This is a genomic window from Amycolatopsis orientalis, assembly GCF_000943515.2.
Classification (GTDB): domain Bacteria; phylum Actinomycetota; class Actinomycetes; order Mycobacteriales; family Pseudonocardiaceae; genus Amycolatopsis; species Amycolatopsis orientalis.
This window is the reverse complement of record NZ_CP016174.1, coordinates 684,732-740,478: the sequence shown is the minus strand read 5'-3', so window position 1 is coordinate 740,478 and position 55,747 is coordinate 684,732. Positions and strand designations below refer to the sequence as shown.

58 protein-coding genes and 2 pseudogenes (2 of these 60 only partly in view) are annotated in these 55,747 nt (G+C 68.4%); 26 read left to right on the top strand and 34 right to left on the bottom strand.

Going from position 1 to position 55,747, the window contains the following annotated elements; translation table 11 throughout:
* The 6 genes from SD37_RS03605 to SD37_RS03580 all read left to right on the top strand — a co-directional run.
* Positions 1-414, top strand: partial view of an SGNH/GDSL hydrolase family protein gene (locus SD37_RS03605; protein WP_044853823.1) — the 3' end only. It extends 435 nt beyond the left edge of the window; the window shows 414 of its 849 coding nt (coding positions 436-849); its start codon lies beyond the left edge, outside the window; it ends in the stop codon at positions 412-414.
* A 153-nt stretch (positions 415-567) separates the two neighbouring features.
* Positions 568-1,290: an OmpA family protein gene (locus SD37_RS03600; RefSeq protein WP_236725265.1), complete on the top strand. Its 723-nt coding sequence runs from the start codon at positions 568-570 to the stop codon at positions 1,288-1,290.
* Positions 1,291-1,297: 7 nt separating this feature from the next.
* On the top strand, positions 1,298-1,741 hold the full coding sequence (locus SD37_RS03595) for a hypothetical protein (RefSeq protein ID WP_044853822.1): 444 nt from the start codon (positions 1,298-1,300) through the stop codon (positions 1,739-1,741).
* 92 nt (positions 1,742-1,833) lie between these two features.
* Positions 1,834-2,310, top strand: coding sequence for a DUF6932 family protein (locus tag SD37_RS03590; RefSeq protein ID WP_044853821.1), 477 nt, complete (start codon positions 1,834-1,836; stop codon positions 2,308-2,310).
* Positions 2,307-3,191: a hypothetical protein gene (locus SD37_RS03585; protein ID WP_037318132.1), complete on the top strand. Its 885-nt coding sequence runs from the start codon at positions 2,307-2,309 to the stop codon at positions 3,189-3,191. Before SD37_RS03590 ends, SD37_RS03585 begins: the two co-directional genes overlap by 4 nt.
* 161 nt (positions 3,192-3,352) lie before the next feature.
* Complete coding sequence (locus SD37_RS03580) at positions 3,353-4,003, top strand: hypothetical protein (RefSeq protein WP_044853819.1); 651 nt, start codon at positions 3,353-3,355, stop codon at positions 4,001-4,003.
* A 304-nt stretch (positions 4,004-4,307) separates the two neighbouring features.
* On the opposite strand, the gene SD37_RS03575 is transcribed toward SD37_RS03580, so the two are convergent.
* From SD37_RS03575 to SD37_RS03545, 7 genes are all read right to left on the bottom strand, one after another.
* Complete coding sequence (locus SD37_RS03575) at positions 4,308-7,103, bottom strand: AfsR/SARP family transcriptional regulator (RefSeq protein ID WP_044853818.1); 2,796 nt, start codon at positions 7,101-7,103, stop codon at positions 4,308-4,310.
* A 379-nt stretch (positions 7,104-7,482) separates the two neighbouring features.
* The gene (gene thpD, locus SD37_RS03570; protein ID WP_044853817.1) at positions 7,483-8,382 is read right to left on the bottom strand and encodes an ectoine hydroxylase; all 900 of its coding nucleotides are present in this window, start codon (positions 8,380-8,382) and stop codon (positions 7,483-7,485) included.
* Positions 8,383-8,405: 23 nt separating this feature from the next.
* Positions 8,406-8,795: an ectoine synthase gene (locus SD37_RS03565; protein WP_007033454.1), complete on the bottom strand. Its 390-nt coding sequence runs from the start codon at positions 8,793-8,795 to the stop codon at positions 8,406-8,408.
* A 34-nt stretch (positions 8,796-8,829) separates the two neighbouring features.
* Positions 8,830-10,080 (bottom strand): diaminobutyrate--2-oxoglutarate transaminase, encoded by a 1,251-nt coding sequence (ectB, locus tag SD37_RS03560; RefSeq protein WP_037318139.1) that lies wholly within the window; start codon positions 10,078-10,080, stop codon positions 8,830-8,832.
* 38 nt (positions 10,081-10,118) lie between these two features.
* A complete protein-coding gene (gene ectA, locus SD37_RS03555) occupies positions 10,119-10,610 on the bottom strand; it encodes a diaminobutyrate acetyltransferase (protein ID WP_037318141.1) in 492 nt (163 codons plus the stop codon).
* A 223-nt stretch (positions 10,611-10,833) separates the two neighbouring features.
* On the bottom strand, positions 10,834-13,806 hold the full coding sequence (locus SD37_RS03550; RefSeq protein WP_044853816.1) for a patatin-like protein: 2,973 nt from the start codon (positions 13,804-13,806) through the stop codon (positions 10,834-10,836).
* Positions 13,807-13,910: 104 nt separating this feature from the next.
* Complete coding sequence (locus tag SD37_RS03545; protein ID WP_044853815.1) at positions 13,911-14,894, bottom strand: zinc-dependent alcohol dehydrogenase family protein; 984 nt, start codon at positions 14,892-14,894, stop codon at positions 13,911-13,913.
* A 125-nt stretch (positions 14,895-15,019) separates the two neighbouring features.
* Here SD37_RS03545 and SD37_RS03540 point away from each other — a divergent pair, with 125 nt between their 5' ends.
* The gene (locus SD37_RS03540; RefSeq protein WP_044853814.1) at positions 15,020-15,391 is read left to right on the top strand and encodes a winged helix-turn-helix transcriptional regulator; all 372 of its coding nucleotides are present in this window, start codon (positions 15,020-15,022) and stop codon (positions 15,389-15,391) included.
* Positions 15,392-15,646: 255 nt separating this feature from the next.
* On the opposite strand, the gene SD37_RS03535 is transcribed toward SD37_RS03540, so the two are convergent.
* A complete protein-coding gene (locus SD37_RS03535) occupies positions 15,647-16,891 on the bottom strand; it encodes a hypothetical protein (protein ID WP_044853813.1) in 1,245 nt (414 codons plus the stop codon).
* 7 nt (positions 16,892-16,898) lie between these two features.
* Positions 16,899-17,681 (bottom strand): Abi-alpha family protein, encoded by a 783-nt coding sequence (locus SD37_RS03530; RefSeq protein ID WP_044853812.1) that lies wholly within the window; start codon positions 17,679-17,681, stop codon positions 16,899-16,901.
* An 80-nt stretch (positions 17,682-17,761) separates the two neighbouring features.
* On the opposite strand from SD37_RS03530, the gene SD37_RS03525 reads away from it, so the two are divergent.
* The gene (locus SD37_RS03525; protein WP_145926518.1) at positions 17,762-18,631 is read left to right on the top strand and encodes a maleylpyruvate isomerase family mycothiol-dependent enzyme; all 870 of its coding nucleotides are present in this window, start codon (positions 17,762-17,764) and stop codon (positions 18,629-18,631) included.
* Here SD37_RS03525 and SD37_RS03520 read toward each other — a convergent pair.
* Positions 18,594-18,992: a pyridoxamine 5'-phosphate oxidase family protein gene (locus SD37_RS03520; protein ID WP_044853811.1), complete on the bottom strand. Its 399-nt coding sequence runs from the start codon at positions 18,990-18,992 to the stop codon at positions 18,594-18,596. The genes SD37_RS03525 and SD37_RS03520 overlap by 38 nt on opposite strands.
* A gap of 82 nt (positions 18,993-19,074) precedes the next feature.
* Between SD37_RS03520 and SD37_RS03515 the strand changes: the two genes are divergently transcribed.
* On the top strand, positions 19,075-19,995 hold the full coding sequence (locus SD37_RS03515) for an AraC family transcriptional regulator (RefSeq protein WP_044853810.1): 921 nt from the start codon (positions 19,075-19,077) through the stop codon (positions 19,993-19,995).
* A 6-nt stretch (positions 19,996-20,001) separates the two neighbouring features.
* Here SD37_RS03515 and SD37_RS03510 read toward each other — a convergent pair whose 3' ends face one another.
* The 4 genes from SD37_RS03510 to SD37_RS03495 are packed head-to-tail and all read right to left on the bottom strand — an operon-like array spanning position 20,002 to position 23,158.
* Positions 20,002-20,367 (bottom strand): LapA family protein, encoded by a 366-nt coding sequence (locus SD37_RS03510; RefSeq protein WP_044853809.1) that lies wholly within the window; start codon positions 20,365-20,367, stop codon positions 20,002-20,004.
* A 38-nt stretch (positions 20,368-20,405) separates the two neighbouring features.
* Positions 20,406-21,554, bottom strand: coding sequence for a dipeptidase (locus tag SD37_RS03505; protein ID WP_044853808.1), 1,149 nt, complete (start codon positions 21,552-21,554; stop codon positions 20,406-20,408).
* Positions 21,555-21,590: 36 nt separating this feature from the next.
* Positions 21,591-22,196 (bottom strand): alpha/beta hydrolase, encoded by a 606-nt coding sequence (locus tag SD37_RS03500; RefSeq protein WP_044853807.1) that lies wholly within the window; start codon positions 22,194-22,196, stop codon positions 21,591-21,593.
* Positions 22,193-23,158 (bottom strand): ring-cleaving dioxygenase, encoded by a 966-nt coding sequence (locus SD37_RS03495; protein WP_044853806.1) that lies wholly within the window; start codon positions 23,156-23,158, stop codon positions 22,193-22,195. Before SD37_RS03495 ends, SD37_RS03500 begins: the two co-directional genes overlap by 4 nt.
* Positions 23,159-23,257: 99 nt before the next feature.
* Between SD37_RS03495 and SD37_RS03490 the strand changes: the two genes are divergently transcribed.
* On the top strand, positions 23,258-23,707 hold the full coding sequence (locus tag SD37_RS03490) for a MarR family winged helix-turn-helix transcriptional regulator (RefSeq protein ID WP_044853805.1): 450 nt from the start codon (positions 23,258-23,260) through the stop codon (positions 23,705-23,707).
* A 35-nt stretch (positions 23,708-23,742) separates the two neighbouring features.
* On the opposite strand, the gene SD37_RS03485 is transcribed toward SD37_RS03490, so the two are convergent.
* From SD37_RS03485 to SD37_RS03470, 4 genes are read right to left on the bottom strand one after another with little or no spacing between them, the layout of a single operon-like run.
* A complete protein-coding gene (locus tag SD37_RS03485; protein ID WP_044853804.1) occupies positions 23,743-25,341 on the bottom strand; it encodes a benzoate-CoA ligase family protein in 1,599 nt (532 codons plus the stop codon).
* A gap of 19 nt (positions 25,342-25,360) precedes the next feature.
* Positions 25,361-26,782, bottom strand: a complete 1,422-nt coding sequence (boxB, locus tag SD37_RS03480) for a benzoyl-CoA 2,3-epoxidase subunit BoxB (RefSeq protein WP_044853803.1) — start codon at positions 26,780-26,782, stop codon at positions 25,361-25,363.
* On the bottom strand, positions 26,783-28,375 hold the full coding sequence (boxC, locus tag SD37_RS03475) for a 2,3-epoxybenzoyl-CoA dihydrolase (protein WP_044853802.1): 1,593 nt from the start codon (positions 28,373-28,375) through the stop codon (positions 26,783-26,785). It lies immediately after the preceding gene.
* A 32-nt stretch (positions 28,376-28,407) separates the two neighbouring features.
* Positions 28,408-28,845: a hypothetical protein gene (locus SD37_RS03470; protein ID WP_145926517.1), complete on the bottom strand. Its 438-nt coding sequence runs from the start codon at positions 28,843-28,845 to the stop codon at positions 28,408-28,410.
* 240 nt (positions 28,846-29,085) lie between these two features.
* Between SD37_RS03470 and SD37_RS03465 the strand changes: the two genes are divergently transcribed.
* Positions 29,086-29,277 carry a hypothetical protein gene (locus SD37_RS03465; protein WP_044853801.1) on the top strand — a complete coding sequence of 64 codons (192 nt, stop codon included), beginning with the start codon at positions 29,086-29,088 and terminating at the stop codon, positions 29,275-29,277.
* Between the two features lie 56 nt (positions 29,278-29,333).
* Positions 29,334-30,218, top strand: coding sequence for an alpha/beta fold hydrolase (locus SD37_RS03460; RefSeq protein WP_044853800.1), 885 nt, complete (start codon positions 29,334-29,336; stop codon positions 30,216-30,218).
* Here SD37_RS03460 and SD37_RS03455 read toward each other — a convergent pair.
* Positions 30,199-30,960, bottom strand: a complete 762-nt coding sequence (locus tag SD37_RS03455; RefSeq protein WP_044853799.1) for a 2-keto-4-pentenoate hydratase — start codon at positions 30,958-30,960, stop codon at positions 30,199-30,201. The two genes, SD37_RS03460 and SD37_RS03455, sit on opposite strands and share 20 nt — an antisense overlap.
* Entirely contained in the window at positions 30,957-31,754 is a 798-nt protein-coding gene (locus SD37_RS03450) for a 2-keto-4-pentenoate hydratase (RefSeq protein WP_044853798.1), read from the bottom strand. Before SD37_RS03450 ends, SD37_RS03455 begins: the two co-directional genes overlap by 4 nt.
* A gap of 130 nt (positions 31,755-31,884) precedes the next feature.
* On the opposite strand from SD37_RS03450, the gene SD37_RS03445 reads away from it, so the two are divergent.
* The 6 genes from SD37_RS03445 (at position 31,885) to SD37_RS03420 (ending at position 37,476) form a co-directional block, all read left to right on the top strand.
* A complete protein-coding gene (locus tag SD37_RS03445; protein ID WP_044853797.1) occupies positions 31,885-32,457 on the top strand; it encodes a hypothetical protein in 573 nt (190 codons plus the stop codon).
* 34 nt (positions 32,458-32,491) lie between these two features.
* Entirely contained in the window at positions 32,492-32,899 is a 408-nt protein-coding gene (locus tag SD37_RS03440) for a CoA-binding protein (RefSeq protein WP_044853796.1), read from the top strand.
* 568 nt (positions 32,900-33,467) lie between these two features.
* Entirely contained in the window at positions 33,468-34,250 is a 783-nt protein-coding gene (locus SD37_RS03435) for an IclR family transcriptional regulator (protein ID WP_044853795.1), read from the top strand.
* 1 nt (position 34,251) lies between these two features.
* Positions 34,252-35,940 carry an L-lactate permease gene (locus tag SD37_RS03430; protein WP_044853794.1) on the top strand — a complete coding sequence of 563 codons (1,689 nt, stop codon included), beginning with the start codon at positions 34,252-34,254 and terminating at the stop codon, positions 35,938-35,940.
* A 133-nt stretch (positions 35,941-36,073) separates the two neighbouring features.
* Complete coding sequence (locus SD37_RS03425; protein ID WP_044853793.1) at positions 36,074-36,946, top strand: nuclease; 873 nt, start codon at positions 36,074-36,076, stop codon at positions 36,944-36,946.
* Positions 36,947-37,080: 134 nt separating this feature from the next.
* A complete protein-coding gene (locus SD37_RS03420; protein ID WP_044853792.1) occupies positions 37,081-37,476 on the top strand; it encodes a sigma factor-like helix-turn-helix DNA-binding protein in 396 nt (131 codons plus the stop codon).
* 165 nt (positions 37,477-37,641) lie between these two features.
* Here the strand turns inward: SD37_RS03420 and SD37_RS03415 are convergent, their stop codons facing one another.
* Together SD37_RS03415 and SD37_RS03410 are read right to left on the bottom strand one after the other, a co-directional pair.
* Positions 37,642-38,925: an RNA polymerase sigma factor gene (locus tag SD37_RS03415; RefSeq protein ID WP_044853791.1), complete on the bottom strand. Its 1,284-nt coding sequence runs from the start codon at positions 38,923-38,925 to the stop codon at positions 37,642-37,644.
* A gap of 30 nt (positions 38,926-38,955) precedes the next feature.
* Positions 38,956-39,372: a YciI family protein gene (locus SD37_RS03410; RefSeq protein WP_044853790.1), complete on the bottom strand. Its 417-nt coding sequence runs from the start codon at positions 39,370-39,372 to the stop codon at positions 38,956-38,958.
* Between the two features lie 134 nt (positions 39,373-39,506).
* Between SD37_RS03410 and SD37_RS03405 the strand changes: the two genes are divergently transcribed.
* Positions 39,507-40,514 (top strand): small ribosomal subunit Rsm22 family protein, encoded by a 1,008-nt coding sequence (locus SD37_RS03405; protein ID WP_044853789.1) that lies wholly within the window; start codon positions 39,507-39,509, stop codon positions 40,512-40,514.
* Here SD37_RS03405 and SD37_RS03400 read toward each other — a convergent pair.
* Both SD37_RS03400 and SD37_RS03395 read right to left on the bottom strand, forming a co-directional pair.
* Positions 40,496-41,410, bottom strand: a complete 915-nt coding sequence (locus SD37_RS03400) for a LysR family transcriptional regulator (RefSeq protein WP_044853788.1) — start codon at positions 41,408-41,410, stop codon at positions 40,496-40,498. The two genes, SD37_RS03405 and SD37_RS03400, sit on opposite strands and share 19 nt — an antisense overlap.
* A gap of 270 nt (positions 41,411-41,680) precedes the next feature.
* A complete protein-coding gene (locus SD37_RS03395) occupies positions 41,681-42,304 on the bottom strand; it encodes a sigma-70 family RNA polymerase sigma factor (RefSeq protein ID WP_052675060.1) in 624 nt (207 codons plus the stop codon).
* A 302-nt stretch (positions 42,305-42,606) separates the two neighbouring features.
* Here SD37_RS03395 and SD37_RS03390 point away from each other — a divergent pair, with 302 nt between their 5' ends.
* Positions 42,607-43,794, top strand: a complete 1,188-nt coding sequence (locus SD37_RS03390; RefSeq protein WP_044853787.1) for a beta-1,3-glucanase family protein — start codon at positions 42,607-42,609, stop codon at positions 43,792-43,794.
* Here SD37_RS03390 and SD37_RS03385 read toward each other — a convergent pair.
* The 3 genes from SD37_RS03385 to SD37_RS03375 all read right to left on the bottom strand — a co-directional run bounded on the left by SD37_RS03385 (position 43,775) and on the right by SD37_RS03375 (position 47,690).
* Positions 43,775-45,982: a terpene synthase family protein gene (locus tag SD37_RS03385; protein WP_044853786.1), complete on the bottom strand. Its 2,208-nt coding sequence runs from the start codon at positions 45,980-45,982 to the stop codon at positions 43,775-43,777. The two genes, SD37_RS03390 and SD37_RS03385, sit on opposite strands and share 20 nt — an antisense overlap.
* Positions 45,983-46,086: 104 nt before the next feature.
* Positions 46,087-46,857, bottom strand: a complete 771-nt coding sequence (locus tag SD37_RS03380) for a DUF3800 domain-containing protein (protein ID WP_044853785.1) — start codon at positions 46,855-46,857, stop codon at positions 46,087-46,089.
* Between the two features lie 41 nt (positions 46,858-46,898).
* Positions 46,899-47,690, bottom strand: a complete 792-nt coding sequence (locus SD37_RS03375) for an ArsR/SmtB family transcription factor (protein WP_037318199.1) — start codon at positions 47,688-47,690, stop codon at positions 46,899-46,901.
* Positions 47,691-47,834: 144 nt separating this feature from the next.
* Between SD37_RS03375 and SD37_RS03370 the strand changes: the two genes are divergently transcribed.
* Positions 47,835-48,203 carry a hypothetical protein gene (locus SD37_RS03370; protein WP_044853784.1) on the top strand — a complete coding sequence of 123 codons (369 nt, stop codon included), beginning with the start codon at positions 47,835-47,837 and terminating at the stop codon, positions 48,201-48,203.
* A gap of 4 nt (positions 48,204-48,207) precedes the next feature.
* Here SD37_RS03370 and SD37_RS03365 read toward each other — a convergent pair whose 3' ends face one another.
* Positions 48,208-49,017, bottom strand: coding sequence for an MFS transporter (locus tag SD37_RS03365; protein ID WP_065912743.1), 810 nt, complete (start codon positions 49,015-49,017; stop codon positions 48,208-48,210).
* A gap of 123 nt (positions 49,018-49,140) precedes the next feature.
* Between SD37_RS03365 and SD37_RS43570 the strand changes: the two are divergent.
* Positions 49,141-49,311 (top strand): annotated as a pseudogene (locus SD37_RS43570) (S26 family signal peptidase); the annotation flags it as partial.
* Positions 49,312-49,364: 53 nt separating this feature from the next.
* Here the strand turns inward: SD37_RS43570 and SD37_RS03360 are convergent.
* Entirely contained in the window at positions 49,365-50,837 is a 1,473-nt protein-coding gene (locus tag SD37_RS03360; protein ID WP_044853783.1) for a hypothetical protein, read from the bottom strand.
* Positions 50,838-50,940: 103 nt separating this feature from the next.
* Between SD37_RS03360 and SD37_RS03355 the strand changes: the two genes are divergently transcribed.
* Positions 50,941-51,492, top strand: coding sequence for an RNA polymerase sigma factor (locus tag SD37_RS03355; protein ID WP_145926515.1), 552 nt, complete (start codon positions 50,941-50,943; stop codon positions 51,490-51,492).
* Entirely contained in the window at positions 51,489-52,739 is a 1,251-nt protein-coding gene (locus SD37_RS03350; protein WP_044853781.1) for a hypothetical protein, read from the top strand. The genes SD37_RS03355 and SD37_RS03350 overlap by 4 nt, the downstream gene beginning before the upstream one ends.
* A 51-nt stretch (positions 52,740-52,790) precedes the next feature.
* Here SD37_RS03350 and SD37_RS41800 read toward each other — a convergent pair.
* The 3 genes and pseudogenes from SD37_RS41800 to SD37_RS43010 form a co-directional block, all read right to left on the bottom strand.
* Positions 52,791-53,024: pseudogene (locus SD37_RS41800) on the bottom strand (DUF3152 domain-containing protein); the annotation flags it as partial.
* Positions 53,025-53,090: 66 nt separating this feature from the next.
* On the bottom strand, positions 53,091-53,336 hold the full coding sequence (locus SD37_RS03345; RefSeq protein WP_044853780.1) for a hypothetical protein: 246 nt from the start codon (positions 53,334-53,336) through the stop codon (positions 53,091-53,093).
* Complete coding sequence (locus SD37_RS43010; RefSeq protein WP_167369606.1) at positions 53,323-53,487, bottom strand: hypothetical protein; 165 nt, start codon at positions 53,485-53,487, stop codon at positions 53,323-53,325. The genes SD37_RS03345 and SD37_RS43010 overlap by 14 nt, the downstream gene beginning before the upstream one ends.
* A 355-nt stretch (positions 53,488-53,842) precedes the next feature.
* On the opposite strand from SD37_RS43010, the gene SD37_RS03340 reads away from it, so the two are divergent.
* The gene (locus SD37_RS03340; protein ID WP_145926514.1) at positions 53,843-55,069 is read left to right on the top strand and encodes a helix-turn-helix domain-containing protein; all 1,227 of its coding nucleotides are present in this window, start codon (positions 53,843-53,845) and stop codon (positions 55,067-55,069) included.
* Here the strand turns inward: SD37_RS03340 and cutA are convergent.
* A complete protein-coding gene (cutA, locus tag SD37_RS03335; RefSeq protein WP_044853778.1) occupies positions 55,066-55,389 on the bottom strand; it encodes a divalent-cation tolerance protein CutA in 324 nt (107 codons plus the stop codon). The two genes, SD37_RS03340 and cutA, sit on opposite strands and share 4 nt — an antisense overlap.
* Before the next feature lie 23 nt (positions 55,390-55,412).
* Positions 55,413-55,634 carry a hypothetical protein gene (locus tag SD37_RS43005; protein ID WP_167369605.1) on the bottom strand — a complete coding sequence of 74 codons (222 nt, stop codon included), beginning with the start codon at positions 55,632-55,634 and terminating at the stop codon, positions 55,413-55,415.
* A 78-nt stretch (positions 55,635-55,712) separates the two neighbouring features.
* Between SD37_RS43005 and SD37_RS41795 the strand changes: the two genes are divergently transcribed.
* Positions 55,713-55,747: the beginning of a site-specific integrase gene (locus SD37_RS41795; RefSeq protein WP_167369604.1), read on the top strand. The gene runs 610 nt beyond the window's last position; 35 of the gene's 645 nt are visible here — the first part of the coding sequence; the start codon lies at positions 55,713-55,715; its stop codon lies off the right edge, out of view.

The following is a 55,747-nucleotide window of genomic DNA, read 5'->3' as shown; positions in this document are numbered from 1 at the left end:
GCCCGCCACGGCGCGAAGATGGTCGACATGTGGGCGATGGACCCGCTGCACGACCGTCGCGCCTGGAGCGACGACAGGCTGCACTTCACCCCCGAGGCCCACCGGCGGATCGCGCTGCGCGCGGCCGAGGTCCTCGGCGTCCCGGTCGCCGACGACTGGCGCGAGCCGTGGCCGGCGTCCGAGGAGCCGAGTACCTGGATCACCTCGCGCCGCTCCGACCTCGAATGGACGAAGGCGCATCTGCTGCCGTGGATCCGGCGTCAGCTCAAGGGCGAGTCGATGGGCGACGGCCTGTCCCCGAAGCGTCCCGCCCTCGCTCCGCTGCTCCCGCTGGAGCAGATCGACCCGGCGGCCGTCGCCCTCCCGGCCGATCCGCTGCTCGCGGCGCGGGAGATCCACCACCACGCGAGCTGAAGGGGCCTTTCCCCGCATCTCACGCAGTGAAGGGCGCTTTCCCCGCATCGCATGCGGGGAAAGCGCCCTTCAGCTCTCCTGGCGCTGAGCCCGATAGGGGCGATCGGCGTCACTCGGTTCGCTAACCGGCCGGACGCGGCTTACAGTCCCTTCATGCCCGGTACACGCTGGAGCCGCTTGCTGCCTACAGCGCTGCTGGTCACGCTCGCCTTGACGGCGATTTCCGTCTGGTCGGTCTCGGACGACATCGAGGCCGAGCTGACGGCGCGCGCGAAGGACGCCCTCGCCGACGTCGGTGTCTCCGGCGGCCAGGTGAGCTTCTCCGGTCGCGACGCGAACCTCAGCGGTTTCCCGCCGGACAAGGCCGCGCAGGCGATCGACGCCATCCAGCGGGTCGACGGCGTCCGCACGGTCGAGATCTCCGGCGACACCGCCCCGCCCGCCGGTCCGGTGACGACCAGCGGCGAGCCGTCGAGCCCGCCGCCCGCTCCGCCGAGCACGCCGCCCAGCCCGAGCCCGACGTCGGCCAAGCCGACCGACAAGGCCGGTTTCCAGGCCGAGATCGACCGTCTGCTGACGGCCACGCCGATCACCTTCGAACCCGACACCACCGAACTGACCGCGGACGGCGAACGCGGCGCGCTGGAGATCGCGAAGCTGCTCACGGACGCGCCCGCCGATCTGAGGTTCCGGATCACCGGGCAGGTGGCGACCGGTTCGGACAAGAAGCTGTCGCTGAACCGCGCGAAAACGGTGGAACGGCTGCTGGAGCGCAACGGGGTCAAACGCGACCAGGCGTACTCCACCCAACGCAAGACCTCCGACGGCGCGAGTGGCGAGGGCCGCCGCGTCGACATCACGGCCGAACAGAGGTGATGGCTGAATGTTCTGGCTCTTCGGGCAGATCTGGCTCTGGCTGCTCATCTCCTTCGCCCTCGGCTGCGGTGTCACCTGGCTGATGACGCGCGGCGACAGGCGTGAGCAAGTGGCCCAGGAGCCGGAGGTCCGCGAGCCGGAACGCGCCATCCCCGTCCACGCCGAACCCGAGCCCGAGCCCTTGCCGCTGGCGGCCGAGCAGACGCAGTTCCTCCCGCCCGCGCGGGTCCACGACGACGACGAGCCGTACGACCAGGAGCCGGAAGGTCACCGCGAGGGTCAGCTGACCCCGGAGCCGGTCAGGCCGGCGCGGGTCTACCACGCGGACGAGCCGGAACCGGCCGTCCGGAACGGCGACCACGGCCGCGAACCCGAGCCGGTCTGGCCGAGTGACGAGGACTGGCCACCCGGCGGCCGCGCGGCCGAGCACCGGCCGGGGCAGGGCGGCTGACACCCGCCTGGTAAATTCGGCTACGCACTGTGAGCGTGAAGCCGGGTAAGTTTCGTCGATCGGGAGCCCCGGCACACGAAGGAGGCTCCGATTTGGCGCTCCCCTATTGGACGCCGCACAACCTGCTGCCTCCGGGCCGCCATCCCGCCGATCTCGCCGACGTCTACGAGCGGCTGGTCTTCGACGCACCGCATCAGAACGACCGCGAAATCCTGTTCAGCGCGCTGAACAGCTACCTGGGTGTCGCCCGGCGGATCATGCCGACCGGCCGCGCGTGGATCGGCGGCGATCTGACCGCCAGGACCGCCCACGCGCCGCAGAGTCTCGACGTGGTGCTGATCCCGGACGAATGGGGCGCGCTCAAACGGCTCGACGGCGCGGGCCGCTCGGCGCTGTACGGCCTGCTGACGCTGCAGGGGGTCATCGTCGGCCAGCCCGCCATGTACCTCGACCAGGTCCAGCCCGTCGGCGGCATGCTCGACGGCTTCCTCTGCCGCCCCGGCGACGAGGAGATCTGGGAGGAAGTATGGGCAGCGGATGGCAGGGGAATTCCGGAAGTGATCTGGTGAGGAACGAATTCCGGCGTATCGCCGACGAGATCCCCGGCGGCACCTGGCTCGACGACCTCGCCCGCGCGTCGGCGATGGCCGCGTACGCGAAGTTCGAGCGGACGTCCCGTTCCCCGCTGCTCCGCGTGTCCGTGATCGGCGAGTCGCATCTCGACGCGTACACCTTCTCCGACATCAGCCGCGCGCTGCAGGACGCGACGGCGAAGATCGGGCACATCATCCGCAACCCGTCGGGCGAGGTGACCATCGTCCAGCCCGCGGACCGCGAGAAGGCGCCGCTGATCCAGCGCGGCCAGGCCGGCAACGCGATCTTCTTCGGCTTCCCCGAACCGGCGCTCGACGACGCGCTCATCCACGACGGGATCGAGTCGCTGTCCGAACGCGCGGTCAAGGAACTGTGCGACTTCCTGCCGGCCAACGGTTCCGACGACGGCGCGCTGGACGCGGTGCTGCTGCAGCGCGACACCGTCCGCAACGCGGTCAGCGACATCGTCAACGCGGTCAGCAAGCACGCCGGGATCGGCATGGCGCTGACCCCGACCGCGGGCGACGAACTGACCCGCAGCATGACCACCGAACAGGCCAGGATCCTCTCCGGGAGTCTGCGCGAGTCGCGGGAGGCCGTCGGCTACGAGACGGTCAGCGGCAGGCTGGACGGCGTCCGTACCCGGCGCCGGATCTTCTATCTCGAACGCGAATCGGGCGGCACGATCCAGGGCGCGGTCGCGCCGGATCTGCTCGACGAGATCAAGGAGAACCTGGACCGGCCGGTGACCGCGCGGCTGCGCGTCGTGCGCACCACGACCATCGACGGCCGCCGTGGCCGCCCGGTGCACGAACTGCTCGAGATCACCCCGGAAGTCAGTCTGTTCGATCAGTGATCGGGTTTCCGATATTCGGCGATGCCACAATTCTCGTCAGAAAATATCGATAACCGCATGATCATCGTTGAATGATGACTTTTTCCGGCAGGTAACAATTTCGGCCATTGCCCCGAACGATGGGTTAACGTCTTCGGACGGAAGCCTCCGAAAGGGCATGTATGCCGACCGATCCACCACTCCCGCACCCACCGGCCACCCGCTACGGCCCGGGCTTCGCCACCCAGGGGACCCGACACCGGAAGCCGAAGAACGGCCTGGTCATCGCCGGTTTCCTGGTCGGACTGGCGGCACTCGGTGTCGCCTTCGTCCCCCTCGCCGGGATCGCCGCCTGGCCGCTCGCCGTAATCGGGGTGACCCTTTCCGTGATCGGTTTGGTCAAAATCAAGAAGGGTGAAGCGGACAAGAAGGGAATGGGGGTGGCGGGGCTCGCGCTTTCCATCGCGGCTCTGCTGGCCGCGGGCGGGTTACTGGTCTACACCAACTTCTTCGCCACCGGCGAGTCGGGACTGCACATCCCGGCGGTCGCGAGCGACAAGAACCGCGTCGAGTTCGTCGTGAGCGCGTCCGGCGGCGCGACCGTCCGGTACGGCTCGCTCAACGACCAGCGGACCGAGACGACGCCCGCCAGCACCGACGAATGGCACGGCACGGCGTCCTTCAATTCGGGCGACTATCTGCTCACCGTCACCGCGGACACCCGGAACTCGTCGGTCAGCAACCAGATCGCCTGCTCGATCCTGGTCAACGGCCGGAAGGTCGCGGAGAACAAGGGCCAGACCATCGCGCTCTGCACCGCGAACACCGGCTGACACCCGCCCGGCTTACACCCGCACAGCCCTCGCGTTTCGTCCTCTGGACGCGGTAGTCGCACGCGCAAGTACCGCATCCAGAGGACGAAACGCGAGGAAGCCGCCTGGCGGCCGGCCGGTATCGCCCCCACCTCCACCGGCCGGACCGCCACGAGCCGCTCCTGGCGGCTCTTCGGGCGGACCCCGCCGGGGGTCCGCCCGGGCACCGATCCCTACCGCAGCCCCTCCCCTAGGGCTCGATCGGCGCCGAACCGGACCCTACGCGCGAGAGGGCCGAGGCCACTAAGAATCCGCTAAGGATCACTCACGGACCTTCGCCGAGGTCCGTGAGTTCTCCCCGGACCAGCCCGGCGAGCTTGGGATTGGCGTCGGAGAGGATCTTCAGCGCGAGCGCGAACTGCTCGCGGGCACCGTCCACATCCGACCCGGCCCGCAGCACCCTGCCCAGCGTCAGCCGCAGTACGCCCTCCTGGAGGACGAACCGCCTGCTGATCGTCAGATCGATGGCCTCCCACACATACCGCTCGGCGGCGGCGAGTTCGCCGATCCGCATGCTCAGTTCGGCCAGGTTGTTCAGCGAGACGACGACGTAACTTTCATCGCCGAGGGTCCGGTCGATCTCCAGCGAGGCGACCTGGTGCCCGATCGCCTCGATGAACCGCCCGGCCCGCTTTTCGGCCTCCGCGCAGTTGTTGAGCGCCTGCCCGCGCAGTTCGAGGTCGCCGGTCCGGTCGGTCTCCTCGACCGCCTGCCGCAACGTCGCGATGGCTTCGTCGTACCGTCCCAGCAGGGTCAGCGCGGAACCGAGGTGGATGTTCGCCGAGACCATCAGCCGGTCGTCGCCGATCGCTCCGGCGAGTTCCAGCGCGCGTTCGGCGTCGGCGAGGCAGCCCTGCGGCAGTTCGAAGGTGAGCGCGATGGCGCACCGCGAGATCAGCATCCAGCAGCGGCCGAGGACGTCGCCGGACCGCTCGGCGGCCTCCAGGCCGATCTCGACCAGCCGCGTCCACTCGTCCAGCAGCGGATAGACCGCGCGATAGGTGTGCGCGACCCTGGCCAGCCGCCACACATCGCCATGGCGTCCGGCGGCGCGGGCCGCTTCGAGGACCTCCAGCAGGTTCCCCCATTCCGCGGCGAACCAGTCCTGTGCTTCGTCGAAGGAGTTCAGCGGCGGCAGCCGCGCGTCGGCGAGCAGGCCGGTGAAATCGAGCGGGTCGACGATCCGGAGCATCTTCCGCCGGGCCCGGTCGGCGGCGGCCTGGTAGTACCGCACGGATCGCGTCAGCACGTCGTCACGATCGGCCTCGTCGAGTTCGTTCTCCGCCAGCTCCCGCAGGAACAGCCGGACGAGGTCGTGCGAGACGAAGGCGTCGCGGCCGGTTTCGGCGAGCAGGTTGTGCGCGGCGAGCACCCGCAGATGCCGTCGCGCCTCGGCCACGGTGATCCCGCCGATGGCGGCCGTGAGATGCGAACCGGCCGAGACGCACTGGACCACGCCGAGCCGCAGGAAGGTGTCGGCGACTTCGGCGGGCAGCCCGCGGAACGACACGTCGAACGCCGCGCGGATCCCGTCCTCCGGGCCCTCGACGTCGAGCGCGGCGAGCCTGGTCCGTTCGTTGCCGAGTTCGTCGACCAGATCCTGCGCGGACCACTGCGCGCTGGCGGCGAGCCGGGCGCCCGCGATCCGCAGCGCGAGCGGGAGATAACCGCAGAGCCGGGCGAGCGCGTGGTTGAGGTCGAATCCGGCAGGCCCGGCCAGCTCCTCGATCAGCCGGACGGCGTCACCGGGCGCGAGCGTGCCGAGGACGCGCAGTCTGGCGGCGTTGGACACGGCGAGCCCGTCGAGCCGGGAACGGCTGGTCACCAGGGTCATCGACCGCGAACCCGGCGGCAGCAGCGGCCGCACCTGTTCGGCGGTACGGGCGTTGTCGAGGATCACCAGCATCCGGCGCCCGGCGATCATCGAACGGTAGAGCGCGACGCGTTCGTGGACCTGATCGGGGATGCCCTCGGCCGGGACGCCGAGGCCGAGCAGGAACTGGATGAGCAGTTCGGCGGGTTCCAGCGGCGGGTGGTGCGGGTCGAAACCGCGCAGCGAGGCGAAGAGGATGCCGTCGGGGAAGCGGCGGGCGGCTCGATGCGCCCACCACACCACCAGGCTGCTCTTGCCGATCCCGGCGGTCCCGCTGACCACGCCGACGGCCGTCTCACCGGCTTCGGCGCGGTCGGCCAGTTCGTCGAGCCAGTCGAGATCGGCTTCGCGTCCGGCGAGGTTCGGCACGGCGGGCGGCAGCTGCTGCACCGGCGTCACGGGCTGCTCGGGCTTCGGCTCCGTGACGACCTTGTCCGGCAGGTCGTCGTTGAGCACCCGCTCGTGCAGCCAGCGCAGCTCCGCGCCGGGTTCGACGCCCAGCGTGCGCAGGGTCGCCCGCGAGACCGTGCGGTACAGCTCGAGCGCGTCACCGCGACGACCGGCGTGGTACAGCGCGCGCATCAGCTGCCCGGCCGTGCGTTCGGCCAGCGGGTTGGCCCGGACCAGCGGGCTGAGTTCGACGATCAGTTCCGCGTGCCTGCCGAGTTCGAGATCCGCGTCGACCCGGGCGCCGTGGACGGCGAGGCGCAGATCCTCCAGTTCGGGCGCGCGGACCGAACCCGGCACGCCGGCGAGCGCGGGGCCCTGCCAGAGCGCGAGGGCCTCGGCGAGCAGTTCGGACGCCTTCTCCGGATCCTCGGCGGAGGCCCGCTCCAGCAGCGACCGGGCGCGGTGGACGTCGATCCGGCCGGGGTCGACGGTGAGCTGGTAGCCGGGCGGCGCGGTGAGGATCTGGGCGCCGAGCGGATGGTCGCCCTGGATGTCGCGGAGTACGCGCCGCAGATGCGAGACGTTGCCGTGGACGATCGTGCGGGCGGTGGCGGGCGGGTCGTGGCCCCACAGCGCGTCGATGATCTCGTCGAGCGCGACGACCTTGTTGACCTTCAAGGCCAGCAGCGCGAGCAGACCGCGGACACCGGGACCGCCGACGGGGACCGGCCGCTCGCCGTCGAGGAGACGCACGGGACCGAGGAGCTGGAAACGAGCGGGGGAGCCGCTTTCGCCCATGACAAGCCCCCCTCCCCCGATCTCTCCCCTTACCGGAGTAGCCAACCTACCTCGCGAAGAGAAATCTCGTGAGTGGTAAAGACGGTTGGAACCGTCTTTACCACTCACGAGACCAAAAAGGCTCCGTGCCCATCAGTCCCGATCTGATGGGGCACGGAGCCGGGGGATGTCCGATTTGGGCCGCCTGGGGGCGCGACCCACACCGGACATCGGCGTCCACGTCCGTCCGGGTGGGCTCACCCCGAGCGAAGAACCCGTACGGTCGTCGACAACACCTACGTGAGCGAGCCCACTGGCCCTCTCACGTGGCGACAACGTAACAGGGCGCACACCAACAGCTACAAGCGCCCCGTCATGGCCTTCGCTACCTGCGGTTTCGTCAGCGCGTCAGCGGGGTCGAGTCGCGGCCCGCGATGAACGCCGGACGCGGTTCGATCGCGGCGAACGGTTCCCGCAGGGCGTTCTCGACGCTGTTGAACACGACGAAGATGTTCGAGCGCGGGTACGGCGTGATGTTGTTCGACGAACCGTGCATCACATTCGAATCGAACCAGAGCGCCGAACCGGCCTGCCCGGTGAATTGGTCGATTCCGTATTCCGCGGCGAGTTTGGTGATGTCATCCTCGCTGGGAACACCGACACGCTGCTCTTTCAGTGAACTCTTGTAGTTGTCTTCGGGGGTTTCCCCGGCACATTGGACGAAGGTCCGCTGCGATCCGGGCATCACCATCAGCCCGCCGTTGAACGGGTAGTTGTCGGTGAGCGCGATCGAGCAGCTGACCGCGCGGGGCGCGGGCATGCCGTCCTCGGCGTGCCAGGTCTCGAAGTCCGAGTGCCAGTAGAACCCGGTGCCCTTGAAGCCGGGCATGTAGTTCACGCGGCTCTGGTGGACGTAGACCTCGGAGCCGAGGATCTGCCGGGCCCGGTCGAGCACGCGGGGGTCGCGCACGAGTTCCGCGATCAGCTCGCTGGTCTCGTGGACGTCGAAGATGGAGCGGACCTCACCGGTCTTGGCCTCGGTGATGACGCGCTCGTCGTCGCGGTGGTCCCCCGACGACAGGCGGACGAGTTCCTGCCAGTACGTCTGGACCTCGCCAGGCGACAACAGCTGGTCGACGACGGTGTAGCCGCGGGCGTCGTGGTTGGCGAGGGTCGCCGCGTCGATCGGGCCGTCGGCTTCGGTACCCCAGACGGTGGGGTGTGTGCGGGGCAGATGTTCGGGCTTACCCGTGATGCGGGTCGGGTAACTGTCGTCGACTCGGGTGTCGGTCAGCGTCAATGCAGTCGCCTCCTCGAGCGATCTCAGGGTTCGGTGACGAGCGGGTACACGCCGTTCTCGTCGTGGACCTCACGGCCGGTGATGGGCGGGTTGAACACGCAGACGCACTTGATCTCGGTCTTCGGCCGGACCTGGTGCTTGTCGTGGTCGTTCAGCAGGTACAAGGTGCCCGGCTTCAGCTGGAACACCTCGCCTGTCGCGGTGTTCTCGAGTTCGCCTTCACCAGAGGTGATGAAGACCGCCTCGATGTGGTTCGCGTACCAGAAGTCGTTCACCGTCCCGGCGTAGAGCGTGGTCTCGTGCACCGAGAAACCGACGCCCTCCTTGGCCAGCACGATGCGCTTGCTGCGCCAGTTCGGGGTCTTGATGTCGGCGTCGGTGTCGGTGACCTCGTCGAGTGTTCTGACAAGCAACGGAAAACTCCTTCTCGTTCCTGGTTGGGGACGGTCAGTTCAGGACGGTGGCGATGGCCTCGTCGATGATCGACAGGCCCTTCGTGAGTTCGTCGTCGGTCAAGGTCAGCGGCGGCAGCAGCTTCATGACCTCGCCGTCGGGGCCGGAGGTCTCCATCAGCAGCCCGCGCTCGAACGCGGCGGCGCAGACCTTGCCCGCGAGGTCGCCGTTGGCGAACTCGAGGCCACGGGCGAGGCCGCGGCCCTTCGCGAGCAGGTTCGCGTCCGGGTACGCCTCGACGATGCCCTGGAACGCGGCGGCGATGCGCTCGCCCTTGGCCTTGGTCGACTTCTCCAGCTCGTCGTCGTTCCAGTAGACGCGCAGCGCCTCGGTCGCGGTGACGAACGCCGGGCTGATGCCGCGGAAGGTGCCGTTGTGCTCACCCGGCTCCCAGACGTCGAGGTCCGGGCGGATCAGCGTCAGCGCCATCGGGATGCCGTAGCCGCCGATGGACTTCGACAGGCAGACGATGTCGGGTTTGATGCCCGCGTCCTCGAAGCTGAAGAACGGCCCCGTGCGGCCGCAGCCCATCTGGACGTCGTCGAGGATCAGCAGGATGCCGTGCTTCTTGCACAGGTCGTCGAGGGCCTTGAGCCACTCGATGCGCGCGGCGTTGATGCCGCCCTCGCCCTGCACGCCTTCGACGATCACGGCGGCGGGCTCGTTCAGGCCGCTGCCGGAGTCGCCGAGCAGCTTCTCGAAGTAGAGGAAGTCCGGGATGGAGCCGTCGAAGTAGTTGTCGTACGGCATCGGGGTGGCGTGCACCAGCGGGACGCCCGCGCCGCCGCGCTTCATCGAGTTACCGGTCACCGACAGGGCGCCCAGCGTCATCCCGTGGAAGGCGTTGGTGAAGTTGATGACGGCTTCCTTGCCCGTCACCTTGCGCGCGAGCTTCAGCGCGGCCTCGACCGCGTTCGCGCCACCGGGGCCGGGGAAGACGACCTTGTAGTCCAGATCGCGCGGCGCGAGGATCTTCTCCTTGAACGTCTGGAGGAAGTCCCGCTTGGCCACGGTGAACATGTCGAGCGCGTGCGTGACGCCGTCGCGGGCGATGTAGTCGATCAGGGCCCGCTTGAGCGCCGGATTGTTGTGCCCGTAGTTCAGCGCGCCGGCGCCGGCGAAGAAGTCGAGGTATGCCTTGCCGTCTTCGTCGTACAGGTAGCTCCCCTGCGCCCTGTCGAACACCACGGGCCAGCCACGGCTGTAACTGCGTACTTCGGATTCGAGTTCCTCGAAAATGCTCATCACGTTTTCTTTCTCCCTGGGATCCCCGGTTTTACGTTCTATCGACTGCTGAGCGGACCGATTCGGTACAGATCCTCTTGCTCATGCGTTCCGTCCTCGGCCGGGAAATCCGTCGCGGAGAACAGATCCCGGCGTTCCAAGTCGGTGTCCCACCGCTTGGCGAACGAGGCGAACAACCGGATCGAAGCCTCGTTGTCCGGAGTGATCGTGGTCTCGAGGTACCGCACGCCCTGGGCGACCAGCCGGTCGAACAGCTCGTCGAGCAGCGCCCCGGCCAGCCCTTTTCCGCGCTGGGACGCGTCGACGGCGACCTGCCAGACGAACCCGGTGTCCTGCTTCCGATAGCCGAGCACGAAGCCGACGGGGGTACCGTCGACTTTGGCCACCACGGAGGTGTCTGCGAAATCCCGGCACCACAGCAAATAGGCGTACGACGAGTTGAGATCGAGCTTCTTCGAATCGCGGGCGATTCTCCAGAGCGCGGCACCATCCGCCTTGGTCGGAGATTCGATCAAGTGCTTTCCGGACATGTCCAAGAAACGTACCGGAGGATTCGGGAGAGGTCAGATCAGCGAGCTGACGACAGCGCGGCTACCTGCAACAACCTCGAAACACACGTGACAAAGGTAACGGTAACGTTTGACGCGCAGCACTTGTGGGTAAGGCCGCTTCGATGCGGTCTCACCGCACGTGACGATACCAACCGTCACCATCCCGTCGCAGGGTCAGCGCGCGATTCGGCACCCGATTCGGCTATTCACGACGCCGTCTCCGCCTGGCGATCGAACCGAGTGGCGTCCAAACGGCGGGCAGCAGGACCAGCAGGCAGACGACCAGCCACCAGACCGGTGCCTCGCCGCGCCGCCAGCCCGCGACGACGTCGCCGAGCCAGCCGAACAGCGGGTCGCGGACCGGGGGCAGGAACGCGGCGAACAGCAACGCGGCTCCCGCCAGCACCCCCAGCACCGTCAGCACCATGCGCCACGTCCTGCGCAGGGTCATCAGGCTGACCACCAGGAACACGATGGCACCCGCGGCCACCGGGACGCCGACCCATTGCAGGACCGGGCCACCCTGTCCACCGAGGACGAACCCGGCCAGCACGGTGATGAGCGCGGCCAGCACGTTCCACGGGGACGGCAGGGTGGCCGCGCCGCGCGTGATCCACCACGCGCTGCGGCCCGCGGCCCGCGCGAAGGTCGCGGCAGGCTGTACCGATTTCGGCACCCTGGTCGCCCCCGCGGCCGCGTTGATCCCGGCGGCGCCCGCCTTGACCAGCGTCTTCGTCAGCAGCATGGTCCCGCGTTCGTGTTCGAACCGCTCACCGGAGACCTGGCACGCCTGAAACGCGTGCTGCGTCTGCTCGTCGGTTTCCGGCGCGTTCTCGACGAGTTTCCTGAACCGTTCCGAGGATTTCCCGTTCCCCTTGGCCGTTTTCACGTCGTGTCCACAGTGGAGTCCGACGCACGGCAGTTCCTCGCGCGCGATTTCCAGCTGCCGGGCCCTGGCGAGCACCATCGCGGTCACCGGCATGCTGATCGGCAGGGTGGCCTTCCCTTCCACGTCCCCGAGTTCGCCGTCGAGGCCGAGGAAGGCCAGCTCGGCGGCCAGTTGCCCGCGCAAGGCTTCCGCTTCCTCCTGGGACAGCCCGTCTTCGGTATCCGGCTGCCGCCAGCCGATCTTCCGGAACGCGTCCCGGACCTGCCCGCGGAAGGCCTCCGGACCGACGACGTCACGCAGCAGTCGCAGGCGTTTCGGATCGAGCAGGCACTGGATCAGCCAGCCCGCGCCGTCGACCCGGCCCCACATCCAGTCGTTGGCGCGCCACGACGCCTTGTAGAACGCGCCGAAGTAGTCGGCCTGCATCCCGGTGAGCTTGTCCCAGGAGCGGCGTCGTCTCATGTCCAGCAACGTCCGCGAATCCGCGCTCACCTGGACGAGATCGACCCGCTGGTCGACCGACGGCGGCTGCGCGAGCAGTCCCCTGGTCGCGATGTGCAGCCGCACCAGGCGCGAGGTGACGATCGGATCCGTGGCGCTTTCGCCGTCGGCGGTGAGCCCGGTCCAGGCGACCAGCGTGCTGACCGTGTCGGCGGCCTCGGTGTCCGGTTTCGCCTTGGCCAGCGGCAACAGGATCGGCGTCGCCTGCCGGAGGGCGGCGACCACCAGCGGCCACGCCTCCTTCAGCGTGTCCGGACGGCCGAGTGCCGCCCATTCCTTGGCGAGGCCCTCGATCCAGTCGGCCAGCGTGACGTCGGCGGGCGGCGGCTCCTGTTCGGCGACCCAGCTCGCGAGCCGCTTGCCCCGCGCGGCCTTGTGACGTGCCTCGTGCAGCAGCACCCGGCAGCGGTTGAGCTGCAGTGCCTGATCCGGCGTCGGATCGAGCCGGAAACCCGCGTTCACCAGCTGGATCCCGGTGGCCACCGAATCGTCCAGCGCGGTGGTACGGAAGGCGACCAGGTTCTCAAGCTCGCAGGTGTCCTTCGGCGGCTCGGTGGGCAGGCCGTCACGCAGCCCCGACGCCGCGGCCGCGCGCAGCTGCGCCGCCGTCCCGGACGCCCACTGCCGATCCGGATCCTCCACATCGGACAGTGAGAGCCTGCGGGTCGCCTCACGGACCAGTGCGGCGGCGTCCTCCTGTACCCGGCGATCGCGGTAGTCGTTCATCAGCCGCTGGTCGACGAGGGCGTCGGGGCCGCCGCGAACCCCCATCGCGGCAAGGGAAACCCGGGTTCCCCTGGTCCGGACGACGGCGTCGTTGTGCCGGGTCAGGTCTTCGAGTTCCGCGCTGATCGTCTGACTCAGCACGGTGCCGACGACCTTGCTCATCGCGCTGCCCAGCAGCGGCGGCCGCTCCGGGTCGACCTCGAGCCGCTCGGCTTCGCGTTCCGCCGTCGGTACCACGTAGAGCAGCAGCCGCCGGACGTCCGAATGCGACTGCCGTTCGAAGATCTCGCGCAGCGCCGGGCGCAGCGGCTTGTTCAGCAGCACCCCGCCGTCGGTCAGCCAATGCGACCGCGTGACGTCGGTGTAGGCACGCATGTCCGGATGCAATGGCCCGGTCTTTTCGCCGATCGGCATCCGGGAAAGTTCGAACGCGCCGGGGAACGACGCGGTGGACCGGGCCGCGAGCGCGAGCGGGCCCACCACGTCTTTCGTCCACAAAGGACCGTCGAAGCGAAACAGCAGGCGATGTTCGTTGTCCCGCACGAGATTTCCCAGCGCGTCGTCGAACCTGGTCGTCTCGCCGTCGATCATCGTGCCGGTGAGCAGCACGGTGATGTCGGGGCACTCGGGTTTCACCGTCGCCTTGTCGGTGATCTGGTGCAGCGCTTCCTTGAGGTCCCCCAGGAGCACGCGGTCGCCGTTGAGCAGCGACCTCGGTTCCTTCTCGGCGGGGTCACGGATCAGGTTGTCGAGCGAACCCGTGCTGATCCAGGTGTCGCGCAGGACCTGCGGACTCGACCGGAACGCCTCGGCCAGCCCGAGGCACGCCGCGTTGATGCCGCCCGCGCTCGTGCCGGTGAGCACGTCGAGCGAGACGGTGGCGTTGAGCAGATCGAGCAGCGTCCGGTACGGGCTCGTCGATTCCGGTGTTCTCGACGCCTGCAGCAGATGCGAGGTCTCGGTGGCGACCCCGCCCATCCAGACCGCGAGGCTCGCCCCGCCCACCATGGTCATCGCCAGCCGGATCTCCTGCGGCCACGGACTCCCCGCGTCGGCCATATGCGCCCTCCCCAAGGCTTTGTGCAGGGGGCACTCTAGACCGGACGGACGAACCGGTGTACCGCCGTTGGTGCCGAACTCCGTTCGCCCATAAGGGCAGCGCGTCAATCGACGGTGAGGACGATCTTGCCGAACTGCCGGTTCGACTCCAGGTACCGGTGCGCCTCCACGACGTCGTCGAGCCGGAAGGTGCGATCGACCCGGGACTGGAACGAACCCGCCCGGACACCGGCGCGCACGAAGGCGTCGGCGCGGCGAAGTCGTTCAGGGTTCAAGGTGATGCCGAAGGCGTTGAACATCCGCATGGTCGGCGCGAACCACAGCGGGAACGGCGTTTCCTTGGTGTCGAGTGCGCCGTAGACGACGATCGCCCCACCTTCCGCGGTGGCTTCGGAAAGCTTGCGCACCCCTTCGCCCGCGATCGCGTCGAAGACCAGGTCGGCACCGCGGCCGCCGGTGTAGGCCTTCGTACGTTCGACGATGTCCTCTTCGGTCGTGACGATCACGTGCGCCGCACCGGCTTTCAGCAGCCTTTCCTTCTTGGCGGGCGTGCGGGTGGTCGCAATCGTGGTGGCGCCGATGTGGTTCGCGACCTCGATCGCCGCCAGGGCCGTCCCGCTGGAGGCCGCCGTGATCAGCACGGCGTCACCGGCGCGGACCTTGCCTTCGTCGATGATCGCGCCGTAGCCGGTGAGCAGTGACCCCCACATCGCGACGGCGTCCACCGCGCCGAGCCCCTCCGGCCGGTGCACGGTGGCACTGGCCGGGACGATCGCCTGCTCGCCGTAGACGCCGTACTCCTTCTGGGAGAAGCCGGCGATCGTGGTGACCCGGTCGCCCGGTTCGAAGCCGGTCACGTCCGGGCCGACCGCGTCCACGACCCCTGAGGACGAGTAGCCGAGGCCTGCCGGGAACTTCTCGGCGCGCTCGAAGTAGTAGCCGCCGCGGAACATCGCTTCGGCGCGGTTCAGGCCGATCGCCTCGATGGTGATCCGTACTTCGCCAGGTCCCGGCTCGCCGATCTCGACGTCCACGACCTCCAGCACCTCGGGCCCGCCCTCGGCGCGGAAACGTACTGCCTTGCTCATGTCATCCCCTTGGAGAGTTCGTTACGACTTGTAACGGGGGACATCGTCTGTCACGATCGAACCCGCTGGAAGACGGCACTTTTGTGTGACGACGGAACAAGCCTGTTACGAACGAGGTCAGCGCGATGAGCGAAGTCGAAGATTTTTCCGGCGAGGAGCCCTGCTCGCTGCGCGAGGTGCTCGGACTCGTCGGCGACAAGTGGACGATGCAGATCCTCGTCCGGCTCACCGACGGCCCGCGGCGATTCAGCGAACTCGAACACGGCATCGAGGGGATCAGCCGCCGGATGCTCGCGCTGACGTTGCGGAACCTCGAACGCAACGGACTGGTGACGCGCACCGTCTACGCGGAGGTCCCCCCGCGCGTCGAGTACGACATCACGCCGCACGCCGCCGAACTCGACGCGCCACTGCACGCGCTCTCGGCCTGGGCCGCGAAGCACCGGACGATCGTGGGCGAGGCGCGCCGGGCCTACGACGCCACCAAGGCCTCCTGACCTCCCGCGTCTCGACTATTTGACCGAATCCTCAATTCCGTGAAGGTGGGGCACCTCTTCGTCACGGCGCAGGCCGTTGATGAAGGAATTGGGACGTTGAGTGTCCCAATTCCTTCATCAACGCGGGGGTTCGCACCCGGTCGCACAGCTTGATCGACACAGGATCAGGGACATGCCCCGTAACCTGGCGCAGACCAGCGACTCTGCAACTTTGCCGGGGCCTGACCTCCCGCGTGGGGAGGTGAGGTCGAGGGGTCAGGCGGCGAAGTGTTCCAGGAGGAGCACCTGGGCCTCACCGACGGCGAAGCCCAGGCCGGCGCCGGTCGCGATCAGGATCCATTCGTCCTGCTGGAACGCCGGCCGCAGCAAGCCCTCGAACTCGCGCGGTGACAGCTCCTTCATCTTGGTCACCAGCACGTTCCGGATGTCCATCGCGTCGTTCGCGTAGTCCTCGATGTACCGCATGGTCTCCGGCAACTTGTCCATGATCTTCTCGGCGATGTTCAGCTTCATGTCCTGATACCGCCTGCTGCCGACGGCGAAGACCACCAGCGGTTTCCCGACGCCGACGCGGCGGCCGAGCTGCGCGTCGAGCTGACGCTGGATCAGGCCGAGGACCCGGTCCGACAGCGGCCCGTGCAGCACCGCCTCGATCACGTTGTGCGGGGTGATGATCTCCTTCGCGATCAGCGCGCCGTACGCCTCCGCGACCTCACCGCGCCGCTTCAGGAACAGGCCCTGCCAGCGCACGCCGAAGTACCGGCGCTCTTCGAGCGGGTAGAAGATCATCCGCAGCGCGAGCCAGTCGGTGAACCAGCCGGTGAAGAGACCGAACAGCGGCATGATGAGCGGGAACTTGAACAGCACCCACGCGATCATCTGGATCACGCCGATCAGCCCGCCGAAGACGATGCCGGAGCGGGCGATGAACTTGAACTCCTTGTCGCCCGCCTCCTGGAAGATCCGGTTCAGCAGCCGTTTGTCCTTGACCAGTGCGGTGACCACCATGCCCTTGAGGTCGAACACACTGTCCACATCGGACTTGATCAGCTCCAGCACGGCGGCGACCATCTTCGGCGACTCGGCCTGGACGCGCTGGATCACCAGCCGCTGCACCCGCACGGGCAGCGATTCCCACAGCCCCGGCTGGTAGTGGGCGGCGACGTCGCGCACGATGTCCTCGACGGCGGCATGCAGCGGTTTCTCGATCTCCTTGGCGATGCGCTGGGGGTCGAGCCTGGCGACGACCTCCGCCGGTTTGATCAGCTGCTCGGTCATCGTGTCGCAGGCGATACTCGCCATCCGCGCCGCGCGTTTGGGCACGATGCCCTGCCAGCCGAGGAACGGTTTGATCCCGATGAACTCGACCGGCTGGAACATCATCCGGATCGCGACGAGTTTGGTGGTGTAGCCGATCAGCGCGGCGACGACCGGGATGGAGACATAGACCGGCCAGTGCTGGGCGAAATCGGCGAGGATCCGATCGAGGAACGCGCCCATGCCGGGTTCAACCGGCGCTCGGGTCGCATGCCTGCCAGAACTGGGCGCCGAGCCGGGAAATGTGGACCGTGCGCTTGACGAACTTCGCCCGCTTGACCGACTTCTCCGCCTCGCGGACGGTCTCGTCGGTCAGCAGGATCTCGTACTGCGTCTCCAGCGAGGGCACCTCTTCGTCCAGCTCGACCAGGCCCAGCCCGATCAGCCGGGTGAGGTAACCGGGTACCTGGTCGGGCAGCGACACCCCGGCGGCCTTGCCGACGGTGGAGGCGTTGCGCAGCACGAACCGCCCGGCTCCGCCGAGGTTGGTCCGCTCGGCGACGTCGACGGCGGGGAACGGTGAGCCGTCGGAAAGCGCGGAGAGGATGCGGGCCTCGTCCGGCGTCAACTGCCGCAGGATGATCGCGTAGAGGTACTCGCGGGCCCGTTCGCGGCCGAAGCCGATCGAGTGGTTGAGCAGTTCGGCCATGGCCGCGCGGAGCGGTTCGAGCTGGGTGCGCGTGTGCACGAGGGTGATGGCCGCTTCGACCGGGCGCGAGCCGTCGACGTCGGGCCGGTTCATCGCGGACGCGGCGGTGAGCGCGGCGTGATACGGGTCGTCGACCTCGTCGAGACGGCGGCGCAGCTCGGAAAGCAGCTGCCGCTCGCCCTGTTTGATGACCTGCTCGGCGATGTCGACGCCGGGGAGCTTTCGGGTGTATTCGATACCCGTGCGGGCGGCCCAGCCCGCCAGCTTGCCCGCGCGTTTGGCGAAAGCGGCCAGGTCGTCACCGGCGGGTCGATCGTTGCTCACGGGCACTCCCCTCGCGTTCGCGCTGATGCTACCTGCGAGTAGGCCGAATGGCCGAAATTGTGATCGACCCGGATGTTTGGATGGACACCATGAGCTTCACGCGCTGGGGTCCGCCGCTCGACGTCCTCCCGCTGTTCGCGCGGGAGGAGCAGGCCCTGCTCGACGTGCTGACCGGACTCGACGCGGAGCAGTGGGCCGCGCCGACGGTGTGCGCGGGCTGGACGGTGCACGACCTCGCCGCCCACATCCTGGGCGACAAGCTCGGCAGACTGTCGCGCGACCGCGACGGCTATCGGATGACGGCGCCCCGCGCGGGCGAGCGGCTCGGGGACTTCATCGACCGGATCAACGACGAATGGGTCGTCGCGTGCCGTCGGCTCTCCCCCGAAGTGCTCTTCGCGATGCTCGTCGACAGCACCTCGCAGATCGCCGAGATGTGGGGCCGCGCCGACCTCGACGCCGTCGGCGAGCCGGTGAGCTGGGCCGGGGACGAACCGGCGCCGGTCTGGCTCGACGTCGCCCGCGAGTACACCGAGTTCTGGGTGCACCAGCAGCAGATCCGCGAGGCCGTGGGCGCGCGGACGCTCGACGAGCGGGAGTTCCGCGGGCCGGTGGTCGACACCTTCATGCGGGCACTGCCGCACACCTTGCGCGACGTCGACGCGCGACCGGGCAGGCAGGTCGTCTACACCGTCACCGGCCAGGGCGGCGGGAAGTGGACGGCTCAGCGGACCGCCGAAGGCTGGGAACTCGATCGCGTCGCGCCGACGTCGCGCTCGCCGCTGGCCTCGGTGACGACGGACGCGGACACCTTCTGGCGGCTGTGCACCCGGAACCCCGCGGACCTGGACCGGGTCACCGCCAAGGGCGACGAAAACGTTTGCGACCTGGTGCTGGGGATGACGTCGATCATCACATCGAATACCGGCTCACCTTCTCCGGCCGGATGACGAGCCGGACGAGATCGAGGGACTGGATCCCGGCAAGCTCGCCCGCGAGAGCCGGGTCTTCGAGGTTCCAATAACGCTCGGCGAGGCGGGCGGCCAGTTCGTGCGCGCCGTCGGGCTCCACCGTGGCACTCCCGGCGACCGAAACCCAGCGTTCGCGCTCGCCCACCGGGGCGGCGACGACGATCGAGGCGCGCGGGTCACCGCTCAGCTTCCGTACCTTGGGCGAATCCTTGGGCGTGAACAGCTGGACCGTGCCGTCGCCGGCCGCCTCGAACCACACCGGCCGGACCGGACCGTCGGCCACGGTCAGGAACCCGTGCAGGGGGCGGCGGAGGAATTCGAGGTCTTCAGCGGTCAGCATGAGCTCGATTCAACAGGGCGGACTTGGACGTGCCCATAGGTGAAGAGCCGGATCACCTGTGTATTCGTCTAATGTCGAGGAGGTGGACGTCTTCAGTGACCTCATCCGCGGGGTGCGGGCCCACGGCTCGTTGTTCGGCAGCTCGACCCTGTCCTCGCCCTGGTCGCTGCACTTCGTCGACGGTGCGCCGCTGACCCTGTGCGCCGTCCTCACGGGGGCGGGATGGATCGTGCCGGAGCACCATCCGCCTGAACCGCTTCGGGCGGGCGAGACGATCATCGTGCGCGGTCCCGCGACGTTCACCTTCGTCGACGACCCCGGCACAACGGCCGAACCGATCGCCTGTGGCGAGGACTGCGCGACGCCCGAACAGGGCGGGACCGTGCACCGGCGCGGCTGGGCGGACGACCTCGGCGGCGGCGAGACGACCTTGATCGTCGGGGCGTACCCGGTGCGCGGCGAGATCGGCAGACCGCTGCTGGACGCGCTGCCCGTCGTGGTGCGCGTGGACGCCGGGGGCACGGGCGACCCCGTGCTCGATCACCTCGCGGCCGAGGTCGCCATCGACGCGCCGGGTCAGCAGGTCGTCCTCGACCGGCTGCTGGACTGGATGCTGGTCTGCTCGCTGCGTGAATGGTTCGACCGGGCCGACGGTGAACCCCCGGCCTGGTGGGCGGCACAGCGGGATCCGGTGGTCGGCGCCGCGCTGCGCCTGCTGCACGCCGAACCGGCGGCGCCGTGGACGGTCGCCGCGCTGGCCGGGCGGACCGGCGTCTCGCGTTCGACACTGGCCAAGCGGTTCGCCGACCTGGTCGGCGAACCACCGCTCACGTATCTGACCCGCTGGCGGATGACGCTCGCGGCGGATCTCCTGACCGGGCGGGAGTCCACGACCATCTCGGACATCGCCCGCACCGTCGGGTACGCCGACCCGTTCGGTTTCAGCGCGGCCTTCAAACGGGTCCGGGGCGTGAACCCGAGCGAGTTCCGCCGCGCTCTCTGACCGGCCTCAACGTTGCAGGTGGCGGGACTTCTTGGCCTGCTTGCGCAACTGCAGGATCCGGGCGCCGCCCACGAGCGCGACCACCGCGCCGCCCGCGATCACGGAGAACAGCATCGCGACGGCCAGCGGCATGCTGCCGGACATGCCGAGGAAGTGCACGGTCGCGGTGTCCTGGTTCTGCAGGATGAACACGAGCAGGAACACCAGCACGACCAGCGCCACGATGACGGCGATCCAGGTGCCGCTCACGCGCGTGCGTTTGAGCTTCGGGACGGCGTCGAACTTACCGCTGTGGCGTGCGCCGCCGGCGGTTTCGGGCGGCTTGACGGGCTCGACCGGAACCTCGGCGGCACCTTCGTGCGGCTGCGTCATGCAGGACAGTGTCCGCCGAAGTGGCCTTGATCGCGCCCTCAAGCGTCCGAACGGGTGACCTCGTCCGCCGCGCGCAGCACGCGCAAGGTGTTCTTCCCGGCCAGTTTCGCGCAGTCCTCTTCGCTCCAGCCGCGTTCCAGCAGCGCTGCGAACAGCACCGGGTACTTCGAAACGTCTTCGAGGCCTTCCGGCAGAGTCGCGACTCCGTCGTAGTCACCGCCGAGCCCGATGTGGTCGACACCGGCCACTTCACGCGCGTGCTCGACATGCGCGACGACGTCGTCGATGCTCGCCTTCGGCTTCTCCGGCCCGCCGCGTTCCGCGGTGAACTTCGTTCGCTGGTCGAGGTTCCGGTAGTCCTGTCCGGCGGCTTCCATGTCCTGGCGCAGCCTGTCGTCCCAGTCGGCGACCTTCGGCGAGATGAAGCCCGGCACGAACGTCACCATCGCGACGCCGTCCTTGGCGGCCAGGGTTTCCAGGACGTCGTCGGGGATGTTGCGGGGATGGTCGTTGACCGCGCGGCACGAGGAGTGGCTGAAGATCACCGGCGCGGAACTGACCTCCAGCGCGTCGCGCATCGTGCTCGGCGCGACGTGGGAGAGGTCGACCAGCATGCCGATCTTGTTCATCTCACGGATGACGGCGCGACCGAAGTCGGTGAGGCCGTTGTGCTCGGCCTCGTCCGTACCGGAATCGGCCCACGTGGTGTTGTAGTTGTGCGTCAGCGTCATGTAGCGGACGCCGAGGCGGCGCAGGATCCTCAGCACGCCAAGGGATTCGGCGATGCTGTGGCCACCCTCGGCGCCCAGCAGCGAGGCGATCTTGCCGTCGCGGAAAGCGGCTTCGGCCTCGTCCGCCGTGTCGACGAGCGCCAGGCGATCGGGGTAACGCTCGACCATTTGGTGCACGACCTCGATCTGTTCGAGGACTGCCGTGACCGCGCTGTGTCCTTCGTACTGACAAGGCACGTAGACGGACCAGAACTGCATCCCGAGCCTGCCTTCGGCGAGTTTCGGGAAGTCGGTGTGCAGATGTGGTTGCCGGATCGTGAGATCCGTGCCCGCCACGGCCTCGACCGGATCCGGTCCGGTCGTGACCCGCAGCTCCCATGGCAGATCGTTGTGCCCGTCCGCGAGGAGCACCCTTTCGAGCAAGGCCTGGGCGCGGACCAGGTCGCCGTTAGTCATCGGGCGATGGTACGTCCGTCTACTTTGCTCTTCACGCTAACCGTTGAGCCATCCCGCGGCCGCGACCAAACCGTTGTCCGTCACCTGATGTCCACCGGGATGGCGGTGTGCGACGACGTCCGCGGAGCGCTCGCGCAGGTCCCGTACGAGCAGGTCCGCCGACGCGAGCGGCGCCATCGGATCGCGTTCGCCGTTCGACAGGAACACCCGCGTGCCGGACAAATCCTGTTGGGGCGGCGAAGGAACGGGCGACATCGCCGCGAACAACGCGGCCTCACGGACGGCGTCCGGGCGCAGCAAGGTCACCGCGGCGGCGATGTTGGCACCGTTGGAAAACCCGATGGCGACCAGCCGTCTGCCCACGAGTTCGTAGTCCGCGCTCGCACCGACCACGAAATCGGCGAGCTGGTTCGCGCGGAAGACGACGTCCTCGTGGTCGAAGACGCCTTCCGCCAACCGGCGGAACCACCGTGCCGCACCGTTTTCCGACACCGGCCCGGCCGGCGCGAGCAGCGCCGACGCGGGGCTCAGCCGTCGTGCGATCGGCACCAGATCGGCCGGACCGCCGCCGGTGCCGTGCAGGAGCAGCAGCACAGGCGCGTCCGGTGATCCTTCGACATACTTGTGGTCCAAGCCGGTCATCGGATTTCCGGGTTGTTCTCGCTCGGGAGGTCCAGCTTCGGCAGCATGGCCTCGATGTCCTCACGCTTGGGCTCCAGCCACGGCGGCAGTTTCAGCGCGCGGCCGAGTTCCAGCAGCGGTTCGTCGATCGCGAATCCGGGTTCGTCGGTCGCGACTTCGAGCAGGGTGCCACCCGGTTCGCGGAAGTAGATCGAGCGGAAGTACTGACGGTCCAAAATGGACGTCACGTTCACGCCGTCGTCGATCAGTTCGTCACGCCAGGCGGCCTGGGTCTTTTCGTCCGGGGCGCGCCACGCGACGTGGTGCACGGTGCCCGCCGCCACCAGCCCGCGCGGGGCGTCCGGCGTCACGAGGACGTCGACGAGCGCGCCGGGGCCGCCTTCACCGGCCGAGAACCGCAGCCGGTTGCTCTCCTGGTGTTCGAAGGCCAGTCCGAGACCGTCGGTGAGCATGCCCGCCGTGGCGTCCTCTTTGGACACTGAAAGCGTGACGGAGTGCAGGCCGCGGATGGCGTGTTCGGCGGGGACGAGCTTCGTGTCCCACGGATCGCGCGGGTCACCCTGCGGATGCGCGACGAGCGCGAGCTTCAGGCCGTCCGGATCGAGGAAGGTGAGCGTCTCTTCGCCGTCGGAGTTGCGGATCTGACTCGTCTCGACGCGGCTCTCGGCGAGATGCCGCTTCCACCAGCCGAGCGAGGCTTCCGGTACGGAGAACGACGTCGTGGTCGCCTGGCCGGTGCCGTGACGGCCCTTCGGCGCGTCCTTCCACGGGAAGAACGTCATCAGCGAGCCGGGTTTGCCGGACTGGTCGCCGTAGTAGAGGTGGTAGGTACCGGGGTCGTCGAAGTTCACGGTGGTCTTCACCAGCCGCAGGCCGAGGGCCCGGGTGTAGAAGTCCGCGTTGCGCTGAGGGTCGCCACCGATGGCGGTGACGTGGTGCAGGCCGGAAGTCTTGATCGACATGGTGCCCCTCCTCTGGGAGCCGGTGAAAGCAAGCTAACCCGATAACCTCTCGCGCGCAAGATATATTCCCGGAAGAGTTACCGGTGTAGGCTCGCGACCGTGACAGCGGATCCGGACGACGACGAAGTGGTCACGTGGTGGGGCCTGGTGATCGAGGGCTACCTGGCCACGCAGAACCGGCTGATGGGCGAGATCGCCGAGCGGTTCGGCCTGGCGCCGGCGTCGTTCGACATCCTCCTGCGGCTCGTGCGCTCGCCGGAGCACCGGATGCCGATGACGCGGCTGGCCGTCGAGGCGGCGCTGTCCAGCGGCGGGTTCACCAAGGTCGCCGACCGGCTGGTCGCCGCCGACCTGATCCGCCGGGTACCCAGCCCGGACGACCGGAGGGTCACCTTCGCCGCGCTCACCGAGCACGGCCTCGACGTCGCTCAGCAGGCACGGGAGGCCTGCGCGGACATCCTGCGGCGCATCGTCCTCGCCCCGCTCGGGGACGACGCGCACGCGCTGGCCGAGGCCATGCGCACCCTCCGCACCGTCAACGGCCCCTGACGGATCGCGTTTAGCCCGCTAAAGGCGACGCGCGTTCAGAGGACTAAATGCGGTGGGGCGGGGGTCCGGACCTGGTACATGTCCCGCACCAGCTCCCGGATGACGTTGCGCCGGATCTTCCCGGTCGCCGTCTTCGGCAGTTCGCCCAGCTCGACGATGCCCCTCGGGCGTTTGAACGACGCCAGCCCGCCGCGGCAGAACTCGATCAGCTCGTCCGCGTCCAGCCGGTGGCCGGGCACGCCGACCACGCACGCGACCGGCTTCTCGATGCCGTCGGCGTCGAACGCGGCCACGACCGCCACCTCGGCGACCGCCGGATGCTGCAGCAGCCTGTCCTCGACCTCGGCGGGCGACACCCAGATCCCGCCGGGTTTCAGCATGTCGTTGAAGCGCCCGAGACAGGTGTACGTCCCGTCGGCGTTACGCACGAAACTGTCGCCCGTCCGCAGCCATTCGCCCTGGAAGACCCGCTTCGTCGTCTCGTACCGCGCCCAGTATCCGGTCGCGATCGACGGTCCGGCGACGAACAGTTCACCGGGCTGCCCGTCCGGCACCGGCGCGCCGTGCTCGTCGCGCAGGGCGATCTCGTAGCCCGGCACCGGCACCCCCGTACTGCCCGGCCGGACCTGATGCGGCCGGTTGGACAGGAAGACGTGCAACGCCTCCGTCGAGCCGATCCCGTCGAGGATTTCGACGCCGAACCGGTCGCGGAACCGTTCGTACAGCACGGCGGGCAGTGGCTCCCCGGCCGAAACGGCCAGGCGTACCGAGGTGAACGTGTCGCCCGGGATGTCGCTGGCGAGCAGTGCCGCGTAGAACGTCGGGACGGCGAAGAACAGCGTGGGCCGCTCCGCGCGCGCCCTCGCCGCGATCAGTCCCGGCGTCGGGCGGGCCGGTTCGAGCAGCGCCGTCCCACCGGCCGCGAGCGGGAAGAACGCCGAATTCCCCAAGCCGTAGGCGAAGAACAGCTTCGGGACGGAAAGGAACCGGTCGTTCGGCCCGACGTCGAGCACACCGCGCGCGTACGTCTCGCAAACCGCGCGGATCCCGGCGTGCCGGTGCATCGCGCCCTTCGGCTTACCTGTCGTCCCCGACGTGTACAGCCAGAGCGCGGGCGAGTCCTCCCAGGTCGGCGCGGGTTCGAAGCCGCGGTCATCCACTGTGGACAGATCGCTCCAGTCGTGCACGCGGATCCCGGGCGGCAGTTCGGCCGCCTTCGCCCTGTCCAGCACGACGTCGGTGACCTCGGGCGCCAGGCCCAGCGCGATCGTCGCCTGCGTGGCGAACTCGCCGGAGACGCACAGGACCCTGGCCCGCGAGTCGGCCAGCATCTTGCCGAGGTCCAGCCCGGTGACCATGGTGGACACCGGCACCGCGACCGCCCCGGCCAGCATCGCGCCCAGGATCCCGGTGAGCAGTTCGACGTCGTCGACCATGCAGAACAGGACCCGTTCCTCCGGGCGGACGCCGATCGCGCGCAATCCGGCCGCGACCCGGCGGACTTCGGTCGAAAGTCCGGCGTAGGTGAGGCTCCGCCTCGGGGAAACGACCGCGTCCTTCGCCCCGCGCCCTTCCGCCAGATGCCGGTCGAGCAGGTAGCTCGCCGCGTTGAACCCGGTAGCTGCAGCGGTCACGGGCGCACCTTCTATCGGCTCAGCTCAGGTAAACGTATTCGTAGTCGAACGGTTTCCCATTGATGCCCTGGCGTGGCGGCGCCACCCAGCTCGCGATCTTTCCTCGCTCGTACACCGGGTGCATCAGCGATCGGACGAAGGTCAGGTCTTCGGGAGTGGGCAGCCACTTGCGTTTGCCGGCCAACCACGTCGGCTCGTCGACTACGGTGCCGTCGGGCGTCACATGGTGGCCGGAGTTTATGCCGACTTCGCGATTGAATCCAGGGTGCGGGAGGACGAATCGGAAGTCGATACCGGCCTCGTCGAGGATCTTGTTCCAGCGGTTGACCCCGGTCTGGCAGTCGGCGCGGTACTCGTCCCGCAGGTCGAGGTTCAGCAGCAGGATGGCCGGGTGTTCTTCGGTCTCCCAGGTACCGTCGGCGCGCGGCCGGGACAGCGATCCGGCGTCGTCGGTGAGCCGGTGGTCGTCCTTGCGGCGGGCCTCCTGCCAGCGCCCTTTGAGCCCGGCGGTGTAGTAGTTCGCCGCGTTGGTCGACATCTCGCCGCCGAACAGGTCGAGCGAGACCGTGTAGTGGAAGTTCAGGTAGCGCTGGATGAGATCGAGCGGGATCCCGCCGTGCCCGGCGATGTCGAAGGTGTCGTGCTCGCGGATGAGTTCGGCACTGCGGGTGACCACGCGGTCGACCCCGGTGGTGCCGACGAACATGTGGTGCGCCTCTTCCTTGAGCATGAATTCACAAGTGCGGGAAAGCGGGTCGAAGCCGCTTTCCTTGAGCGTGCCGAGCTGATATTTGCCATCGCGATCGGTGAAATAGGTGAACATGTAGAAGGCCAGCCAATCCGCGGTCTCTTCGTTGAAGGCACCGAGGATGCGCGGGGCATCCGGACTTCCGGAATTCCGGAGCAGCAATGCTTCCGCTTCTTCGCGGCCTTCCCGGCCGAAGTAGGCGTGCAGCAGATACACCATCGCCCACAGATGACGGCCTTCTTCGACGTTGACCTGGAAGAGGTTCCGCAGGTCGTAAAGGCTCGGCGCGGTCAGCCCCAGCAGTTTCTGCTGCTCGACCGACGCGGGTTCGGTGTCGCCCTGGATGACGATGAGCCGCTGCAGATCGGCGCGGTACTCACCGGGCACCTGCTGCCAGGCCGGTTCGCCCTGGTGCTCGCCGAAGGTGATGACGCGGTCCGGGTCCCGCTCCGCGAGGAAGATCCCCCACCGGTAGTCCGGCACGTTGACGTGGTCGAAATGCGCCCAGCCGTCCCGGCCGACGCTGACCGCGGTGCGCAGGTAGACACCCTGGGTCCGCAGCGTGGGGCCCATTTCGCCCCACCAGTCCAGGAACTTCGGCTGCCAGCCCTCCAGCGCCCGCTGCAGCCGCCTGTCCCCGGAGAGATCGACGTTGTTGGGGATCTTGGCGTCGTAATCGATCTTGGTGGGCATTCAGACCCGCTTCCTGTCGAAGACGGCCTTCTGACCAGTACCGTAGCGACGCAGCGCGCCTTCGGGACCGGATGCGTTCGGACGGGTGAAGATCCAGTTCTGCCAGGCCGCGAGGCGGCCGAAGATCTTGCTTTCCAGCGTCTCGGGTCCAACGAACCGGTGGTTCGCCTCCATTCCGGTGAGCGCGTCGGGACTCAACGAGGCCCGTCCTTCCAGCGCGATCCGGATCTCGTCCTCCCAGTCGAGGTCGTCCGGGGCGTCGGTGACCAGGCCGAGGTCATTCGCCTCCGCCGGGCTCAGCGGTTTGCCGCGCACTTCCGCGAGCCTCAGGACGTGCCCGGGGTCGCCGAAGAACCGGGATTCGAGGCGGGACAGGCCGTTCCCCATCGGCAGCCTGCCGAAGTTGGCTTCGGACAACACGATCGACGCACGTTCTTCACTGTCTTCGTCGTCGATCGGCGGACCGTCCAAGATGTACTGCCGGTCCGCGGCGAGCGCGAGTTCCAGCAGGAGCCCCGCGAAGCAGCTACCAGGTTCGATGAGCGCGATCAGGCTGCGACTGGTGACGTCGAGCCGTTTGAGCGTCCGCTTCCAGTAGTGGACGATTTCGTTGCTCAACACATCTTTCGCGTCGAATACGGCACGTTCGTGCTCCAGGACCTTCGCCGGATCGCCTTCGGTGCGGAGCACCCAGGTGCCGAGTGCGGGTTCGTTGGTGCGCAGGCGAAGGATCGCGTCGTCCAGTTCGCGGGTGACGTCCAGCAGCCAGCCGTCGTCGCCTTCGGGCCCCTTGACGGTGATCGTCGCTTCGGTCGCGCTCAGCGAAATGCCGACATAGCGATGCGCGAGCGGCGTCAGCTCGACGCCCTCGCCGTCGAGCCGCTCACTCGTCCGCGCGAGTTCCTTCGCCTTGGCCCGCACGGCCTCACGGAAGCCCTTTCGCGGCACGAGTTCGTCGACGAGCCGCCAGTCGACGGCGGCGCGGCCCTTCATGCCGTCCGGGCGGGTGGCGAAGACGTCGGCGAGGTCGCGCCGCACTCCGCGTTTGTCGACCAGCCTGGTGAGGCCGCCGGTACCGGGCAGGACGCCGAGCAGCGGGACCTCCGGCAGTGCGACGGTCGAAGAGTTGTCGTCGACCAGGAGGATCTTTTCGCAGGCGAGCGCGATCTCGTAGCCGCCACCGGCGCAGGTTCCGTTGACCGCGGCGATATAGACCTGGCCGGAGTTCGCCGACGCGTCCTCCATGGCGTTGCGGGTCTCATTGGTGAACTTGCAGAAGTTGACCTTCCACTCGTGCGACGACGAAGCCAGCATGCGGATGTTGGCGCCGGCGCAGAAGACGTTGTCCTTCGCGCTGGTCACGACGACCACGCGGACTTCGGGATGTTCGAACCGCAGACGTTGCGTCGCGTCGTACAACTCGATGTCGACGCCGAGGTCGTACGAGTTGAGTTTGAGCTCGTAACCCGGTACGAGACCCCCGTCGGCGTCGACATCGAGTTCGAGCCACGCGACGTCGTCGTCGATGGCCAGTTTCCAGTGCCGGTAGCCGCTGGGATGACGTTCGAACGTCACCGGTGTGGTCCGCGTCACCCCATCGATTGTCTACACATTGATGTTGAACGTCAATGTTGTGTAGAAAGTTGGTCAGCCGCGGTCACCCGGTTGAGCTTCGTCGCGGCCCAGGTCACGAAGCCCCACAACAGAAGCGCGGACGCCGTGTCGGTGAAGATCGTGGCGAACCAGAACGCCGGGATCTGCGGCACCCCGACCAGGAAGTGCCCGAGACTCGCCAGGCCCGACAGCGAGAAGACCATCAGGAACGCGAGCGCCCGCCAGTGACGTCCGCGCAGGTAGTCGCGGTAGCCGGCGAGGCCGAACGCGGTGAAGAGGAAATACGCGAACGCGACCAGGGCGGCCGTGACGCCGACCGGGATTCCTTCGACCTGCGGGTAGTCCGCCGCCCTGATCACGTTGTGCGCGTAGTGCAGCGTGGTGGACAGCACCGTGAAGCCCAGGATCAGCCGTAGTGCGGTGAGCCCTCGGCCCTGAAGAACGCCCATGTTCGCCCCCTTGCGACTTGATAGATCGCTCTAGCGAGAGCGTAGCGGACGGCGATGGGGAGCTGAAGGGGACTTTCGTCCCGAGGTTGTTCATGAAGGAATCGGGACACTCAACGTCCCGATTCCTTCATGAACACGGGCGACTAACCGAGCGTGCCCCGGCCTTCCCCTATCGCGGTGAGTAACCAGATGCCCAGTGGGTAACCGGTCGGCGAAGACCCCGATCGACCAGGAGGAACCGTGTCCGACCAAGACGCCCGCGAAGCAGCAGACGGCCCCGGCCCCGCGGACGTGCCCGAAGAAGCCGTCCAGCTCACGACGCCCGACGGCGGTGAACCGCGCGACACCGAACCGGACGAAGTCGCCGACTACGCGGGCACGCAGCGTTCCGCTGGGCCGGAGAGTCAGGCCGTCCACATCGAGGACGCGTAGCCGTTCTCGCCGTCGCCGGTCACACTGGGCGCCGGGACACCACGACGGGAGGGCCGATGCCGGAGAAGATCGCCGAGGTGAACGGCATCGAGCTGTGTTACGAGACGTTCGGTCCGCAGGACGGCAGGCCGCTGCTGATGATCATGGGCCTGGCCTCGCAGATGATCTGGTGGGACGACGAACTCTGCGAGAACCTCGCGGCCGAGGGGTTCTTCGTCATCCGCTACGACAACCGGGATTCCGGGCGGTCCAGCCGACTCTCCGGCCGCGTCAACCTCCCGCTGGCCTACACCCTGCGCGTGGCGCCGTACTCGCTGAAGGACATGGCGGACGACGCCGCCGCGCTGCTGGACGAACTCGGCGTCGCGAGCGCGCACGTCGTGGGCGCGTCGATGGGCGGCATGGTCGCGCAGACCCTGGCCGTCGAGCATCCGTCGCGAGTGCGCTCGCTGACGTCGATCATGTCGACCACAGGGAACCGGTTCGTCGGCAGGCCGAGCGCCAAGGCGATGGCGATGCTGCTTTCGGCTCCTCCGCGTGGTCGCGAGCAGTACGTCGACTACCTGGTGCGCACGTTCCGGGTGATCGGCTCGCCGGGGTACCCCTTCGACGAGTCCCGGATGCGGGAGCGCGCGGAGCGTTCCTTCGACCGCGGCGTCAACCCCGGCGGTACCGCGCGCCAGCTGGCGGCGATCTTGTCGAGCCGGGATCGCTTCCGTGCCTTGCGGAAACTCCGGGTGCCCGCTCTCGTCGTGCACGGTTCGAAGGATCCGCTCGTGCACGTTTCCGGTGGCCGGGCGACGGCCAGGGCGCTGCGGGAGTCCGAAGTGGACATCGTCCCCGGGATGGGACACGACCTCCCGCGCGCGATCTGGCCGCGGCTGGTGCGCGGCCTGCTCAGGACGGCGGACCGCGCCGAGGTCACGACCCGGCGAGCGTGATCGAGCCCAGATGCGAGAAATGCGCCGCCACCCGTGAACCCGGGCGCAGCTCGACCGCGTCCGTCATCCCGCCGGTGAGCACGATCCACCCCGGCTCCAGCGCGAGCCCGCGGGCGCCGAGGACGTTGGCCGCCAGTGCCAAAGCCTCCGCCGGATGGCCCTGCACGGCGGCGCCGGTGGCGGTGTCGACGATGGCGCCGTCGACCTCCAAGAGCGCCGCTTCCAGCGAGAGGTCGAGGGAGGACGGCGCGACGCCGACCGGTCCCAGTGTGAAGTACGCCGAAGAACCGTTGTCCGCCACGGCATCCGGCAGGGTGAACCGATAGTCGCGGTAGCGGCTGTCGATGATTTCGACGCCGCCGTGGACCCGGTGGACCGCGGCCATCGCGGTCGCCGCGGTCACGCCGGGACCCGCGAGTCGTTTCCCCAGCACGAAAACGAGTTCCGGCTCCGCGCGCGGATGGATCAGCGACGGCACCGGAACCCCGGCGGGCAGCACCATCGCGTCGGTCAGCCACGCGAGCAACGGCGAGTCGATACCCATGCGCCGCTGCTTCGCCCGCGAGGTCAGGCCCAGTTTGACGCCGATCACCGTCTCGCCGCGCTGCCGCCGGAGCCGCAGCGCCTCGTCCTGGATCGCGTAGGCGGTATCGACGTCCAAAGCGGGCCACGAGTCCGTCAACGGCTCGCGTTCTTCCCCGGACAGCAGCGCTTCCGCCGCCTCCCGCACCCCAAGGCTCACGGCCGCTCCTCCCCGGAGAACTTCGCGGTGACACTGCCGAGCCCCGCCATCGTCGCGACGACGGTGTCGCCCGGGCTCACCGGGATCGCGCGCGTCATCGAACCAGGCAGCACGACGTGCCCGGGTTCGAGCGCGACGCCGAGCGGCCCGACCGTGTTCGCGAGCCACACCAGCGCGTTCACCGGCGAACCGAGCACCGCGCCACCCGCCCCGGTCGCCGCGATCTCGCCGTTCCGGTGCAGGACACAGCCCGCCAGCCGGAGATCGACGTCGCCGATCGCGGTCGGCCTGCTGCCGAGGACGACGCCACCCGAAGACGCGTTGTCCGCGATGGTGTCGACGATGGTGATCTTCCAGTCCTGGATGCGCGAATCGACGATTTCCAGCGCGGGCACGACGAAATCGATCGCCCGCAGCGCGTCCGCCACCGTGACGCCGGGGCCGCACAGCCGCGAGCCGAGCACGAACGCGATCTCCGGTTCGATCTTCGGCTGCAGGAAACCGCCGACCGGGATCGGCTGGTGTTCGAGGTGGAACATCGAAGCGGTCAGATGGCCGTAGTCGGGCTGGTCGACGCCCATCTGCCGCTGCATGGCGGCGGACGCGAGCCCGACCTTGTGCCCGCGCACGCCATCGCCGCGTTCGGCCCAGTGACGGACGAGCCGCTGCTGGATGCGGTACGCGTCCTCCAAGGTCGCGGCGGGGTACGTCTCGATCAGGGGCGCTATCGGCTTGCCGGTCTCGTACGCGCTGAGCAGCGCGGCCGCGGCCTCCTGCAGCGTGCTGGCGTCCATGGGCTCCTTCCGACAGCCGAACTCTGCCCCCTCACCCAGGCCCGCACAAGATGCCCGTTCCACTGGCCGGTACGCGCGGATTAGGCCGAAAGTGGCTTGTGCGGCCGCGATCTTCACCTAGCCTGCACCCATGTCCGATTGGTCGCTCTCACGGGCGAAGGCCAGGATCGATCGCCGCGAGGAACTCGACGAGCTGACCGCGCGCATCCGGTACGAAGTGCGCGTGCACCTCAACGAGCCGACGGTGCACAATGCCTACGACGAGCTGACCGCCGTCTTCGCCATCGGGCACGCGGAATGTTCGGCGCTGCTCAAGCACCGCCGCGTCCTGCCGCTGTGGGAGCGGATCCTGCTCGGCCGCTACACCCGCCGCCTCTACGGCAAGGCGATCTCGGCGACCGTCGGCGATCTCCCCGCCGACGCGGGACCGGCGCCCGCGGCCGCGTTCGGCCCGGAGATCGCTTCGCTGACCCCGGATTCCGGGGACACCGGCGCGAAGTACGACCTGCAGGGCCGGGGCCTGGTCAACGTCTTCCGGATCGCCGCCGGACGGCACGGCGAGAACTGGCCGGACCGCCACGATGTCGCGACGACGTCCGCGCGCAACGTCCTGACCTGTTCCGCGGTCTTCCTGCGCCGCCGCGCCTGGCACGTCGTCTGGCCGGTGTACCGGGTGCGCGGCCTGCGGCTGTGGAAGCTCTAGGAATTCCCGGGTGCCCGGCGCGGTTGAAAACGACATGACCGATCGCGCCACCGAGATCCTCGCCGGAGCCAAGACGATCGCCGTCGTGGGACTGAGCCGCGACCCGGCCAAGGCCTCGCACGGGGTCGCCGCCGTGCTGCAGGCACACGGTTTCCGGATCATTCCCGTGCATCCCACCGCCGAGGAACTACTGGGCGAGAAGGTCTACCGCTCGCTCACCGACATCCCGGAGCCGGTCGACCTCGTCGACGTCTTCCGCCCGTCGGAGGACACCCCGCCGATCGCCGAACAGGCCGTCGCGATCGGCGCCAAGGCGCTCTGGCTGCAGCAGGGCATCGTCTCCGCCGAGTCCCGCCGGATCGCCGAAGAAGGCGGTCTGGACTACGTCGAGGACCGCTGCACGGCGGTCGTCCGAGCGGTCGCGAACCTGTCTGTGCGTTAGCACTGGGATGGACGCCGGTCCGTGAAGGCCTCCTTGAGGGACTCTGGGTCCCTCAAGGAGGCCTTCACGGACTCGCTGATCGCGACATGTGGCACACCAGCGCCAGCAGTCACAACGGCGGCGCGCGAAGGACCCCTTCCCTCGGCTCAGCCGAGGAAACTCGACCTTCACACCTTGCCGAGCGCGGGCCCAAGCACTCCTCGTGAGTGGTAAGTGCTGTTAGAACGCGACTTACCACTCACGACCCCCTGTACCGACACACCAGCCCCAGGCGCGACGATCACGTGCCGAACGCACTCCCGCCGAACCCCCGCCGATTTTTCCCGGCGGGGGTTCTTTCATGTCCGTGAACAGAAAAATGACCCCTGAAGTCATACACCGAACCGGAACGGCCGAGTGGATTGGTCCAAACCGGTGATCTTGACCGGAAGGCCACGAGCTGGGAAAACTTGTCCAGCCGACAGTTTGTTAAGAAACCTTCCCAACGTACGAACGAGCTGTTAACGTCCGAATCCGCTTAACGGAAACAGGTACCGGCCATCGGTACCCCGGTCCAACGGAGGGCGAAGTGGGTACACCACGCGGCCTGGATTCCAGTGGCACACTCGAGCGCGGACTCGCGGTTCTCGAGCACGTCGGCCAGAACCAGGAGATTTCCACCAACGCGATCGCCAGGCAACTGGGTCTCTCCCGGAGCGCCGCCTACCGCATCGTCGGCACCCTCAAGAACCTCGAATACCTCGAAGCCGATCGCGCCACCGGCCGGGTGCGGCTCGGTACCCGGCTGGTCGAACTCGGCGCCCGGGCGATGGCGGCGACCGACCTCCATCGCTGCGCGCCGCGCTACCTCGCGTCACTCGCCGAACGGAGCGGGGAGACGACCTACCTCGCCGTCCCGGACAACGACACGATGGTCTACGTCGCCACCGAACGCAGTGCCAACGCCGTCACCCTGGCCTGCCGTCTCGGCACCCGCCGCCCGCAGCACGCGACTTCGCTGGGCAAGGCGTGGCTGGCGGCACTGCCCGAACAGGACCGCCTCGAACGCATCCGCCGGATGAAGCTCGACAGTCTCACGCTCAAGACGATCATCGACCCGGCCCGGCTGCTCGACGATCTGGCCAGGACGAGCCGTCGCGGCTGGGCCGTCGACGAGGTCGAGAACGAGCCGGACGTGGGCTGCGTGGCCGCCGCCGTCCGCGACCACACCGGACGGCCGATCGCGGCGATCAGCATCGCGGGCCCGGCCGGCCGGGTACTCCGCCGGACCGACGAACTCGGCGCGACCGTGGCCGGTACGGCCGCCGCGCTTTCGCTCCGCCTGGGATACGTGCGGGCACAGAGGGGCTGACGTGGGCTGGATCCAGGACTACCAGCCGGCGGGCGGGCTGTGGCTGTCCGCGGCGCTGGCGGCGGCGCCGATCGTGGTGCTGCTGGTGACCCTGGGCGTCCTGCGCCGGTCCGCGCAGCTCTCGGCGGCCCTGTCGCTGATCACCGCGCTGCTGGTCGCGGTTCTGCTGTACCGGATGCCCGCCGGGCTCGCCTTCGACGCCGCGGCGATGGGGCTGGTGTTCGGGGTCTGGTCGGTGGCCTGGATCGCGTTCCACGCCGTGTACTTCCACAACGTCACCGTCGCGACCGGACGGTTCGACGACATCAAGGCGGTCCTCGCGGGATTCAGTGAAGACCGCCGCCTGCAGGCACTGCTGATCGCGTTCGGGTTCGGCGCGCTGCTGGAGGGGATCGCGGGCGGCGGCTCGCCGATCGCGATCACCGCGGCGATGATGGCCGCGCTCGGTTTCCCGCCGGTGAAGGCGGTCGTGCTCGCCCTGCTGGCGAACACCGCGCCGGTCGCGTTCGGCGGTCTCGGCAATCCGCTCATCGTGCTGGGCAGGCTGACCGCGCCGATCCTCGGCATGAAACAGGATCAGGCGACGGATCTGTTCTCGTCGATGGTCGGACGTCAGCTTCCCTTGCTGGCCTTGATCGTCCCCGGTTTCCTGATCGTCGTCCTCGCGGGCTGGAAACGGATGATCGAGGTCTGGCCCGCGGTACTGACGGCCGGGCTGTCGTTCGCCGTCATGCAGTTCGTCACCTCGAACTTCATCAGCCCGAGCCTCGTCGACGTCGTCGCCGCGCTCGCCGCGATGGCCTCGCTGTGGACACTGACCCGGTTCTGGCAGCCGTCGGCGGTTTGGCGTTTCGACGGCGAAGAACCGGTCGCGGCGGGAAGGAGTCTCGGCGCGGCGAAGGCCGGTCGCGGCGCGCTGTACGCGTGGGCTCCGTACATCGTCCTGATCGCTGCGATCTTCCTTTCCCGGATCGGCACGATCTTCAAGCACCTGCCCGGCTGGCTGGATCTGACCGCGTTGCTGCACAAGGCCGACTGGGTGTTCGCCTGGCCGGGGCTGCACAAGGAGGTCGTCCAGCACGCGCCGATCACGCCGAAGGACACGCCGTACGCGGCGACGCTGACCGTCGACTTCCTTTACTCGCCGGGCACCGTCGCCCTGATCGCGGCGATCGCGGCGGGTTTCGCGATGGGCGCGAAACCGCGGCTGTTGCTGGCCACCTACCGCCGGACACTGCATCAGATGCGGTGGGCGCTGGCGACGATCTTCATGATCCTCGCGATCGCGTTCGTGATGAACTACTCGGGCGCGACACAGACACTCGGCCTCGCGCTGGCGACCACCGGCGTGCTGTTCCCGTTGTTCTCCGCCTACATCGGCTGGCTGGGTGTCTTCCTCACCGGCTCGGACGCGTCGACGAACAGTCTCTTCGGGCCGATGCAGGTGATTTCGGCGCAGCAGCTGCACGTCGACCCGATCCTGGCCGGCGCGACGAACACCTCCGGCGGCGTGATGGGCAAGATGATCTCCCCGCAGAACCTGTCCATCGGTGCCACCGCGATCGGACAGTCCGGGAAGGAAGGCGCGCTGCTGCGCCAGACGTTCCTGTGGTCGGTGGTCCTGACCGCCGTGGTCGGGGTGATCTCGCTGCTGCAGGCGACCGTGTTCAGGTTCATGATCCCCTCGTGAGTGGTAATGACGGTTCTAACCGTCATTACCACTCACGAGAATGTCCACAATGGTCACCTGATCTTTACCGGGCACTGGTCTGGATGGATGAACACCTGACTCATTCACCGGAATGAGAACTACCGTTGTGCACATGCCCATGACGCTGATCAAAGGTACGTTCCAGCTTGTCGGAGCCTCACCGGACGGCGATTCGGTGCGGTTCTATCCCGAAGACCCCCAAGCGACGAAGAAGGCCGGCCTCAAGGTCCGGCTCAATTCGCGGGGCGGGATGCAGTTGCGGCTCGACGCCATCGACGCGCTCGAAACGCATTACCAGGCCAGGGGAACCGGCGGGATGTGGCATCAGCCCTCGGAATTCGCCGACGCCGCCGCGGCGAACCTGCTGAAGGTGCTCGGGTTCAAAACGGTGACCCGCGACGAACGGGGAAGGGTCACTTCGTCGACCCCGATCAAGGTACCCGGTCACATACTGACGCGATTCGCGGACAAATACGGACGAGCGGTGGCGTTCGCCTTTCCCGGACAACGGCCGGGAAGGTCGATGGACCTTTCCCAGGTCCATCTCGACGTCAAAACGCTGAAGAACTCCGCCAACTACCGGCAGGTCGCGGACGGTCTCGTCTACCCGACGTTCTATTCACTGCTTTACCCCGATCTCCGCGAGGCACTGGCAGGCGCGGCGGTCAAAGCGCGCCAGGACGGGCTCGGGCTGTGGCCGCGGGACGTCACGAACTCCGGGTTCAAGCTCTCCTCCCGGCGGCAGCTCGCCGACGAACTGGTGATCCTGCCGAAACTGTTCCGCAGGCTCGTCGACTACCTCGCGCTCGACGAGAGCGGCGGGGTCTCGCTGACCGGGTTCTCCGACTTCCTCGACACCCGCAACGACCGGCTGTTCACCGTGCCGGACGGCCACGCCACGGAATTCGAGACCTTGGTGAGCGTGAAGCGACAGACCGTGAACCTGACAGTGGAACCGGAGAGGATCGTCTTCATCGAGGCGTGAAAACCCGCCCGCCACCCCTCGTGTGGGCAAAAAGACCGTACCTCCCTCCCCCTCCGCCGTGCTCATCTGAAAGGTGGGAGAGGGAGCCGATGCAAGTACACGGTTCGCGGCGGTCGGAGGAGGCCGGCGGGCGGATGGAGACAGCCTCGAAGCTCATCGACGCCGTTCGCGTCCTTGTCGTGCGCTATTGCCGCGCACGGATCGGACGGCGGGCGGGTACCTACGAGACCGCGGACGCGGTCGCCAAGAACAGCTGCCTGGAGATCCTCGCCAGGGCGGCCGAAGCGACTGTGCTCCTCCGGTTCGCCTACGACGTCACGCGCCGCCTGGTCGACGACTTCCACCGGACGGCCGCCGAACTGCCGAACCCGCTTTCGGGGTTGCCCGGGCAGCAACGCGAGATCATGGTGCTGCGGTCGCTCGTCGGGCTTTCCGCCGACGACACCGCGCTGGCGCTCGGCTGCTCCGTCCAGGCCGTCCGGCTGGGCCAGCACCGCGCCCTGACCACCCTTCGCCCCACCCCCGCCTGACGCGTTTCGTCCTCTGGACGCGGTAGTTGCACACGCGTCGCGTTTAGCAGGCTAAACGCGATCGGGAGGGCGCAGGCGGACGCCACGAGGCTCCGGCAGCGACCGGAAAGCGCGTTTCGTCCTCTGGACGCGGTAGTTGCACGCGCAAGTACCGCATCCAGAGGACTAACCGCGGTCGGTACCGGGGGCGCAGTCAGCGGCGCGGTTGAGCAGCAAGGTGCGTTCCGCGTCGTTCCCGGTCATCTCCGCGGCCCGTTCGAACTCGGCGCGGGCCTCGTCGAGGCGCCCGAGCTTCGCCAGGAAGTCTCCCCGCACGCTCGGCAGAAGGTGATAGGACTTCAGCGCGGGCTCGGAGGTCAATTTGTCGACGACCGCGAGCCCCGCCTCTGGTCCGAAGGCCATCGACAGCGCCACCGCCCGGTTCAGCTCGATCACCGGCGACGGGTTCAGCTTGCCGAGCCCTTCGTACAGGACGGCGATGCGTCCCCAGTCGGTCTCCTCGCCCGTCCGCGCCCGCGCGTGGCAAGCGGCGATGGCGGCCTGTGCCGCGTAGACGCCGAAAGCGCCGTCCGCCAGCGATTCGGCGAGGTCCAGCGCGGCGAGGCCACGGCCGATCAGGAGCCTGTCCCATTTCGCCCGGTCCTGGTCCATCAGCAGCACGGGCTCACCGTTCGGCCCGACCCGCGCGGCGGATCGGGAAGCCTGGATCTCCATCAGCGCCACGAGCCCGTGCACTTCGGGTTCCTTCGGCATGAGCCCGGCCAGGATCCGGCCGAGACGCAGCGCCTCCTGGCACAGCGCCGGCCGCATCCAGTCTTCGCCCGCCGTCGCCGAATACCCCTCGTTGAAGATCAGGTAGATGACTTCGAGCACCGACTCCAGGCGGGCGACCCGATCGGCCCCCTCGGGTACCTCGAACGGCACCTTGGCGTCGCCGAGCGTCTTCTTCGCCCGGACGATCCGCTGCGCGATGGCGGTTTCCTTGGCCAGGAACGCCCGCGCGATCTCGTGCGTCTGCAGCCCGCCGATCATCTTCAGCGTGAGCGCCACCCTCGCCTCGGTCGAGAGCACCGGGTGACAGGCGGTGAACACCAGGCGCAGCAGATCGTCCTCGATATGGTCGTCGAGGCCCGCGGTGAAGTCGGGCTCCTCCTCGAACTCCTGCTCGCGGCCGATCTCGCCGAGTTTCCGCTCGTACCGCTCGTTGCGCCGGAAAGTGTCGACCGCCCGGCGTTTGGCCGTGGTCATGAGCCAGGCGCCCGGATTCCTCGGGACGCCCGACTCAGGCCACTGTTCGAGCGCGGCGACCAGCGCGTCCTGCGCCAGTTCCTCCGCGAGGCCGACGTCGCGCGTCATCCGCGCGAGGCCGGCGATGAGGCGGGCCGATTCGATCCGCCATACCGCGTCGATCGCGGCACGGGGGTCTGCTGTTGCGGTCACGCCGACCAATCAACATCGTCGGCGCGGCGACCGCAACCACTAGTTCGCCTCGGCCTGCTTCCGCAGGTTCTGCTCGTGCTCGACGATCTCCGGGGTCGCGTTGGAGAAGTCCTCCATCTCGGCGATCCGGCGGATCTCGATCTCGCCCTCGCGGAACGGCGCGCGCTTCATCCACTCGATGACCTCGGCCTTGTCCTTGACCTGCAGGATCCAGAAACCCGCGATGAGTTCCTTGCTCTCGGCGAAGGGCCCGTCGACGACCCTGGCCTCGGACGTGCCGGAGTACTGGAGGCGGACACCCTCGGAGCTGGGGAGCAGTCCCTCGCCCGCGAGCATGACACCGGCCTTGACCAGCTCCTCGTTGAACTTCCCCATCTCCTGCAACTCCTCGGCGCTCGGCTGAGCACCGGACACGTCGGTCTTGCCGTCGCTCTTGACGATCACCATGAACCGCATCTCGCGTCTCCGTTCCCGGCGGGGCTCGTCCCTGCCACATCTACGCGTCGATCGGGCACCCCAGGTTTCGACACGGTCCCCGAACTTTTTTCCGCGAGTATTCGAGCAGCCGGAAAACCCCAGGTCAACCGCACATGGAAAGATCTGTCGTCGTGGCCGCTCTCCCCGATCCCCTCCGCTCCGCCCTCGACGAGGAGCTGGGCAAGTACCCGCAGACCAGGCTGACGCAGTCCGTCGAGCGGCTCAGCTCGCGCTACCGCGAGAACAACCCGGCGACCGCCCCGATCCTGTCCTCTGAGGTCGACATCGCGGCGTACGCGGGCTACCGGATGCCGGCCACCTACGCGGCCGTACACGCCGTTCTCGCCGAAGCGGCCCTTCGCGCTCCCGAATTCGCTCCGCGCACGCAGATCGACGTCGGCGGCGGGACCGGTGCCGCGATCTGGGCGGCCGCCGACGTATGGCCTTCACTGGAGAAGAGCACGGTCGTCGAGCAGGTCGCCGGAGCGATCGCGCTGGGGCGGCGCCTCGCGGAGCACGCCGGTGGCCCCGCCGTTCGCGGCTCGACCTGGCAACGCGGGCTGATCGACCCGGCCGCGCCCGCGCCGGACGCCGATCTGGTGACCCTCTCCTATGTCCTCGGCGAGCTGCCCGAAGCCCGCCGGACCGACGTCGTCCGCTGGCTCTCGGCCAAGGCCGGGATGCTCGTGCTGATCGAACCCGGCACCCCCGCCGGCTACGAACGGATCGTCCAGGCACGCGACGAACTCGTCGAACTCGGTCTCTCCCTGGTCGCGCCCTGCCCGCACGAAGGCGCCTGCCCGATCCCGCGCGGCAAGGACTGGTGCCATTTCTCCGCCCGCCTCCCGCGCACCGGACTGCACCGTCAGCTGAAGGCCGGAACGCTCGGCTTCGAGGACGAGAAGTTCTCCTACGTCGTCGCCTCTCGGACTGCGCCCGAGCGGGCCGACGGCCGGATCCTGCGGCATCCGCTCAAACGCAAGGGCATGGTCAGCCTGACCTTGTGCGCCGAAGCCGGGCTCACCGAAACGATCGTCACCAAACGGCACGGCCAGGCCTACCGCGCGGCACGCGACGCGGAATGGGGCGACGCCTGGCCCGCTCAGTCCACAGTGGACTGACGGCCGCGCCGCGCCAGCGCGCCGATGACATTGAGCAGCGCACCCAGCGCGGGATTGTCGTTGCCGCGCCGCCACATCAGTTCCAGTTCCACCGGACGGCCCTCGATCCCGTCCACCGGACGGAGTACGACGCCCTCGAAACGCAGCGCGGCGGCCGCGGCGGGTACCAGCGCGACGCCGAGATCCGCCTTGACCAGCGCCAGCACCGTATGCACCTGGCTGGGGTACTGCGTGTACTCCGGCAGCACCCGCGCCGCGCGGAACACCGCCACCAGCATGTCGTGGAAATACCGGCCCTCTGACGGCGAATACATGATGAACGGCTCGCCGTCGAAGTCGCGGATTCCGGGATTCTTCTTGCGCCGCGCCAAAGGATGCGACGAAGACAACGCGGCCAGCAGCGGTTCGCGCCACAGCGGCAGGGTCACGATGTCGCCGCCGGTCACCGGCGGCCGGATCATGCCGAGGTCGATCCCGCCCGCCAGCAACTCCGCCACCTGCGCCGAGGTCACCATTTCCCGCAGCACCAGATCGATGCCCGGCACTTCGGCGTTCGCCGCGGCGAGGACGCGTTCGAGGTACGAATACGCGGCGGTGGCGGTGAAACCGAGCGTGACGACGCCGACCTCACCCCTCTTCGCCCGGCGGACGTACAGTGTCGCCTCTTGCGACGAACGCAGTATTTTCCTTGCCTCGGCGAGAAAAACCCGTCCGGCGGGTGTCAGCCGGACCGTGCGGTGCGTACGGTCGAAAAGCTCGACCCCCAGTTCACGCTCCAGCAGCTGGATCCGCCTGCTCAACGGCGGCTGGGTCATCGAAAGCCGCTCCGCCGCACGGCCGTAGTGCAGTTCCTCGGCCACCGCGACGAAACTTACCAGCTGCTCCAGGGAGAACACCTATCCAGTCTAGGTATCAATCCAGGTCGAACAAGCGGCTAATCGGTATCGTTCCGGTCGGCATTCACTCACCGGAACCGAAAAGGTGGACACCAATCGTCCGTTCAGCCGGTTTCGGCTCGCGCGTCCGCCCCTAGGGTGGAACCGGCGTCCGTGGCTCCGGCCCTCGGCGACGGCGCCGACGGCGAGCTCTGGAGGGGCCATGTGCGTTCGCATTCTCGAAACCCGTGCCAAGCGGGAGAATCCCTTCGTCCGGCTACTGGTGCGCATTCAACTCAAGGCGTCCTGGCGCTGAGCGCAGGCGCGCAGCCTGCTGATCGCCCGGTGTTTGGTCACCCGCACGCGTGACGACGTCGTGCCCAGCGCCGCCGCGGTCTCGTTCGACGTCAGCTGGCCGATCACCCGCATGCCCAGCACTTCCCGGTGAGAGAGCGGCAACATCCGCATCAGCCTGCCGAGCCGGACGCCGAGATCGGTCCGCAGGGCGCGCTGCTCCGGTTCGTCCGCGGCGACGGCCGGATGCTCCGGCAGCTCACCGGTCAGCACCTGTTTGCTCCGCGCCGCCTTCCGGAAGACGTCGGCGACCTTGTTCGCCGCGATGGCGCGCACGAGGAACAGGAAGGAACCGCCGCGCCGGGCGTATCCGGGCAGCGCGACGAAGACCGCGAGACAGATCTCCTGCGCGACGTCGGCCGGTTCGAGATAGGTCAGATCGCGGCCGCCGAGCCGGGTTTCGGCGTACTGCCGGGCCCATGGCGAGAGAGCGGCCATGAGATCGTCCATGCCGTACGGCTCGCCGGCCGCCGCGGCCTTGGCGAGGTCGTCCCAGCCGGCGGGGGAGATCCACGTCTCGCCCTCGCCGGTTCTTCGCACCGGAAAATCGTCGCCGCCCATGCCCCGCTCCCCACGGATGAGTAAACCGGCCGCCGGGGTCCAGGACGGAACGCGCACCACGGTAGTCGAGGAATCCGGCCGTCTCAATCGACGAAAGTCCGCGACAAATTGTCCGCCGGGTCCAGAAATCGGACAGGTTCCCACCGTTGGTCTAGACATGTTGTCACTCGCGACGTAACTTTCCGTGCTGAGACCCCTCGCCAAGGTCACGCCCAGGCCGGGAACGCGCCCCCGGCCGACATCCGCAAGCACCGCCGTGGCGCGTTCGCGCTCCGCGGCGGGATTCAGCCGAGGAGTGCACTGTGCGCATCCGTCAGAAGATCCGGCGCGTCTTGACCGCGTTGGCGGTCGTTCTCCCCGTGGTCACCGGGGTTTCGGCGCTTTCGGCGCCCACCGCGGTCGCCGCCGGCCCCGATCCGTTGCCGCTGACCGTCACCAACAATTCGAACCGCTCCGACGCGGTCCACCTCTACGTGCTCGGCACGAACCTCAACACCGGCAAGCTCGGATACGTCACCGCCGGTGGCGCCTTCACCCCGTGGCCGCCGGGCGCGAACCCGCCGAGCCCCGCGCCGGACGTCGCGATCGCCGGTCCCGGCAACGGCGGTTCGACCACGCTGCGGATCCCGCGGATGCTCTCGGGCCGCGTCTATATGTCGTTCGGGCAGAAGATCAAGTTCTTCCTGACCCCGGACGGACTGGTGCAGCCCGCGCCCTGGGCGGACGGCGATCCGAACCGGGACATCCTGTTCGACTGGAGCGAATTCACCTACGACAACGCGGGCCTGTTCATCAACAGCTCGCAGGTGGACATGTTCAGCGTCCCGCACGCCGTCGGGCTGACCAACGGCGCCGGGGCCAGCAAGGAAGCCGGGCGTCTCAAGGCGAACGGCCGCGAGAACATCTTCAACGCCGTCCAAGGGCAGCAGGGTTTCTCGAACCTCGCCTACAACCGGCTGCGGGTCCTCGCCCCGGGTAAGGGCCTCGACTCCGGCAAGTTCAGCGCGAACTACCTCGACGGCTACGTGACGAACGCCTGGAACACCTACAAGTCGACCCCGCTGACCGTGGTGCCCTTCGAAGCCGAACCCGGCAAGAAGTTCACCGGCCGCACCGGCGGGGACGACGTCATGCGGTTCACGGACACCTCGGGCGCGACGGTGGCGTCGTTCGGCAAGCCGAGCACTCGGGACGTCTTCAACTGCGACGGACGCCTGCAGGCACCGAACGACCAGGTCGTCGGGCCGATCGCGCGGACGCTGTGCGCCGCGCTGCACCGGTCGACGCTCGGTTCGCTGCACACCCAGCCGACCTACGACGCGAGCCAGTTCTACAAGCAGTCCGTGACCGACCACTACTCGCGGATCGTGCACGAGCAGATGGTCGACGGCAAGGCGTACGGATTCGCCTTCGACGACGTCGGGCACTTCGAATCGCTGGTGCACGACGGGGACCCGCGTACGGCGCGGATCATCCTGACGGCGTTCTGACGACTCGTGAGTGGTAATGACGGTCAGAACCGTCATTACCACTCACGAGTCCCGGCACCGGCACCTTCTGCCGGTACCGCACGCATTTCCGGTGCCATTCCAGGATTCCGGACAGCCAGTTCTTCAGGTTGTCCGCGTACCGGGTCAGTGCCGCGCGGACCTCCTCGTCGAGTCCGAGGTCGTCGCACATCCGCGGCAGTCCCTCGTCCGCGAGCTGCTCGAACTGCTCCATCCGCGCGTTCATCAGCCGCGCGGTGATGTCGCGGGCCTGGAGCCTGTCCACGGCCAGGAACCGCTCGATGACGTAGACGAGGTTGTGGACCTCGCCCTCGTACTCGATCTCCTTCCGGTACGAGAACAGGTCGTTCGTGAACGTCGCGTAGTCCTCCGCCGCCGTGTCGAGTTCGAACAGGACCCGGTTCCGGTGCAGCTCCGGCGGGATCACGTCGCCGGTCCGGAGCCGCGCGAGGCTCTTCGTGAGGTCCGAACCGAACGTCCGCCGCCGCATCTCCACGTAGTAGACCGGATCGGGCACGCGGTTCTGCGCCTGGTTCACGACCTCCCAGACCCAGCTCTCGGTCATCCTCTCGACGGCTGCCCGGAAGTCCGCGCGCGCCGACGGGCTCAGTGATCCCGCGGTGCGGCTCCACAGGTCGGCCAGCCCACGTTCGACCGGGTTCGCCGGTTCGGGCATCGGCTCGCCATGGAGCGGCATGAACAGCGAAAGCCGGTCGCTGCAGAACTTCGCCGCGACAGGGTCCCGCCGCATCCCGAAGATCAACGGGAAGTAGTCGTCGCCATAGGTGCCCCAGGTGAGCCAATCCGACGACAGCTTGAGCTGCTCGAAGTCCGCGTCCGGGTGGATCATCGCGGCGCAGTGCGGCAGGTCGATGCCGCGCATCCGGCGTTCGTCCCAGACCCCGTGTGCGGCACCGGGTACCGGGCCGAACATCCCCATCTCCCGCGCCCAGCCCGGCGCGTACTCGCGGGCGGCGGCGAGATGCGGGCTGGTACGGACGGGGTACGGCATGCGGAATTCCGGCAGCGGCAGATGTCCCACCGGCGCGAACGGCGGGGGAGCCTGCTGCCGTGTCCGTTGGACCAGCCCGAGCCGGTTCGGTGACAGCCGCAGCGATTCCGTGCCGAGCCCCGTCGGACCGCCGAGCGGGCCGTTCGCCCCGGAGACCGGGCCCTCGTTCATGTACCGGCTGGATTTCGCGTGCCATTCGTGCCCGCCGGACTGCCAGTCCTGCAGACCCTTGACGTAGTGGCCGATCCCGATCTGATCCGGCAGCGGGACGTCGTGTTCGACCAGCAACGCGGGTACCTCGACGAGCGCGGTGTTCTCGAACTGCTGCAGCCGCGAGGTCAGCAGGTCGTTGGTGAGGTCGGCGGCCTCCTGCGTCGAGCAGTCGAAGAAGGTCTCGAAGACGAGGACGGCGTTGGAGTTCTCGCCCTCTTCTCGCACTTCGCGTTGGTAGGAAAAGAGATCGTTGCGCAGGTGGACGGCGTCGGCGAAGGTGTCGCGCAGGACCTCCATCGGCCTGGTCGCCGCCACCTTGTCCGGCACTTCGGCGCCGACGGCGTACTCGATCAGGTTGGCCGACCAGGGCGCCCCGCCGACACGCCGCCGCATCTGCAGGTATTCGATGGGGTTCGCGATCCGGCCGCGGTCGATATTGTCCAGTTCCCAGAGCGATTCGACCATCAGGTTGTGCGTACTGGTGACGAATCGCCGCCGCCACGCCTCCGACATCGAGGGAATGGTGCGTGCCCAAAGGTCCTTGAGCCCGGCTTCGGCCGGGTTCTCCGGTTCCGGCGGTGTTTCCCCCGGCCCGGTCATGAACAGTTCCAATCGGTCCAGATACGCTTTCGCGCCTTCGGTGTTCCGGGTGTACTTGAATTGCGCGAGGAAATCGTCGTCGAAGAAGAACACCCATACGTACCAGTCCGTGACCAGATCGAGGGACGGCCCGTCACAGTCCGGATGAGTGTGCGCGCAGAGCAGCGCGTAATCCATCTTGGCCAGTGCCTGCTCGGTCCAGACGACGTCACCGGACGGCGCGGGCGAATCGAGCATGCCCATCTCCCTCGCCCAGGCCATGCTGTGCGTCCGCGCCGCTTCGAGGTGCGGATTGATCCGCGCCGGATGCGGTACGTAGAACTCGGGCAAGGTGAAAGCCTGCATCTGCGACTGCCTCCCGGGCGGATGTCGAATACGTCTCGACATTTCCAGCCGCCTGCCGCGCCGGGCAACGGCCACCCGAGCGATTCCGCGCACCATCGAGTGAATCAGTTCCAGAGTGACTTCGGGTCGATATAGGGCGCGAGAAGCGCGGTCAAGATCGTGTCGCCGTTTCCGTTGAGTTCGTCCTCGGCGATCCGCCGTGCGACACCGACCAGGAAATCGGCCACCTGCACCCGGGGATCGGTCCGCGAATCCACGAACTTCAGCCCGGCCAGCCCCGGACTCGACTCGATTTCGGCGAGCCGCTCCCCTCTGAGCGACGGCTGTTCGTCGTGGACGAGGAAGACCTGCTCGCCGTCCTCGCTCCAGCGTCCGACGGCGCGGAGGATCGCGGGAACCAGTGGATCGAGGACCTTGGCGTCCCGTAACTCGGCCACCTTCGCCCGCAGTTCCGCGCTGTCGCCGGCCATCGCGAAGAACGACCCGCTCGCGGGATCCCGCCGGTTCCTGGTCCGCAACACGTCGTTGAACGCGGCCAGAAGTCGTTCGTCCGGCGGGAAATCCCGGCCGAGCAGGGTACGGAGTTCGTTCGCCAGCAGCAGTTTCTTGTCCACGAGGTACACATGCGCACGACCGTGGACCGGCCCCAGCGGGCCGAGGAACCATTCGAGGACCCGCCGGTGTTTCGTGCGGAGAAGGTGATTGGCCTTGTATTCGAGCGCGGGCGAACGGATCCGGCGGCGCAGTTCGACCAGGCAGGCCGCGGCCTCTTCGGTGCTCAGCCGGACCCCCGCGTGCGCGAACACGTCGGTCTGGCCGCCGATCAGCTTCTCGCCCTCGGACCCGGACTCGTCGCAGGCGATCTCCAGGGGCACATCCGGATCCTGCCCGACCGCCCCCGGCGTCGTCGACCCACTTACGCGGGTTCGGGCAGCGGCTCTCCGGTCTCGAGCAGCGTCTTGAGGCTCGAGAGGATCGACGGCCAGCCGCCCTTGACCATCTCCAGCGCGGTGCTGCCCTGGTCGAAACCGTCGTGCACGACGGTGAGCTTCACCGTGTCACCGACCGGCTCCAGATCGAACGTCACCTTGGAGCGCGATTCGGCCGCGAGTTTCGCCGACACGTCGTCGTCGAGCCCCACCGACTTGGCGAACTCCGGGGTGAAGGTGTGCCAGGTGTAGGAAAGCCGCCGGTACGGGTCGGATTCGAGGATGACCTGCTCGGGGTCCTCCAGCTTCACGCCGAGCTGTTCCCAGGCCATGGTCGACCCGGTCTTCCAGTCCGAAGTGAACTCGCAGCCCCAGTACTGCTTGGTGAAGACCGGGTCGGTCAGCGCCCGCCAGAGCCGCTCGGGCGTCGTCTTGATGTAGCTGGTGTACACGAATTCGTCGGTGCTCATGGGTTCCTGCTCCAATGCCTTCTTGAGGTCGGCGAGCGCGTCGACCCGGCCCTGGTGGTACCGGTCGATCCAGCGCTCGGCGATCGCGTTGATCGGTTCCGCGTTCACGTAGTGCAACTTCTCGCGGCCACGCCGCACCGTGGTCACCAGATTGGCCGCCTCCAGTACGGCCAGGTGCTTGCTGACCGACTGCCGCGCCATGTCCAGCCCCGCGCACAGTTCGCGCAGCGTCTGGCCGTTGCGGGCGTTCAGGTCGTCGAGCAACCGGCGGCGACTGGCGTCGGCCAGCGCCTTGAAGACCTCGTCCATGTCGCTCTCTCCAATATGCAGCCGCGCGGCTGCCTTTTACATTAGGCAGCCGCTCGGCTGCATGTCAAGTCCCGTGAGTGGCCCTGTCACGTTTCAGGCGGCTCCCTCGTCCAGGCGGTGACACGACCCCCGAAGGAGTCCCCCATGCCGACCCCGTTGCGCGTCGCGATCGCCGTGCAGACCCTGGCCGTCTTCCTCACCCCGATCACCGCCGGTCTCCTGCTGACCATGCCGAGCGGCCACACCCTGCACAGCGCCACGTCCTACACGCTGTTCATCGTGGCGGTGCTGCACGTGCTCGTCGCGATCCTCGTGTGGCGGCCGGGCGGCGGCTCGCCCAAGCCGATCCTGCCCGCGGCCGTGTTCCTCGGCCTCACGCTGGTGCAGGTGTTCCTCGGGCTCGCGCACGTGACGGCGGTGCACGTCCCGCTCGGTGTCCTGCTGTTCGGCTTCAGTCTCCTGCAGCTGAGCCGGATCCGCCCGGCGCGGGAAACGGCGGCGGCGAACGCCTGACTCGTCACGAACCGGATTTCGCGATGGTGAGCCAGGTCAGCCCGAGCGCGGCGAGCCAGGTGACCGCGCCGATCACGCCGAGCGTGTGCAGGCCCGACGTGAACCCGGCACGGTCGGTGGGCGTACCCAAGACGGCCCCGTAGACGGCGACGGCCAGGGCGCCGCCTGTCTGCCGGGCCGTGTTGGGCAGCCGCGGGCTGTAGTGCCCGGTGAGCCTGCCGGTCACCGGTGCCAGCACCGCCATCGGGACGAACAACGGCAGCAGCATCAGACCGGCGGTGAACGCGCTCCGGTGCTGCACGGTCTGCAGGTACAACGTCGCGGCGAAGATCGTCCCGATCCCCACCAGGTTCATGGCCATCGCCACCAGATTCGCCCCGGCGAAAGCGGGTTCCCGCATCAGGTGCGGCGGCAGCAGCGGTTCGGCGGCCCGCCGTTCCCGCCGGACCAACCCGGCGAGCGCGAGCGCTGCGAGGAGCAAGACCAGGAGTTCGCCTGCGATGACGGCGTACACGGTCGCGGCCAGGGTCGTAGTCGCGAGAAGGATGCCGGGGATGTCGAGACGTCGCTGGCGCTCTTCGCCGGTCTCGGCGACCAGCCGCAGGGTCGCCGGGAGCGCGACCGCGATGATCGGCAGGTTGATCAGGAACACGGCCCGCCAGCCGACCCCGGAGACCAGCGCGCCGCCGATCAGCGGTCCCGCGGGCAGCGCGAGCGCCGAGACACCCGCCCAGACACCGACCGCCCGCGCCTGCTCGGCCCGTCCGGGGAAGGCCCGCGTGAGGACGGCGAGGGTGCCCACGTTGCAGGCCAAGGGATACCACGAGGAGGTGGCACTTCCGTGAGCACTGTCGCGGTGGTCCTCGCGGCGGTGGCCGCCGTCGCACTGGCCGTGCTGCGCTTCCGGCTCGTGCGCGTCATCGTGCAGGGCACCAGCATGCTGCCGACGCTGCGGCCCGGCGACCGGGTGTCGCGCGCCGAAGTGCCGGTGCTGTGGGGATACCAGGAGCCGCTAGTGCCGCCCGGCCGGTTCGTCGTCGTCGGCAACAATCCCGAGGACAGCTACGACTCGCGTCAGTTCGGTTACCTGAAGGCCGAGGCGCTGCTCGGGGTGGTGGTGGGCTCGGCGCGGCGCCCTGTTCGCTCGAACCGCGATCCGGGTCAGCCCCTCCCGGTTTCGCGCAGGCCAGGGTTCGGCACCAGGTACAGCTCCTGCTTTCCGAGGGTCGGCGCGTCGAGCGTCCAGTGCGCGAGCGCGTCCGGCGGCGGGGCCGCCAGCCGGCGCAGCACGAGTTCGGGACGGCGTGGACGGACGTCGAAGTCGAAGAAGGCGTAGTTCACGCGGAGCATCGCGCGGATCCAGCGGTTCTCCTCACCGCGCGCCGCGATCGCGGCCGGCAGCAGGCCGCGGTCGGAGAAGACGTCGACGACCGGGCAGCCGCAACTGTAGGCGAGGACGCCGATCTCGCCCGCGCTGCCGACGCTCCGGCCTCCGGCGAGTGTTCCCAGTTCCGCTCCGATACGTGCGTACTGCGCGCTCGACGTGTAGTTCGACGTCAACGGCGCGTACGTGCGGGGAAGTCCGGCAGCCGCGTACGCGATCGCGCCGGCGACGATCAGCGCGAGCACCCCGCCGGCCGTGATCCGGTGGGAAACCGCTACGGCACAGACGAAAACGGTCGCCGCGGTGAGGCCGGGGCCGTAGTACCAGTGGTAGGGCGGAACCGCCAGCAGCACGTAGCCGAGGTGGTAAAGCAGGCCGCCGAGGGCGAGCAACACGAACGGCCGCAGCCCGGCGGGGATCCTGCGCCGCCGGACGGCCGGCGTCACCACGGCGAGGACGGCGAGGGCCGCGGGCAGGAACGCCAGCGCGGCCATCACCGGCGAACTCCGCGCGTAGAACAGCGGACCGTTGCCGAAGTTCCAGGCGCCCCAAGCGTGTTGCGCGCCCTGGAGAGTCTTGATCACCACGGTGTCCGGTACCGCCGCGCCGAGCACGACCCAGCTGAAGCCGAACCACGGCAGCGTGATCAGCCCGGCGCCGAGCAGCGCGCGTCCCGTGCCGGGACGGAGGAAGACGAAGAGCACCACCGCGAACACGATCAGGTCCAGCCGAACCAGGACGAGCAGGCCGGCCGTCAGCCCGAAGGCGAAGGGGTTCTTTTCGACGGCGAACACGGTGAGCCAGCCCAGCACCGCCGCGCCGAGGGCGACCTCGAGCCCGATCGACGAGAGCAGCAGCGGGTTCGCGGTCAGCGCGGCGAGTGTCAGGGCGGGGAACCGGGGCGGCAACCCCGCTGCCGCGCCGAGCCTGCGCAACCCCAGGGCGAGAAGGACCTGGCACAGCACGAACAGCACTCCGGCGGCGAAGACGGCGTCGCGGACGAAGATCGTCAGGGCCGCCAGGATGAGCACGTTCGCCGGCGACGTCGCGGTGTTCGACGTCGCGTCGGCGAGCAGGCCCCAGTGGCCGTGGAAGGCGACGTTGCGCGCGTACGCCAGCGTGATGAACGTGTCGTCGATCAAATGCGGGCGGGCGAGCAGGAACACCACCGCCGAGAGCACCGCTACGGAAAGGGGCAGCCGCCAGGACGTCGCCTGGTTGTCCGTCGTCCGGACCTGTTCCATGATCATGGCTTGACATGGCTTCTCCGCCCCGGAAAGTTGCGCGCAACGTTCGGCCGGTGCCGGCCACAACCAGGGTGTGAGCAGTCTTGCGATCAGGGTGGGGGTACCGGTGGAACAGACCGGTGACCGGGAACTGTGGGCCCGCGCGGCCGGCGGCGACGAGGGGGCGTTCAGTGAACTGTTCGAGCGGCACGCCGAGGCTCTGTGGAACTACACGTATCGCCTGACCGGTTCGTGGAGCAGCGCCGAGGACCTGGCGTCCACGACGTTCCTCATCGCCTGGCGGCGGCGGGCCGAGGTGACCCTGGTGCGGGACAGCGCCCTGCCGTGGCTCTACACGGTCGCGGCCAATGTCGCCCGCGACGAGCACCGCGGTGCTCGTCGCCGGCTGCGGCTGCTCGGGAAGATCCCCGCCCAGCCCGCCGTATCCGACCACGCCGATTCGGTGGCCGAGAAGATCGACGGCCAGCGCCGGCTGGGGCGAGTCGCCGAGGCCGTCCGGTCGCTGCCGAAATCGCAGCGCGAAGTCGTCGAACTCTGCCTGGCCGCCGAGGTGAGCATCGCTGACGCCGCGGAGTTGCTCGGCATCGCCGAGGTCACCGTCCGCGCCCATCTTTCCCGGGGACGAGCCCGGCTGCGTACGTTGCTGGAGGAGAAATGAGCGGCGAACCCGAGTACCCGCCTCGCCGTGCGATGCCGGACGACGTCCGCGCCCGGATGCGATCGGCCGTCCGCGAGGGAATCGCGAAGCCGCGGCGGACGGCACGGGTCTGGTACGCCGCCGCGGCGGCGGTCGTTCTCGTCGCGTCCGGTGTCGCCGCCGCGACGCAGTCACTTCGTCAGCAGGGCGCGGACCCCGGCCCCGATCCGGCCGCCGGCGGGCGCAACCTGGACGTCGGGCTGGCGACGTCATCGCTCGACCGCTGTTGGGCCGCGGTGCGGGCCGCGGGCAAGACGGACCGAGTGGCCCCGCGCGAGGAATGGGTTCCCCACTTCACGGACGTCATGCTGGACGTTTCGGTCGTCGCCGCGACGTCGGCGGGCAAGCCGATGTTCTGCGAGACGACGCTGACCACCGTGACCTTGTCCGACCCGAACGCCGTCCCCACGTATGTGCCGGGAACCCGCACCGGACTGCTCCTGCAGAGCGCGACCGGGCTGATCGGCGGGGTGCTCGATCCGGCCTTGCCGGGTGCGGGTCTCTCATTCCAGGCCGAGGATTCCGGCGGCGGGGACGCCGTGGAAGCTTCACCTCTGACCCATCAGTTCGTTTCCTTCACCTGGACCGACCCCGCGAAGACGCGACTGTCCGTCTACGAGCCCGCCGGAGCGACGACCGCGAGCCTGCCGCCGGCTCCGGCGCCGCTGCTTTCGGCCGTCGATCGCCCGATCGCCCCGGCCGACCGGACCTCGCCCGCGGGACGTGCGCTGGGCGCCTGTCTGTCCGGCGCGGCGGACGCCGTCTCCGACGTGGCGGGCTACAGGCCGGGCGTGCTGCTCGACAAGGACGGCTATCAGGTCGTTCTCGGGCGTTTAGGCGACCGGAGTCTGGCGTGCACGACCCTTCCGGACCCGCGGCGTCCAGGCCGGATGAAGATGCGTGTCTACCAAGACCAATTCGAGCTCCCGCCGGAGCAGCCCCGGACGATCCCGATGCAGCCCCTGGGCGGTGTGGAGGACGGCGGTGACCGGGCCAACGCCCGGACGCCGTTCGCCGGGACGCGGCTGCCGTCGACGGCGGTGACGGTGACCTGTGACTTCGGCGCCGGACTGACCTCGACGTCCGATGTGGTCGACGGGACCTTCGTGGTCTTCGTTCCGAAAGAGGTGAACGATCCGTTCCCGCGAGGGGTCCACGTTCAAGCGCGTGATGCCAAGGGCACCGTGGTGTTCGCAGGGGCTCTGTAGCCGGGAACGGGCGGATCTGTCTCGAACCGGAGCACGTGACGGCGCGAGGGCTCAGCGTCCGGCGGTGACCCAGGGGTTGGGGCGGCAGACCGCGCCGTCCGCCCGGACCTTGGCCGCCGCACCCGGCTCCGCGCGGTTGAGTTCCGCGACGTAGTTGTTGGACAGGCCGAACGTCTGCTGCATCATCACCGGTGCCGCCGCTCCGTCCGCAGGACAGCCGACATGCCCGTATCCGAGTGCGTGCCCGGCCTCGTGATTGATCGCGTACTGGTGATACCCCGGCAGGGGGCCAACACGCTGACCAGGCAGCCCGACACCGCGCGAGGTAAGAGGTGCGCGGCGCCGAGCGGCCTATGGCGGCGGATCCGCTGGCGCTTCGATGCCGAACGGTTCCGAGGGTTCGTCCTGGCCGTCCAGCTCGTGAGCGCGCCGAGCGAGCGCGACACCGATCTGCACGAGGTCGTGGCCGAGCTTCCGGAGTCCGGCGGCGTAGTGCTCGTCCGAGGGCTGCAAAGTCAGGAGGTCCAGCGTGACCTTGCCGATATCGGCGTTGACCCGCGCCAGACCGGCGAGAAGATCGCGGTCACGCCTGTCCACCGCGCGCCTCCGCGTTCGCCGCGGTCAGCAGGTCACGACACAGCGGGCATCGCGTCTCGGCCGACGGCGCCGCGATGCGATCCCGGCCGATGCTGCCGCGCTCATGGCACCGAGGCTCCGGCCGGTTCTCTTCACACCAAGGCAGCAACATCGGCGGCCACTCCCCGTCCGACGCAAGTTGTGCACGTCGGTACAGGTGCGCCTCGGCGCTGAGAAGAAACCCGCGCCACTCGTACCCGGCCGCCCTCGACAACGAGCCACGCCGAGGCGACGGAACGATCGCGCATGACCGTCGCCTGCCGAACTGGTCGTACCCCCGGTCCGAGGATCCGCTGCTATGGCCCCGGCCAGGGGCCTGATCAGTCCAGATAGTCACGATGTTGACGTTAAGAGCGACAATGCCTGATGAGAGGAGCCCTGAAAGGGGGCCATTCCGGGAGAGGTGGCCAGAATCCGGGGCCGGGCGGAAAATGGCCACTCGGGGCCATGTGACGTAAGGGGTACCTGTGGAGCAGAACATCGTCGGCGAACTGCTCCGAACCCTGCGAGCAGGTACAGGTCGGTCACAAACCGATCAGGCCGCGGTTCTATCCGAGCTTTCGGGGCAGGCGATCACCAGAAACGAGATTTCCCGTTGGGAGGCCGAGAAGCGGCTGCCTACGCCGTTCTGGCAGCAGCACATCGCAGCCAGTTTCGGAGTAGAAGAGAAGAGGATCAGCGGCGCCGTCTCGATTGCGCGGGCGAAACGGCGGAAGGAAAGGACGGGCGGAGTGCAACGGCGCGAGTTCATCGGGGCAATGGCCGCATTGGCACTTCCGCTCGGCCGCACCGATCAGCCGACCGCTCGCCGAATCGGCCGGTCAGATCTCGCGGAACTGCGCCGCCGAACAGACCGACTTCGCCGCCTGGACAACATCATGGGCGGAGCTGAGACCTTCCCCGTATACGCCGCCGAAGCCGACTACACACAGCAGCTGCTCCACGAATCCAGCCACACGGAGGACATCGAGCGGGAACTGCTCGCGCTGCTTGCCGAGCAACAGCAGCAAGCCGGATGGGCCGCATTCGACCACGGACAACACAAACTCGCGGAACAATTGTACGAAGACAGCCGCCAGAACGCCGAGGACGCGCAGGCATTTGACCTCGCAGGAAACGCGCTCGCCTACGCGGCATACCAGCAAACCGCGACGCAGCAGAGCGGGACCGCACTCGCCGCGGACTCGTACGAAGTCGCCCGCCGGGTGGCGACGCCGAAGGTCTCGGCGTTGCTGCTAGAGAGGAAGGCATGGGCGCACGCGACCGCCGGTGAGGCGGCCGAGGCTGACCGCGCGCTGAACCTCGCGCGCGAGGCGCTGAACGCGCCGTCCAACCGGCCGGAACCCGACTGGGTGTTCTGGATCGACGCCGCCGAAATCGACATCATGGCCGGCCGCTGCTGGACCGAACTCCGGCTGCCGCTGCGCGCCGTCCCGGTGCTCGAACGCGTCCTCGGCGAGTTCGACGACACGCACGCCCGCGACAAGTCGCTGTACCTGACCTGGCTGGCCACGTCCTACCTCCACGCCTGCGAAGTCGAGCAGGCCGCAGTGACGCTGGGGCACGCGGCGGACCTGGCAGCCGGTGTCACATCGGTCCGCCCGGCACGCCGGATCGAAACGGTGGCGCGCCGTCTTGCCCGCCACCGTTCGACACCCGCTGTTGCCGATCTCCTAGCGCGACTGAACGTCTAGTCGCGTCGTGTGGACTCCTCGGCCCATGCCAGGTAGTCCGCCGAGCCACGGACCAGCTCGACGGCCGTTACCTCGGGCTTGTTCCACGGGTGATTCGCGATGATGTGCGCTTCCAGCTCGGCGTACCGCGCGTCTGTGGTCTTGAACGTCACGTTGAACTCTTCTCCCTGACCAGACTCGCCGAGGTGCCGGAAGAACGACGTAATCGGCCCGACGACCTGCGCGGTACCGGCAAGACGTGCAGCGACGGCGGAGCCCGCCAGCTGCTCACCGGACTTCCGATCAGGGGTTGCTGTGGTCACCACAAGATGAACGGTCATGACGACCAGGGTAGGACCGGTGATCAGCGACGCCGGCCGAGCGCATACCGCGCCGCGTCGAGTTCGTCCGACGGGCAGCCCTCTCGACCAGTCGCCTTCTTCCGGCGCTCCAGATATGGAGTGATCGGCGACCCGAGCAGCAGCGAGCCGCAGTCGGCGACGATTTCGTACGACTCGACGTAGGCGCGCATCGCTCGGCCCGGGAAGCGGAGTTCCTGCCGGATGTGCATCCACTCGTGGTTCACGATGGTCACGATGGCGTGGCACGGCGCCGATATCGTGATGTCCTTCGGCTTCGGGAAGCCGGCGCCTTCCTCGATTACGTGGCCGTCGAAGCACCCGAGCAGGCGTCGATGTG

Excerpts from the sequence above, each read along its gene's own strand:
- SD37_RS03600 (WP_236725265.1), top strand. The coding sequence starts at position 568 with ATGCCCGGTACACGCTGGAGCCGCTTGCTGCCTACAGCGCTGCTGGTC.
- SD37_RS03595 (WP_044853822.1), top strand. The coding sequence starts at position 1,298 with ATGTTCTGGCTCTTCGGGCAGATCTGGCTCTGGCTGCTCATCTCCTTC.
- SD37_RS03580 (WP_044853819.1), top strand. The coding sequence starts at position 3,353 with ATGCCGACCGATCCACCACTCCCGCACCCACCGGCCACCCGCTACGGC.
- SD37_RS03575 (WP_044853818.1), bottom strand. The coding sequence starts at position 7,103 with ATGGGCGAAAGCGGCTCCCCCGCTCGTTTCCAGCTCCTCGGTCCCGTG.
- ectB (WP_037318139.1), bottom strand. The coding sequence starts at position 10,080 with ATGAGCATTTTCGAGGAACTCGAATCCGAAGTACGCAGTTACAGCCGT.
- ectA (WP_037318141.1), bottom strand. The coding sequence starts at position 10,610 with ATGTCCGGAAAGCACTTGATCGAATCTCCGACCAAGGCGGATGGTGCC.
- SD37_RS03550 (WP_044853816.1), bottom strand. The coding sequence starts at position 13,806 with ATGGCCGACGCGGGGAGTCCGTGGCCGCAGGAGATCCGGCTGGCGATG.
- SD37_RS03545 (WP_044853815.1), bottom strand. The coding sequence starts at position 14,894 with ATGAGCAAGGCAGTACGTTTCCGCGCCGAGGGCGGGCCCGAGGTGCTG.
- SD37_RS03540 (WP_044853814.1), top strand. The coding sequence starts at position 15,020 with ATGAGCGAAGTCGAAGATTTTTCCGGCGAGGAGCCCTGCTCGCTGCGC.
- SD37_RS03535 (WP_044853813.1), bottom strand. The coding sequence starts at position 16,891 with ATGGGCGCGTTCCTCGATCGGATCCTCGCCGATTTCGCCCAGCACTGG.
- SD37_RS03525 (WP_145926518.1), top strand. The coding sequence starts at position 17,762 with ATGGACACCATGAGCTTCACGCGCTGGGGTCCGCCGCTCGACGTCCTC.
- SD37_RS03520 (WP_044853811.1), bottom strand. The coding sequence starts at position 18,992 with ATGCTGACCGCTGAAGACCTCGAATTCCTCCGCCGCCCCCTGCACGGG.
- SD37_RS03510 (WP_044853809.1), bottom strand. The coding sequence starts at position 20,367 with ATGACGCAGCCGCACGAAGGTGCCGCCGAGGTTCCGGTCGAGCCCGTC.
- SD37_RS03505 (WP_044853808.1), bottom strand. The coding sequence starts at position 21,554 with ATGACTAACGGCGACCTGGTCCGCGCCCAGGCCTTGCTCGAAAGGGTG.
- SD37_RS03500 (WP_044853807.1), bottom strand. The coding sequence starts at position 22,196 with ATGACCGGCTTGGACCACAAGTATGTCGAAGGATCACCGGACGCGCCT.
- SD37_RS03495 (WP_044853806.1), bottom strand. The coding sequence starts at position 23,158 with ATGTCGATCAAGACTTCCGGCCTGCACCACGTCACCGCCATCGGTGGC.
- boxB (WP_044853803.1), bottom strand. The coding sequence starts at position 26,782 with ATGCCCACCAAGATCGATTACGACGCCAAGATCCCCAACAACGTCGAT.
- SD37_RS03470 (WP_145926517.1), bottom strand. The coding sequence starts at position 28,845 with ATGGGCGTTCTTCAGGGCCGAGGGCTCACCGCACTACGGCTGATCCTG.
- SD37_RS03460 (WP_044853800.1), top strand. The coding sequence starts at position 29,334 with ATGCCGGAGAAGATCGCCGAGGTGAACGGCATCGAGCTGTGTTACGAG.
- SD37_RS03450 (WP_044853798.1), bottom strand. The coding sequence starts at position 31,754 with ATGGACGCCAGCACGCTGCAGGAGGCCGCGGCCGCGCTGCTCAGCGCG.
- SD37_RS03445 (WP_044853797.1), top strand. The coding sequence starts at position 31,885 with ATGTCCGATTGGTCGCTCTCACGGGCGAAGGCCAGGATCGATCGCCGC.
- SD37_RS03440 (WP_044853796.1), top strand. The coding sequence starts at position 32,492 with ATGACCGATCGCGCCACCGAGATCCTCGCCGGAGCCAAGACGATCGCC.
- SD37_RS03425 (WP_044853793.1), top strand. The coding sequence starts at position 36,074 with ATGCCCATGACGCTGATCAAAGGTACGTTCCAGCTTGTCGGAGCCTCA.
- SD37_RS03420 (WP_044853792.1), top strand. The coding sequence starts at position 37,081 with ATGGAGACAGCCTCGAAGCTCATCGACGCCGTTCGCGTCCTTGTCGTG.
- SD37_RS03410 (WP_044853790.1), bottom strand. The coding sequence starts at position 39,372 with ATGCGGTTCATGGTGATCGTCAAGAGCGACGGCAAGACCGACGTGTCC.
- SD37_RS03405 (WP_044853789.1), top strand. The coding sequence starts at position 39,507 with ATGGAAAGATCTGTCGTCGTGGCCGCTCTCCCCGATCCCCTCCGCTCC.
- SD37_RS03395 (WP_052675060.1), bottom strand. The coding sequence starts at position 42,304 with ATGGGCGGCGACGATTTTCCGGTGCGAAGAACCGGCGAGGGCGAGACG.
- SD37_RS03385 (WP_044853786.1), bottom strand. The coding sequence starts at position 45,982 with ATGCAGGCTTTCACCTTGCCCGAGTTCTACGTACCGCATCCGGCGCGG.
- SD37_RS03375 (WP_037318199.1), bottom strand. The coding sequence starts at position 47,690 with ATGGACGAGGTCTTCAAGGCGCTGGCCGACGCCAGTCGCCGCCGGTTG.
- SD37_RS03370 (WP_044853784.1), top strand. The coding sequence starts at position 47,835 with ATGCCGACCCCGTTGCGCGTCGCGATCGCCGTGCAGACCCTGGCCGTC.
- SD37_RS03360 (WP_044853783.1), bottom strand. The coding sequence starts at position 50,837 with ATGATCATGGAACAGGTCCGGACGACGGACAACCAGGCGACGTCCTGG.
- SD37_RS03350 (WP_044853781.1), top strand. The coding sequence starts at position 51,489 with ATGAGCGGCGAACCCGAGTACCCGCCTCGCCGTGCGATGCCGGACGAC.
- SD37_RS43010 (WP_167369606.1), bottom strand. The coding sequence starts at position 53,487 with ATGTTGCTGCCTTGGTGTGAAGAGAACCGGCCGGAGCCTCGGTGCCAT.
- cutA (WP_044853778.1), bottom strand. The coding sequence starts at position 55,389 with ATGACCGTTCATCTTGTGGTGACCACAGCAACCCCTGATCGGAAGTCC.